This is a genomic window from Arthrobacter sp. NtRootA1, from assembly GCF_019976975.1.
GTDB classification, from domain to species: Bacteria; Actinomycetota; Actinomycetes; order Actinomycetales; family Micrococcaceae; genus Arthrobacter; species Arthrobacter aromaticivorans.
This window is the reverse complement of the sequence record NZ_AP024630.1, coordinates 4476231-4532726: the sequence shown is the minus strand read 5'-3', so window position 1 is coordinate 4532726 and position 56496 is coordinate 4476231. Positions and strand designations below refer to the sequence as shown.

General features: G+C 62.1%; 54 protein-coding genes (2 of these 54 running past the window's edge). 27 read left to right on the top strand and 27 right to left on the bottom strand.

The features are described 5' to 3' along the window. Positions 1-697: the 5' portion of an SLC13 family permease gene (locus LDN90_RS20600; protein WP_223946914.1), read on the bottom strand. It extends 683 nt beyond the left edge of the window; 697 of the gene's 1380 nt are visible here — the first part of the coding sequence; the start codon lies at positions 695-697; its stop codon lies beyond the left edge, outside the window. 112 nt (positions 698-809) lie between these two features. On the opposite strand from LDN90_RS20600, the gene LDN90_RS20595 reads away from it, so the two are divergent. The 9 genes from LDN90_RS20595 to LDN90_RS20555 all read left to right on the top strand — a co-directional run bounded on the left by LDN90_RS20595 (position 810) and on the right by LDN90_RS20555 (position 7771). Continuing rightward, on the top strand, positions 810-1574 hold the full coding sequence (locus tag LDN90_RS20595; RefSeq protein WP_223946913.1) for an IclR family transcriptional regulator: 765 nt from the start codon (positions 810-812) through the stop codon (positions 1572-1574). Between the two features lie 229 nt (positions 1575-1803). Next, a complete protein-coding gene (locus tag LDN90_RS20590; protein WP_216926527.1) occupies positions 1804-1962 on the top strand; it encodes a hypothetical protein in 159 nt (52 codons plus the stop codon). 572 nt (positions 1963-2534) lie between these two features. After that, complete coding sequence (locus LDN90_RS20585; RefSeq protein WP_223946912.1) at positions 2535-3038, top strand: hypothetical protein; 504 nt, start codon at positions 2535-2537, stop codon at positions 3036-3038. Next, on the top strand, positions 3035-4264 hold the full coding sequence (locus tag LDN90_RS20580) for an Nramp family divalent metal transporter (protein WP_216926525.1): 1230 nt from the start codon (positions 3035-3037) through the stop codon (positions 4262-4264). The genes LDN90_RS20585 and LDN90_RS20580 overlap by 4 nt, the downstream gene beginning before the upstream one ends. After that, positions 4261-4689 carry a hypothetical protein gene (locus LDN90_RS20575; protein WP_216926524.1) on the top strand — a complete coding sequence of 143 codons (429 nt, stop codon included), beginning with the start codon at positions 4261-4263 and terminating at the stop codon, positions 4687-4689. Before LDN90_RS20580 ends, LDN90_RS20575 begins: the two co-directional genes overlap by 4 nt. Continuing rightward, the gene (locus LDN90_RS20570) at positions 4676-5011 is read left to right on the top strand and encodes a PRC-barrel domain containing protein (protein ID WP_223946911.1); all 336 of its coding nucleotides are present in this window, start codon (positions 4676-4678) and stop codon (positions 5009-5011) included. The genes LDN90_RS20575 and LDN90_RS20570 overlap by 14 nt, the downstream gene beginning before the upstream one ends. 126 nt (positions 5012-5137) lie before the next feature. Further along, positions 5138-5509 (top strand): hypothetical protein, encoded by a 372-nt coding sequence (locus LDN90_RS20565; protein WP_223946910.1) that lies wholly within the window; start codon positions 5138-5140, stop codon positions 5507-5509. A gap of 148 nt (positions 5510-5657) precedes the next feature. Then, a complete protein-coding gene (locus tag LDN90_RS20560) occupies positions 5658-6143 on the top strand; it encodes an SRPBCC family protein (protein ID WP_223946909.1) in 486 nt (161 codons plus the stop codon). Between the two features lie 98 nt (positions 6144-6241). Further along, the gene (locus tag LDN90_RS20555; RefSeq protein WP_223946908.1) at positions 6242-7771 is read left to right on the top strand and encodes a CYTH and CHAD domain-containing protein; all 1530 of its coding nucleotides are present in this window, start codon (positions 6242-6244) and stop codon (positions 7769-7771) included. 6 nt (positions 7772-7777) lie between these two features. Here LDN90_RS20555 and LDN90_RS20550 read toward each other — a convergent pair whose 3' ends face one another. After that, entirely contained in the window at positions 7778-8614 is an 837-nt protein-coding gene (locus LDN90_RS20550) for an alpha/beta hydrolase (RefSeq protein WP_223946907.1), read from the bottom strand. A gap of 173 nt (positions 8615-8787) precedes the next feature. Here LDN90_RS20550 and LDN90_RS20545 point away from each other — a divergent pair, with 173 nt between their 5' ends. From LDN90_RS20545 to LDN90_RS20530, 4 genes are all read left to right on the top strand, one after another. Further along, positions 8788-9825, top strand: a complete 1038-nt coding sequence (locus LDN90_RS20545) for an AvrD family protein (protein WP_223946906.1) — start codon at positions 8788-8790, stop codon at positions 9823-9825. After that, positions 9822-10796: a beta-ketoacyl-ACP synthase III gene (locus tag LDN90_RS20540; RefSeq protein WP_223946905.1), complete on the top strand. Its 975-nt coding sequence runs from the start codon at positions 9822-9824 to the stop codon at positions 10794-10796. Before LDN90_RS20545 ends, LDN90_RS20540 begins: the two co-directional genes overlap by 4 nt. 89 nt (positions 10797-10885) lie before the next feature. Then, positions 10886-11131: an acyl carrier protein gene (locus tag LDN90_RS20535; protein WP_223946904.1), complete on the top strand. Its 246-nt coding sequence runs from the start codon at positions 10886-10888 to the stop codon at positions 11129-11131. 45 nt (positions 11132-11176) lie between these two features. Further along, positions 11177-11788: a flavodoxin family protein gene (locus tag LDN90_RS20530; RefSeq protein WP_216926515.1), complete on the top strand. Its 612-nt coding sequence runs from the start codon at positions 11177-11179 to the stop codon at positions 11786-11788. An 88-nt stretch (positions 11789-11876) separates the two neighbouring features. On the opposite strand, the gene LDN90_RS20525 is transcribed toward LDN90_RS20530, so the two are convergent. The 3 genes from LDN90_RS20525 to LDN90_RS20515 all read right to left on the bottom strand — a co-directional run bounded on the left by LDN90_RS20525 (position 11877) and on the right by LDN90_RS20515 (position 13652). Next, the gene (locus tag LDN90_RS20525) at positions 11877-12491 is read right to left on the bottom strand and encodes a thioesterase domain-containing protein (RefSeq protein ID WP_223946903.1); all 615 of its coding nucleotides are present in this window, start codon (positions 12489-12491) and stop codon (positions 11877-11879) included. Between the two features lie 4 nt (positions 12492-12495). Next, complete coding sequence (locus LDN90_RS20520; protein WP_216926513.1) at positions 12496-12903, bottom strand: helix-turn-helix domain-containing protein; 408 nt, start codon at positions 12901-12903, stop codon at positions 12496-12498. 80 nt (positions 12904-12983) lie between these two features. Next, a complete protein-coding gene (locus LDN90_RS20515) occupies positions 12984-13652 on the bottom strand; it encodes an HAD-IB family phosphatase (RefSeq protein ID WP_223946902.1) in 669 nt (222 codons plus the stop codon). A 166-nt stretch (positions 13653-13818) separates the two neighbouring features. Between LDN90_RS20515 and LDN90_RS20510 the strand changes: the two genes are divergently transcribed. The 5 genes from LDN90_RS20510 to LDN90_RS20490 all read left to right on the top strand — a co-directional run bounded on the left by LDN90_RS20510 (position 13819) and on the right by LDN90_RS20490 (position 19999). After that, positions 13819-14496 carry an NAD(P)H-dependent oxidoreductase gene (locus tag LDN90_RS20510; protein WP_223946901.1) on the top strand — a complete coding sequence of 226 codons (678 nt, stop codon included), beginning with the start codon at positions 13819-13821 and terminating at the stop codon, positions 14494-14496. A gap of 9 nt (positions 14497-14505) precedes the next feature. Further along, positions 14506-15210 carry an AAA family ATPase gene (locus tag LDN90_RS20505; RefSeq protein ID WP_223946900.1) on the top strand — a complete coding sequence of 235 codons (705 nt, stop codon included), beginning with the start codon at positions 14506-14508 and terminating at the stop codon, positions 15208-15210. A gap of 115 nt (positions 15211-15325) precedes the next feature. Next, positions 15326-16228, top strand: coding sequence for a helix-turn-helix transcriptional regulator (locus LDN90_RS20500; RefSeq protein ID WP_223946899.1), 903 nt, complete (start codon positions 15326-15328; stop codon positions 16226-16228). Positions 16229-16295: 67 nt separating this feature from the next. Further along, positions 16296-18029 carry an ABC transporter ATP-binding protein gene (locus LDN90_RS20495; protein ID WP_223946898.1) on the top strand — a complete coding sequence of 578 codons (1734 nt, stop codon included), beginning with the start codon at positions 16296-16298 and terminating at the stop codon, positions 18027-18029. Then, positions 18026-19999 carry an ABC transporter ATP-binding protein gene (locus LDN90_RS20490; protein ID WP_275963586.1) on the top strand — a complete coding sequence of 658 codons (1974 nt, stop codon included), beginning with the start codon at positions 18026-18028 and terminating at the stop codon, positions 19997-19999. The genes LDN90_RS20495 and LDN90_RS20490 overlap by 4 nt, the downstream gene beginning before the upstream one ends. Positions 20000-20116: 117 nt before the next feature. On the opposite strand, the gene LDN90_RS20485 is transcribed toward LDN90_RS20490, so the two are convergent. After that, entirely contained in the window at positions 20117-20689 is a 573-nt protein-coding gene (locus tag LDN90_RS20485; RefSeq protein WP_223946897.1) for an MOSC domain-containing protein, read from the bottom strand. Between the two features lie 91 nt (positions 20690-20780). On the opposite strand from LDN90_RS20485, the gene LDN90_RS20480 reads away from it, so the two are divergent. Then, a complete protein-coding gene (locus LDN90_RS20480; protein WP_223946896.1) occupies positions 20781-21560 on the top strand; it encodes an alpha/beta hydrolase in 780 nt (259 codons plus the stop codon). A gap of 20 nt (positions 21561-21580) precedes the next feature. On the opposite strand, the gene LDN90_RS20475 is transcribed toward LDN90_RS20480, so the two are convergent. After that, the gene (locus LDN90_RS20475; RefSeq protein ID WP_223949346.1) at positions 21581-22060 is read right to left on the bottom strand and encodes an NUDIX domain-containing protein; all 480 of its coding nucleotides are present in this window, start codon (positions 22058-22060) and stop codon (positions 21581-21583) included. A gap of 367 nt (positions 22061-22427) precedes the next feature. Between LDN90_RS20475 and LDN90_RS20470 the strand changes: the two genes are divergently transcribed. After that, on the top strand, positions 22428-23672 hold the full coding sequence (locus tag LDN90_RS20470; RefSeq protein WP_223946895.1) for a hypothetical protein: 1245 nt from the start codon (positions 22428-22430) through the stop codon (positions 23670-23672). A gap of 92 nt (positions 23673-23764) precedes the next feature. On the opposite strand, the gene LDN90_RS20465 is transcribed toward LDN90_RS20470, so the two are convergent. The 4 genes from LDN90_RS20465 to LDN90_RS20450 form a co-directional block, all read right to left on the bottom strand. Beyond that, positions 23765-23941 (bottom strand): hypothetical protein, encoded by a 177-nt coding sequence (locus LDN90_RS20465; protein WP_216926505.1) that lies wholly within the window; start codon positions 23939-23941, stop codon positions 23765-23767. Positions 23942-23948: 7 nt separating this feature from the next. Further along, on the bottom strand, positions 23949-25064 hold the full coding sequence (locus LDN90_RS20460) for a glycosyltransferase family 2 protein (protein ID WP_223946894.1): 1116 nt from the start codon (positions 25062-25064) through the stop codon (positions 23949-23951). 197 nt (positions 25065-25261) lie between these two features. Then, the gene (locus LDN90_RS20455) at positions 25262-25432 is read right to left on the bottom strand and encodes a hypothetical protein (RefSeq protein WP_216926503.1); all 171 of its coding nucleotides are present in this window, start codon (positions 25430-25432) and stop codon (positions 25262-25264) included. 179 nt (positions 25433-25611) lie between these two features. After that, positions 25612-26442, bottom strand: a complete 831-nt coding sequence (locus LDN90_RS20450; RefSeq protein WP_223946893.1) for an oxidoreductase — start codon at positions 26440-26442, stop codon at positions 25612-25614. Between the two features lie 411 nt (positions 26443-26853). Between LDN90_RS20450 and LDN90_RS20445 the strand changes: the two genes are divergently transcribed. Next, complete coding sequence (locus LDN90_RS20445) at positions 26854-28881, top strand: rhamnogalacturonan lyase (protein WP_223946892.1); 2028 nt, start codon at positions 26854-26856, stop codon at positions 28879-28881. 95 nt (positions 28882-28976) lie between these two features. Here the strand turns inward: LDN90_RS20445 and LDN90_RS20440 are convergent, their stop codons facing one another. After that, positions 28977-29678: an SRPBCC family protein gene (locus LDN90_RS20440; RefSeq protein WP_216926501.1), complete on the bottom strand. Its 702-nt coding sequence runs from the start codon at positions 29676-29678 to the stop codon at positions 28977-28979. A 200-nt stretch (positions 29679-29878) separates the two neighbouring features. Continuing rightward, a complete protein-coding gene (locus LDN90_RS20435) occupies positions 29879-32572 on the bottom strand; it encodes a Tat pathway signal sequence domain protein (RefSeq protein WP_223946891.1) in 2694 nt (897 codons plus the stop codon). A 283-nt stretch (positions 32573-32855) separates the two neighbouring features. Here LDN90_RS20435 and LDN90_RS20430 point away from each other — a divergent pair, with 283 nt between their 5' ends. Beyond that, positions 32856-33434 carry an adenylate kinase gene (locus tag LDN90_RS20430; RefSeq protein WP_223946890.1) on the top strand — a complete coding sequence of 193 codons (579 nt, stop codon included), beginning with the start codon at positions 32856-32858 and terminating at the stop codon, positions 33432-33434. Here LDN90_RS20430 and LDN90_RS20425 read toward each other — a convergent pair. Genes LDN90_RS20425 through LDN90_RS20415 form a run of 3 tightly spaced genes read right to left on the bottom strand, consistent with a single transcriptional unit; the run spans position 33431 to position 36605 of the window. Beyond that, positions 33431-34138, bottom strand: a complete 708-nt coding sequence (locus LDN90_RS20425) for a glycosyltransferase (protein WP_223949345.1) — start codon at positions 34136-34138, stop codon at positions 33431-33433. The genes LDN90_RS20430 and LDN90_RS20425 overlap by 4 nt on opposite strands. A 41-nt stretch (positions 34139-34179) precedes the next feature. Further along, complete coding sequence (locus LDN90_RS20420; protein ID WP_223946889.1) at positions 34180-35538, bottom strand: bifunctional PIG-L family deacetylase/class I SAM-dependent methyltransferase; 1359 nt, start codon at positions 35536-35538, stop codon at positions 34180-34182. Next, a complete protein-coding gene (locus LDN90_RS20415; RefSeq protein ID WP_223946888.1) occupies positions 35532-36605 on the bottom strand; it encodes an acyl-CoA dehydrogenase family protein in 1074 nt (357 codons plus the stop codon). Before LDN90_RS20415 ends, LDN90_RS20420 begins: the two co-directional genes overlap by 7 nt. A gap of 273 nt (positions 36606-36878) precedes the next feature. Here LDN90_RS20415 and LDN90_RS20410 point away from each other — a divergent pair, with 273 nt between their 5' ends. Together LDN90_RS20410 and LDN90_RS20405 are read left to right on the top strand one after the other, a co-directional pair. Further along, complete coding sequence (locus tag LDN90_RS20410; protein WP_223946887.1) at positions 36879-39200, top strand: bifunctional SulP family inorganic anion transporter/carbonic anhydrase; 2322 nt, start codon at positions 36879-36881, stop codon at positions 39198-39200. Positions 39201-39464: 264 nt separating this feature from the next. Then, a complete protein-coding gene (locus LDN90_RS20405) occupies positions 39465-40061 on the top strand; it encodes a DUF1992 domain-containing protein (protein ID WP_223946886.1) in 597 nt (198 codons plus the stop codon). 107 nt (positions 40062-40168) lie between these two features. On the opposite strand, the gene LDN90_RS20400 is transcribed toward LDN90_RS20405, so the two are convergent. The 5 genes from LDN90_RS20400 to LDN90_RS20380 form a co-directional block, all read right to left on the bottom strand. Beyond that, on the bottom strand, positions 40169-41491 hold the full coding sequence (locus tag LDN90_RS20400) for an ammonium transporter (RefSeq protein WP_223946885.1): 1323 nt from the start codon (positions 41489-41491) through the stop codon (positions 40169-40171). A gap of 221 nt (positions 41492-41712) precedes the next feature. Continuing rightward, on the bottom strand, positions 41713-42972 hold the full coding sequence (locus LDN90_RS20395; RefSeq protein ID WP_223946884.1) for an MFS transporter: 1260 nt from the start codon (positions 42970-42972) through the stop codon (positions 41713-41715). A 138-nt stretch (positions 42973-43110) separates the two neighbouring features. Further along, positions 43111-43842: a glutamine amidotransferase gene (locus LDN90_RS20390; RefSeq protein WP_223946883.1), complete on the bottom strand. Its 732-nt coding sequence runs from the start codon at positions 43840-43842 to the stop codon at positions 43111-43113. 115 nt (positions 43843-43957) lie between these two features. Further along, a complete protein-coding gene (locus tag LDN90_RS20385; RefSeq protein WP_223946882.1) occupies positions 43958-46138 on the bottom strand; it encodes a transglycosylase domain-containing protein in 2181 nt (726 codons plus the stop codon). A 106-nt stretch (positions 46139-46244) separates the two neighbouring features. After that, complete coding sequence (locus LDN90_RS20380) at positions 46245-46718, bottom strand: ATP-binding protein (protein ID WP_216926491.1); 474 nt, start codon at positions 46716-46718, stop codon at positions 46245-46247. A 359-nt stretch (positions 46719-47077) separates the two neighbouring features. Here LDN90_RS20380 and LDN90_RS20375 point away from each other — a divergent pair, with 359 nt between their 5' ends. Both LDN90_RS20375 and LDN90_RS20370 read left to right on the top strand, forming a co-directional pair. Then, positions 47078-47524 (top strand): hypothetical protein, encoded by a 447-nt coding sequence (locus LDN90_RS20375; RefSeq protein WP_223946635.1) that lies wholly within the window; start codon positions 47078-47080, stop codon positions 47522-47524. Between the two features lie 38 nt (positions 47525-47562). Then, on the top strand, positions 47563-48531 hold the full coding sequence (locus tag LDN90_RS20370; protein ID WP_223946634.1) for an IS3 family transposase: 969 nt from the start codon (positions 47563-47565) through the stop codon (positions 48529-48531). A gap of 59 nt (positions 48532-48590) precedes the next feature. On the opposite strand, the gene LDN90_RS20365 is transcribed toward LDN90_RS20370, so the two are convergent. Genes LDN90_RS20365 through LDN90_RS20350 form a run of 4 tightly spaced genes read right to left on the bottom strand, consistent with a single transcriptional unit; the run spans position 48591 to position 53715 of the window. Then, complete coding sequence (locus LDN90_RS20365; protein WP_223946881.1) at positions 48591-49403, bottom strand: bifunctional allantoicase/(S)-ureidoglycine aminohydrolase; 813 nt, start codon at positions 49401-49403, stop codon at positions 48591-48593. Between the two features lie 14 nt (positions 49404-49417). Beyond that, positions 49418-50680 carry an aldolase gene (locus LDN90_RS20360; protein WP_216926489.1) on the bottom strand — a complete coding sequence of 421 codons (1263 nt, stop codon included), beginning with the start codon at positions 50678-50680 and terminating at the stop codon, positions 49418-49420. Position 50681: 1 nt separating this feature from the next. Then, positions 50682-52295, bottom strand: a complete 1614-nt coding sequence (gene aceB, locus LDN90_RS20355) for a malate synthase A (protein ID WP_223946880.1) — start codon at positions 52293-52295, stop codon at positions 50682-50684. Positions 52296-52314: 19 nt separating this feature from the next. Next, positions 52315-53715 carry an NAD-dependent malic enzyme gene (locus LDN90_RS20350; RefSeq protein WP_223946879.1) on the bottom strand — a complete coding sequence of 467 codons (1401 nt, stop codon included), beginning with the start codon at positions 53713-53715 and terminating at the stop codon, positions 52315-52317. A 221-nt stretch (positions 53716-53936) separates the two neighbouring features. On the opposite strand from LDN90_RS20350, the gene LDN90_RS20345 reads away from it, so the two are divergent. Then, entirely contained in the window at positions 53937-54692 is a 756-nt protein-coding gene (locus tag LDN90_RS20345; RefSeq protein ID WP_216926486.1) for an IclR family transcriptional regulator, read from the top strand. A gap of 72 nt (positions 54693-54764) precedes the next feature. On the opposite strand, the gene LDN90_RS20340 is transcribed toward LDN90_RS20345, so the two are convergent. Both LDN90_RS20340 and LDN90_RS20335 read right to left on the bottom strand, forming a co-directional pair. Continuing rightward, a complete protein-coding gene (locus tag LDN90_RS20340; protein WP_223946878.1) occupies positions 54765-55232 on the bottom strand; it encodes a DUF2867 domain-containing protein in 468 nt (155 codons plus the stop codon). A gap of 148 nt (positions 55233-55380) precedes the next feature. After that, a protein-coding gene (locus LDN90_RS20335) for a nucleobase:cation symporter-2 family protein (protein WP_223946877.1) crosses the window boundary here: on the bottom strand, positions 55381-56496 show its 3' portion. 393 nt of this gene lie beyond the right edge of the window; 1116 of the gene's 1509 nt are visible here — the last part of the coding sequence; the start codon falls outside the window, past its right edge — the gene reads right to left on this strand; it ends in the stop codon at positions 55381-55383.

Here is a 56496-nt window from a genome sequence, read left to right as displayed (position 1 = left end):
GGGCAATGTTGCCTTCGCGCTCAAACGGGTGCGACGGCGTCGGGCGGCTTGCGCTGAAGGACGGCAGCTGGGTGCCGAAACCGTCAGCAGTACGCGTGTTGAGCAACCTGAACCCGCCGAACATGACGTAAGCGGCGGCCAACAGAAGGAGATTGGTTCCCAAAGCGACGGTGAAGAGGACCAGAGGATCGAGGTCAATCCCTGCAGCCCGGGCCGTACCGTACGTGACAATGCCGAACAAGCTGGTGGGGGCGAAGCCACCTGCGCTCAGGCCGGACCCAATGGCGATCCCCATTAACATGCGGTCGATGCCATAGCGTTTGGCAAGTGGCATGCCGATCGGTGCCATGACCAAGCCTGCCAAGGGGGAGCCCATTGCAGATATGCCGATGGTGAGCGCGAAAAAGGCGATCGGCAGGAAAAAAGCCCGGTCACCCACTTTGGTGATGGCCAGCTCAATGATGCGGTCGATCGTTCCGTTGGCCTGGGCGATCGAGAAGAAATACGTAACCCCCACCAGAAGGACGAGGATCCCGATGGGGAAGCCGGCCACCACTTTGTCGATGGTCATCCCTGCCATCCAAACGCCAACGCCCGCAGCCGCTGCGAACATGAGCACGCCAATGTGCACTTTGCGCAGGGTTGCGAGGACAAAGACGCCCACAAAGATGGCGAGGGCAGCTATTTGTTGTTCCAAGACCCGTTCTCCAATCAAACATCGTCGGTTCACTGGATGAACCAATGGTTCATTCTGGGAAATCGCCTGTACCGTAGGTCATAAGAAAGTCAGCGGTCAAGGGGGCGTGTGAATGAGTACGCAGAGTGTGGTCACGGCGATCAGGGTTCTCGAAGCCGTCTCGGACAACCAGCCGGCGGGCCTGTCGGAGCTGAGCCGTGAGCTGGACGTCCCGAAGGCTACGGTCCTTCGCATGCTCAGGACCCTGGCGGAATTGGGATGGGTGGCGCAGTCTGAAGCCCAGGCGGGAAAGTGGGTGCTGACCAACCACGCGTTTGCCGTTGCCAGCCGGGGCAGCAGCGGCTCGGTCATCCGCGACGCCGCTATGGGGCCCCTGAACGCATTGCAGCTGGACACCACGGAGACTGTCCACCTCGCCGTCCCGGACCGCGGGCACATGCTCATCATCGAACGCCTGGACACGCCCCATGTCCTCAGGGCTTTCCTGCCACTGGGATCCCGCTTGCCGATGCACGCGTCCTCCACCGGGATTGCCTATTTGTCCGCCGCCGAGGACAAAATCGTGGATGAATATCTAGCCGCACCCCTAGAGGCACTAACGCCGCAGACCGTGATTGACCCGGCGCAGCTCCGGGCCATGATCGGTGAAACCCGTGCCCGTGGATACTCCATCAATGAACAGGGTCTCAGCACTGGGATTACCTCGATTGGGGTTCCCTTGCTTGGCCCAGGCGGTGTGGCGGCAGGTTCCATCTCCATTTCCGGGCCGTCAAGCAGGATTGTGCCTGCCAAATATCAGGAATACGGCGAGGCCGCGGCGGGTACTGCGCGGGAGATCAGCAGGGTCCTTGGCGCTTTTTCCACCAAGACATACTAAGTTTCCTGTTGAACTACTGCGCCAAAACACAATGCGCGCCTATCATGATGCTGTGCACGTGCTTCGGAGGGCAGTGGTTCTGTTTGAACTGTTGTCATTTGGGGTAAGTACGGAATAAGGAGAACATTTCTCCGTTCGGTGCCCGTTGCTTTGGGGTGGAGCTCCAATTGGAGTCCCAGCGGACGCCTTCCTAACTGGACAAATTTGTTTGAAGGGATGCGTAGCTTAGATGAACACACTATTGGTGATTGCTGGCGTCATTGCGATCGTGCTGCTGCTTGTTGGCGGTTTTAACCAGGCCTTGAGTTTCTTGCTTTGGGTAGGAATTATCCTGCTGGTCCTGGCCCTCATTGGCTGGGTTCTTGGCCGGGGCCGGTCGCGCGTATGACAACTGATCCAAGCGAAGTTGCCGGCTTCAGTCAGGTGCACGATGGGATAACGACGCCCGGTCATCCGATCCCAAGGGATCTTGGTGCGTCCACGTCCGATGATCAAGTACCTGTTGGCGACGCATCCGGAACAGGTTCGGAAGATGCCGCCGATGCCGGAGGTAATGAGTCCGCGAATCCACCTGGACCGGCAGAAGAGAAGGATGAGCGGACTGCGGATGATCGCGGTTTAACTACCGAAACTAATCCGTCGGATTGACATGGGGTTTTGCGGTCGGGGGCCAGGGAAGGTATCCCGGCCCCGACCGCGCCCTTTGGCCTCCCAGTAAGAAGCAAAAGCTGGGTTTTCCCGTTTATGAATGGGGGAAGAAATGCGAGTCGGTTCAATTATCGGGCTGATCGTAGTTGTATGGCTCGTCATTGGGGCAATAGCAGCGGGCCAACGCGGCTATTACAACGCCCCGCCCGCCCAGTGTTCGCAGTTCGCGACGATCGCTTTGAATATCGTCGCTGGACCGCTTAATTACACAGGGATGGATCCACAGGCAGGCTGCGAGGTTCCGCAGCCATCGTGACTCGGCAAGGCAGACGCCTCGCGGCGATATTCCTGGCTCTGGCGGTACTCGCCGGAGCCTTGGCCGCATGCTCCCCGCGTCCTTCCGCCGACACGCTTGAGAAGCCAGCAAAAGATGTGTTTGCAGCCGTCCAGGCGGCCACCCTTGCTGTGGACCTCCGGATAAAAGACAGCACGACGGCGGCTGCCGGGTCCACTGCCGCCGACGACATGTTGGGCGAGGTGGAGTCGGCCACCGATGAGGTAGAGGGTTTCACCGCCCCTACCGAGAAGGAGAAGTCGCTTCGTGATGACATGCTGGCCACCTTCGCCACTATCTCGCGTGCGTTGCTGCATGCCCGTGATGCGTTGACCGCGCCCGGTAACGCGCCCGGCAAGGCAGAACAACAAGAGCAAGGGCAATCCGGAGCAGGCGCGGACGGCCTGCCGGAGGTCCTGGGTGAGTTGCGTAGCGCAACGGACCAGCTCAAAGCCCTCATGACCAAGGCCGGCATCCAGTGAAGCGGCTCCTCGGTGTTGCGCTTGGCATCCTGACGGCTATCGGGGGCTTCGTTGACATCGGGGATTTGGTGACCAACGCCGTGGTGGGTTCCCGCTTCGGGCTATCCCTGGCTTGGGTGGTGGTGGTGGGCGTCGTCGGAATCTGCCTCTTTGCCAACATGTCAGGACGGGTGGCGGCCGTATCGGGACGGGCGACTTTCGAGGTTATCCGCGAGCGCATGGGGCCACGCGCCGGGCTGGCCAACCTTGGCGCTTCCTTCCTGATCAACCTGATGACGGTCACCGCTGAGATCGGCGGCATCGCCTTGGCTTTGCAGTTGGCCAGCGGTGTGGCTTACCTGCTCTGGGTCCCTGTTGCGTTGCTGGCCGTTTGGCTGGTGATTTGGCGTGTGAAGTTCAAAATCATGGAGAACGTTACCGGGCTCCTGGGACTCTCCTTGGTGGTCTTTGCAGTGGCACTCTTTCTCCTTAAGCCCGATTGGGGTGTCCTGGCCAGCCAGGCGTTCACGCCCTCGGTGCCGAAGGAGGAGGGCGCGGGCGTGTACTGGTACTTTGCCATTGCTCTGTTCGGGGCTGCCATGACGCCGTACGAGGTCTTCTTCTTCTCCTCCGGAGCTGTGGAGGAGCGGTGGAAGGTCAAGGATCTTCTTCAGGCCCGGATAAACGTCCTTCTTGGGTTCCCGCTGGGCGGGTTCCTTTCCGTGGCGATCGCCGCGTGCGCCGCCGTCGTTCTTTTGCCTGCCGGGATCAGCGTCACCACGCTCTCGCAGGTTGCTTTGCCCGTTGCCCAGGCCGGAGGCCAACTGGCCTTGGCCGTGCTGATTCTGGGCGTTGTGGCGGCCACGTTCGGCGCGGCGCTGGAAACCACCCTTTCAAGCGGTTACACGTTGGCACAGTTCTTTGGATGGTCATGGGGGAAGTTCCGGCGCCCGGCCCAGGCCGCCAGGTTCCACATGTCCATGATCGTGGTCCTGCTGGCGGGTGCTGCTGTCCTCGTCACTGGCGTGGACCCCATCCTGGTGACGGAGTACTCGGTGGTGTTCTCCGCGATCGCGCTGCCGCTGACCTATTTGCCCATTCTGATCGTGTCAAATGATCCCCAATACATGGGCGAGCACGTCAACAACAGGGCAGTGAATATTGCGGGGCTGGTGTATTTGGTGATCATCCTGGCCGCGTCCCTGGCTGCAATCCCGCTCATGATCGCAACAGGAGCAGGCGCATGAGTGCCGCCAAGCGGAGGACGATCCAGCCACATGAGGTCAAGCCCGCGCCGCGTCCGGCAGGGTTGGTCCTCGATGCCCAGCTGCACTTGCTGGACCGGCAGGTGTTGGACGTCGACGGCGTACCCGTCACCACGGTGGACGACCTCGAGTTGAGCGGTCCCGTGCCTGATGAGCCCATTCCGGAGGGTGCTGCACCGCCGAGCATTACGGCCTTGCTGACAGGTCCGGTACTTGGCACGCGGATCTTCGGCGGCAGGCCGCCGTCGGACAGGTTGATCCGTATCCCGTGGGACGTCGTAGCCAGTGTGGACACCGTTATTACTGTGGGGGTGCGTTCAGACTCCCTTGATGCTTCGTGGGTGGAACGCTGGCTTCGGAACCACGTCATTGGCCGGATTCCCGGAGGTAGCCATGATCCTGGCTGACATGCTCGGCCGTGAGGTGGTGGATAGCAATGGTGACCGGCTGGGCGAGGTTTCAGATTTCCGCTTCGCCTTGGATTCGGCACCGACCCACCTCCTGAGCCAGGCCCGCTTGGTGGGCATCATTGTGAGTCCGCGGACGGCGTCGTCTTTCCTTGGGTTTGAGCGGCAAGGGATGACGCAGCCTTGGCCGGTGGCGCAGTTGTTGCGTTGGTGGCACAGGGGATCGTTCCTGGTGTTGTGGGAGGACATCGCGGTGATGGGTGCGAGTGAGGTCGTGTTGCGTCCGGACTTCGTGCCCTACGAATCGGGGCTGCCACGATAGCGCCTCCAGCACGAAATTGCTAAGTTTGCTGACTAATTTCTTCAAAGCATGGACACGTCGCCAACCGTCCTTATAGGTTCGAAGTGTTCCATTAACACGTTCCACCGCATGGAAAGGACAGGTCACATGGACAAGCAGAACGCAACACCTGAAGAGGAAGTCGGAGGGTACGGTACCCCTACCGCAGAGCAGGAAGCGGGCGGATCACAGGCGCAGCCCCGTGTGGAAGAGGACCTCAGCGAAGCCGGCCTGAGCGAGGACAGCCCAGACGGCGAAACATATGCAACCGGCGCACCAAATCTCAGCCACCTGGATCCCGAGGACTCGGACAGCGCAGGCGAACCTGGCGCAGGCCGCTTCGGTGGCATCGACGAACAGTCCCAGGCCGAGCAGAATCTGGACCAGCCTGCTGACTCCCTGGCCGATGGCAGCGGCAATGATCTGCCCCGGGACCAGTCACCCAAGGACGACGACGAAGAGAATTTCGACGCAGGTTAGGCCGTAACCACGGCGCGCCCATAAGACAGGCGCGCCACCGGTTATGCAGCCAGCCGGCTGGCGCGCCGCCGGCAATACCCGACGCAAAAGTGTCCGGTCCAAGAAAAGTGTCCAGTCCAAGAAGAGAACATTGAAGGAGCAACACCTTATGGCTACCGTCAATAAAGCAATCGAAGTAGATGTACCCGTCTCAGTCGCCTACAACCAGTGGACGCAGTTCGAGACCTTTCCGGAGTTCATGAACGGAGTGGAGTCCGTAGAACAGATCGATGATACAGCTCTCCACTTCTCAACAAATGTGGGTGGCGTAAAGCGCGAATACAATGCCCAGATCATTGAGCAGGTGCCCGATTCCCTGGTCAGCTGGGCGAGCGTGGACGGCCCGCGCAATGCGGGAACGGTGACGTTTGAACCGCTGGACGCCGGGCGGACCCGCGTCAATGTGGAGATCGAATGGGAGCCTGACACCCTCGCTGAAAAAGCCGGCTCGGCGGTCGGAGCGGACAGCTTGCGGGTGGGCGCCGATCTGGACAAATTCAAGAAGTTCATCGAGGCGCAAGGGCATGAAACCGGAGCTTGGCGTGGCACCGTATCCGGTGGCGATGTGGACGAGGGCGGAGGAGCATTGGTTTAGCGGCTTCCCGGCCTAAGCCTTCTACCGGTGGAGGTCGGCCAGCGAACGGGCCGGCCTCCACGGGTGCCACGAAGAACAAGCTCCTGTGAGGAGAAGTGATGGCAACCTCCAGCAACGTTGAGGCCGAGCGGAAGTTCGACGTCGATCCTTCCACGGCGCTTCCCACGCTTGAGAAAATCGACGGCGTGGCCCGCGTGGGAGAGCCGGCCACCCACAGCCTCGAAGCGGTCTATTTCGACACCAATGACCTCGCGCTTGCGGCCCGCGGAATCACGCTGCGGCGGCGGACAGGAGGTCCCGACGCCGGGTGGCACCTCAAGCTTCCCCACAGTCCGGGACGTCGCACCGAAATCCACGCGCCCCTGGGCCAGGCGGATACAGTCCCGGTGGAATTGATGGATCGGGTGCTTGCCTACACGCGCGGACACACAGTGGTGGCAGTCGCCACACTCAACACCGAGCGCACCACCTACCCCCTCTACCAGGACGACGGCGAACGCGCGGCCGAGTTTGTGGACGACCAAGTGCGGGCACGCGTGTCCCTCGGGAATCCCAGCGAACAGCAATGGCGCGAATGGGAAGTGGAGCTCAACGGCAGCCGGCTGGCGGACGACGCCGAGCACATTCTGGACGCCGCCGAAGCCCGGCTCACTGATGCAGGAGCGAGCCCGAGCGAGCGCACTTCCAAACTGGCAACAGCCTTGGGGGATTCATGGCCGCGCGCAAAGGGGACCGGCCGCGAGATCCCCAGCCGCAAGGGGCCGGCCGTTGTACCCGTACTGAATTACCTCGACGCCCAGGTGGCCAAGCTGCTCCTACAGGATGCCCATGTACGAATGAACCGGGATGATGCCGTCCACCAGATGCGCTCCCTGACCCGACGGATCCGCTCCGTGCTCCACAGCTACCGCAAACTTTTTAAGGGTTCCCCGGTTCAGGAACTTGAGCTTGAACTGAAATCGTTGGCCAAGACCCTTGGCCGCTACCGGGATGTAGAGGTCCTTCATGAGCGGCTCCGAAAGGATGTGGAGGAGCTGCCAATGAAGCTGGTTTTGGGTCCTCTTCACGCCGAGCTGGATGAGCGGATGAAGATTCGGACGGACACGGCCATGGCAGCAATCAGGACCCGGCTCAACAGCCCGCGCTATTTCCGGCTTCTGGATGGGCTCGAAGCCTTCCTGGACTCTCCCGCCATCGCGCCGCAAGGAACCGGGCCCGCACGCAAGACCACAGCCAAGCTCGTTAACAAAGCGGCCAAGCGCCTCGCCAAACGCCACGACGCAGCGGTGGGTGCCGCCGTCGGGCCTTCCCGTGACTCGGCTTTTCATGATGTCCGCAAGACCGCCAAGAAGCTGCGCTTTGCCGCGGCCACCGCTGAAAGTGTCCACGGGAAGCGCGCCGCGAAGCTCGCGGACGCTGCCCATGATGTCCAGACCATTTTGGGTGAGCATCAGGACAGCGCCATGGCCCGTGCCGAGCTTTTGAAACTGGGGTCTGCGTCCGGTGCTGGTAACAGCGCCTTCACGTATGGATTGCTCCATGCCGCTGAACGCGCCAAGGCCGACGCCGCGCAGCAGGAGTATCTGCGTAGTGGCAAGAAAGCCCGGAAGCTCCGCCTCAAAAAGTAAGAGGTGCTACTTCCTGAGGAAGGCCAGTAACGCTTCGTTGACCTCAGGACCGTGCGTCCACAACAGACCGTGGGGAGCGCCCTCGATCTCCTGGTAGTCGGCGCTGGGCAGTGCCTTCTTGAAGCGCCGCCCTGTGACGTCGATGGGGAGAATGTTGTCCGCGGTGCCGTGAACGATCAAAGCCGGAACATCGATCTTGGGGATGTCCGCGCGGAAGTCCGTCAGCCAGGTGGGCTGTGCAGCCACGGACGCGAAGGCGCCCGCCTGGCTTGCGAGGTTCCAGCTGGCGTCCACGGATTCCTGGCTGAGGCGTTCTGTTCCAAGGAAGGTGTCGCTGTTGTAGAAGTTCTTGAAGAAGTCGGTAAAGAAGGCGTAGCGGTCTGCCTTGGCAGCCTCATACAGCCCATCGAAGACATCCTGCGGAACGCCGTCCGGGTTGTCATCGGTCTTCAGCATGAACGGCTCCAAGGAACCAAGGAAGACGGCTTTCGCCACCCGGGCGGAACCGTACGTGCTGATGTAGCGTGCAACCTCGCCGGTGCCCATGGAGAAGCCAACCAGCACGGCATCGTTCAGGTCCAGGGTTTCCAGGAGGACCTTCAGATCAGCGGCAAAGGTGTCGTAGTCGTAGCCGACCGTGGGCTTGCTGGACTTGCCAAAGCCGCGGCGGTCATAGGTAATGACGCGGTAGCCGGCGTCGAGCAAGGCTGCTGTCTGCTTCTCCCACGATGAACCATCCAGCGGGTAGCCGTGGATGAGGACCACCGCCTGCCCCGTGCCATGGTCCTCGTAGTAGAGCTCGATCTCGGTGCTGTTTTCGTTTCCTACAGTGATGTAAGCCAAAACTTCGGTCCCTTCATAGCGGTTCTGGGGTGGAACGGTTCCAGCCTAGTGGCCGGTGCGGGCCGGGTCATCCGCAGACTGGTGTTCCCACCACCACCATCCACGGACACTGGTTGCCGCCGGCTGGACGATGGATTCTTGGATCACCGCCGATGACGATCCTAGGAACATCCATGCCACTTGCCCTACGCCCCAGCATCGAGAATTACCCGTCCATCGACGAACTTCTGGGCGACGGTTGGGGTCGGTTCTTCAGCCACGGCTACAAGACCACCAACCCGAATCTCCGGGACCTCCGCGTGAACCATACTGTCTCCGAATCCACGCTCACTGCCCGCGCCGCTCTTGGCGTTGAAGGTACGTGGTCCATCAAGGGGAACTCGGAGCAAACCCCACACCTTGGCACCACGGATGTCCTTGTTTTGACTGCCAGGATGGCAGAGGCTTTGTTGGCCAGCCGGTATTCTCCCGAACTGCTGCCTGCCGCCTATCTGGCGTCGGTGACCATCTCGGGTGGTAGTGAGCCTGTGGAAGGCACCCTGGGCGATCTCGAATGCCGGGCGACGCTACAGGACCTGGGACACGCTTCGGTCCTTCGCTGCTCTGTTGCGTCCATGACCGCGGTACTGGAAGTGGCCCATGAGCACGCCGAGCTCGGGCTCGCGTCAGTGCAATCGCCGTCCGAGGAAGCTCTGGTGGGTGACGCCAGCACCCGTCTCTACGGTGGCCTGTGGGCAGAACGGCAGGTTTCGCTGCTGGACGTCGTCCTGGATCCCGGTGAAGGAACGGCCCGCGCGCAGCTCTCGTTCCACCAGCAGACCCCACTATCCCGACGCCTCGACGACCGCCGCGGGCTGGAGGCCGCCTACCCGCAGGCGCTGTCCGCCGTCGAGTACTTTGTTGCCTCGCTGCAGCTGGGGCAGGTTCTCCTGTACCGGCTCGATTCCATGAACCGCGCGGACAGCAACACCTTGTGGATGCGCAAAACCCGCATCACACTCAACGGCTCCTGCCCGAAGAATGGGGGCGGGCAGGAGACCGGCCTTGCAGTGGAGCTGCAGAAGAGCCGGTTGATCCAAAAGGACGGCGGATGGTGGCGCCTCGCTGATGTCGTAGGAACGTTCGACGGCGGCGAAGTAGTTTGCAGCGTTGCCCACCAACTGCCGTCCCATGGTGCGGCAGCAAGTGCTTCCGTGGGGGATAAGAAATGAGTGCGGCATCCGCCGTTGTCCGGGGACTGGGCGGAGCACTACCTAGGAAAGTGGTCACCAACGAGCACCTGTCTGCTGTCATGGACACCTCGGACGAATGGATCAGGCGCAGGACAGGCATCGCCGAACGCCGCCACTCCGACGAAACGGAAAGCACCAGCGTCCTGGCCACCATGGCGGGCCGGCGCGCCTTGGCCAGTGCCGGCGTCGATTCGGCTGGGCTCTTGATTGTGGCCACCTCGACGCCGGACAAGGTCTGCCCGGCCACCGCACCCAAGGTGGCGGCGAACCTGGGGTTGAAGGGCATCGCTGCTTTCGATGTTTCCGCGGTCTGCTCCGGATTTGTCTATGCCCTGACCACGGCCACCTGGGCTATCCGTTCGGGATCCGTGGACTCGGCCCTGGTAATCGGCGCGGACACCTTTACCCGCCTGCTCGATCCGACGGACCGGACCACCTCGGTGATCTTCGGGGACGGAGCGGGCGCAGCCTACCTGTCTGCTGGAACAGCAGAGGAACCCGGAGCCATCAAGGCCTCAACGCTGCACTCCGATGGCGAAGGCGAAACGCTCATCCAAGTGCCGGAAGGTCCCGGTTCATTTTTTGAGATGCAGGGCAAAGAGGTGTTCACGCAGGCAGTCGCAGCGATGTCCGATTCTGTGGAAACAGTGCTCGCAAGCGCTGGTTGGGCTGCTGGCGATGTGAACTCCTTGATTGCCCACCAGGCGAACCTCCGGATCTTGAACACCGTTGCTTCGGTGACCGGCATTCCGGGATCCAGGGCCGAGGTTCACCTGGACAGGGTGGGCAATACCTCAGCCGCATCCATCCCGTTGGCAATGACCTACGCCGGAACCAAAGGCCACAGGAGTCCTGGCGACAAAGTGGTTCTGACTGCCTTTGGCGGAGGGACTACCTGGGGAGCCGTTGCCATGACATGGCCATCGATCTCGGTTGTCGACCCGCACTAGGGCCGGACACCGATTCCTGCAGGCCGGGGGTGCCGTGCAGGACCACTGTGGCGCCGGCTAACCCGGGCCACCATAAAAGGGGGAAGCAAATGGAAATTACAGCTATGGACGTCGTTGGGGCGATTGGGTCCACCATGGACGAGCTCGGCCACATGGGACCGGACGACTCGTTCGCCGACCTTGACATCGATTCACTGTCGCTTGTTGAAGCCGCCGTGATCCTTAGCAACAAATTCGGTGTTCGCGTGGACGAATTCGAGCTCACCGAGGCAGGCAGCGCCCGCGCCGCAGCCAGCATGGTCACGGAAAAGCTGGCCCTGCAGCCCGCCATCTAGTCACACCATTACAAGTAGACGCAGAGACGACAAAGTAAGGACACCATGGCCAATCCGGCGATTGCAGTTGTTTATTATTCAGGCTCGGGCCACACCAAGGTCCTGGCGGACGCAGTGGTTTCCGCTGCCGCCGCCACCGGAGCCACAACGGCTCTCCTGCGCGTGGATGAGCTGACCCAGGAATCCTGGGATTTCATCGACCAGGCAGACGCCATCATTTTCGGCGCCCCTACCTATATGGGCACGGCGCCATCGGCCTTTCATGCGTTCGCCGAGAAGACCGCAGGCCGATGGGCCGTGCAGAAGTGGCACAACAAGCTGGGGGCAGGCTTTACCAATGCCGCTTGCAAGGCCGGTGACAAGAACTCCACGCTGGACTATTTCTCCACTTTCGCAGCCCAGCACGGCATGAACTGGATCAACCTGGGCCTGCTTCCGGGATGGAAGAGCACCAAGGGCAGCGAAAACGATCTCAACCGCTTCGGTTACTTCAACGGCGCCGCGGCCCAAACCTTCTCGGACGTCGGCGTGGAAGGCGTCCACCCCGCAGACATTGCCACCGCCCAGCACCTGGGCAGGCGGGTTGCTGAGATCACCGCCATTTTCACCACGGGCAAGATCGCGATGGACAGGGAACTCGTCAGCGCGGGAGCCTGAAAAGCGGATCCACGCTCCGTAAAAGGCCTGACGACACCCACATTTGGGTGTCGTCAGGCTTTTTCCATCGCAACGGCAGGGCTGGCTTTCACACACTGGCCTTGAGGGACAGCGTCCTTCGCACGATTTCCCTTACGTCAGGGTTGCTGAGGTGGAACAGGTGGCCGCCCGTGCCAATATCAAGGAGTCGGGGCTCCTGTGCACACCACTCCACCCAGCGGCGGGACTCCGACGCGGGAACAACGGGATCGTCCGAGCTGAAGAGAACCGTGGCCGGTACCGTGAGCTGCATGTTTGCAGGCCGGCCAGGGTACTGCGCCAACAATTCCAGGTCCTCCAACAAGACCTCCCGGGCCCGCTCGGACAGGGCTTGCCCGCTGACAGCGGCCGCCGCGATAGCACCGACGTCGTGCCTTCCCGACGGCGGTCGCGCGGCGGCGAGGAAAACATGCTCAAGGCGTCCGGTGTCCTGAAGCAGCAGCGCAATCTCGAAAGCAAGAACAGCACCCATGCTGTGCCCGTAAAGAGCGAGCTGCGGAGACGGTGACGTGCCTATCCGTTCGGCGAGTGACTCGGCAGCGGCAGCAATAGACGGAAAATTCCTGCCCCTGTAGCTGAATTTGGTGACCTGGACGTCAGCGAAACGCCAGCCCGCGAAACTCGCCGTGGTTCCGCCCGCATGGTGCAGGCAAAACAAATGCACAGTATTAGTTGAAAGTGAGCCGGTGGCGGTCGTGCTCCATGCGGGAGGCCGCGACGTCATCCATGTGTTCCTCGGCCCATTCCTTCATCTCGAAGATGATCCGAAGCAGGGAACGGCCGCGTGGAGTCAGTTCGTAGTCCGTCCGCACGGGTACGGAAACAGTCACATGCCGCAACACCAGGCCGTCACGTTCCAGTGAGCGCAGCGTGGAGGTCAGCATTTTCTGGCTCGCTCCGGGTATGCGCTTGCGGAGATCGCTATGGCGTTGCTGCCCGTCTTCCAGAGCCAACATCACCAGCGTGACCCACTTGCTGCTGATGGCCTCTAACAGTTGCCGAGCAGGGCAAAGGTCCAGGGAAGCGTTGTAGTGCTTCCGGGCCGTCTGGCGTTTCTGTTCAGCCGTGAGAGTCATATCCCCAATACTTTCCCCATCAAATGGACTGTTGTCCTCAGCATACTTGGGGGCAATGACAGTGACGTAAACGCTGAAACCTAACCGGCAACCACGGGAGGCTGAGGCATCGTGGTGACCAGCAGCGACTGGCCAGCCAAAGCCATGAACTGCAGATCCGAGCTATGGTCGCCATACGCGAAGCTCGCGCTGAGGTCCACGCCATGTTCAGCGGCATGGGTCAGGACCGCCTGGGCTTTGGCTTCGCCCACCAGGGCTCCCTCAATTTCCCCTGTGTAGCTATCTCCGGCAAGGAGTGGACGTGTACACAGCAGCTCAAGGTTCGGCCACCGCCGTCGAACATGTAGCAAAGCAGGTTCGAACGACGCCGTGACCGCCACGAGTCGCCGGCCCGCCGCAGCGTGATCGTCCAAGAGAGAAGCAACCGGTTCGAGGAAGGACCAGTCGTCGGGTGACCCGGCCTGGACATCGGCCCAGCGCTCGCCGAGTTCCTGGACGTCGCCCACGCGGCGGCCGCGCCACCAGCTGAAGTACCGGGCGTTCGTCACGGATCTTGGTACGCCGTTCCTGGCTGCGGCCCGCAGGCCCTCAAGGAACTCCTCCGCTTCGGCTTTGCGGGAGTTGCCGGCATCGAAGCGGAGGAACTCGAAGATGGTGTTGTAAGCGGTGACGGTGCCGTCGATGTCGGTGTACACGGCCTGGGACGTGCCGCTGCTATGGCCTGCGATGGGGCTTCCGGATTCTTCCACAGGAAGAATCCTAGGGACTCCACCAACATTTGGACGCCCTGAAAGGGTAGGCACTTCGAAGTGCCCTAGGCACAAAAAAGTGCGTTCTTACGCTCTGATGCGATGTCCGTGAGGATCGAATACGGGGCACAAAGCGTCCCCGAAGCAAAGCCTCGAAAGGAAGCCAATGCCTACCATCCTCCACATCAACGCCTCCCCGCGATACGCCAACAGCGACTCCCTGCGGTTGGCCCGGCACTTCATCGATTCCGTCCAGGCTGCCGGTCCGGAGAGCTTTGAACTGGAGACCCTGAACTTGTTCGACGACGGTGCGTTGCCTGTTTTCGGTCGGATCGCGGCTGCTGCAAAGATGGCCGTTTTCACCGGCCAGGACCAGACTCCCGAGCAGGTTGCTGCTTGGGAATCCGCCCGCGCTGTGTTCGACCAGTTCGCTGCAGCCGATGCCTACGTCTTCAACATCCCCATGTGGAACTCGGGTGTCCCCTACGTGCTGAAGCAGTGGATCGACATCATCACCCAGCCCGGCTGGAGCTTCGGCTTTGACCCGGAGCAGGGCTACCGAGGCCTCATGGAAGGCAAGCAGGCCCTCGCGATCCACACCAGCGGTGTCTACGCCCCGGGTGTTCCGGCCGCTTTCGGCTCCGACTTCAGCAGCACCTTCTTCGCTGACTGGCTTAACTTTGTGGGCATCGAGGATACAACCCACGTCCGCTTCGCTCCCACCGTCCTCAATGGCGACGTCGATGGCACCCGCCAGGTTGCAGAAGCGGACCTGAGTGACGCTGCAATCGAGTTCGCCGGCAAGCTCAGCGCCGCAGGTACTCTCCAGCTCGTCAACGACTAGGAGCTCCCTGTGCGCATCGGCATTTCGGGTACCTATTCCTCGGGCAAGACGTTTACGTCCATGGCCTTGTCCCACTACACGGGGTTGCCCCGCACCAAGGCAAGGACCATGCGCGAAATCCTGCCTGAGGCCGCACCTGGCAAGACCCTCGAGGAATGCACTGCGGCGGAGCTCATCCAGATGATTGTGACCCGTCATGTGGAGCGTGCCGTGTACGAGGACAAGCTCTCGTCCGGTTTCATCTCCGACGGTTCATCGCTGCAGGAATGGATCTACGGGTCCGTGCGGGTTTCCCTCGGACTGAACCCCAGTGCCTCAGCACACCTGGCGGCGGGGGAGAGCGTGGAGAAGACTCCGGAACTCGCATTCTTCGAAGACGTAATGACCAGCCTGGGCAACAGCTTCAAGAAGCACGTCAAGAACTCCTTCGATGTGTTCGTGCACCTGAAGAACGAGCTTCCGCTCTCCGCTGATGGACACCGCCCGGTCAACGATCAATTCCGGAACATGTCGGATGAGATCCTGCAGCACACCATGGACGAGTTGGGCATCCCCTTCCACGTTGTGTCAGGTTCCGTGGAGGAACGCCTCCAGAAGATTGCTTCGCTCTTCAACCTCCAGCCGCGCATGAGCCCCGAGGATGCTACACGCCTGGCAGCCGAGGAATACGCACAGTTGGACGTGCGCTCCGAACGGGAGCGGGTCCTGCAGTAACCGGCTCCTGCAGTAACAAGGAAACATCCGCTTGGATCCTGCTCACCGGTTCGTCCGGCCGACCCCGCGTCACCGCGAGGTTCGGCCGGACGCTCGTCTTTTACTGGAGACCCCATTGCCTACCGACCAGCCTCTTTCCTATCAAGCCCGCTCCAACCACGCCCGCCTTGGCGAGTTCTTCCGCACCCGCCGCGAGCAGACCCGTCCCCAGGATGTCGGGTTACCAGTCAGCCCACGACGCCGGACTCCCGGACTCAGGCGCGAAGAGGTGGCCGTCCTGGCCAATGTTGGCGTCTCCTGGTACACGTGGCTGGAGCAAGGGCGGGCCATTGGCGCCTCGGAGGAAATCCTCGATGCTATTTCGAACGCACTGCGGCTTAGCCCTGAGGATCGGACGTATGTCCGGCGGCTCGCGTCCGGGCGTCGTTCGGGCCTCTCCGGCAACATGGACAGCGCGGCCGGCGGTCCGGCCTTGGGACAGGCCACCGGTCACACCTTCGGCGTAGGCGACGCCCAGTTCGCTCTGCTGCAACAACTGGTGGATGCCATGGCGAATCCCAGCTATGTCGCTGACCCTTTTTGGACGGTCGTGGCCATGAATTCCATGGCCGCGGAAACCTTTGATACCCGGGTGGGTGAAAGCTGCCTCCAACGATTCTTCACGGATCCGGAGCTCGCCCGGCCCCACGTGCACAAGGAGATGATGGCCCGATCCATGGTGGCGCAGTTCCGTGCGCAATCAGCCAAGTTCCCGGACGATCACCGCTTCGATGCCATGGCACGGCACCTTTGCGACGTATCGGAGGCTTTCAAGGAGTTGTGGCAACGCCAAGTGGTAAGCGATTCGTACCATGTGGATGTCGTATACGACCACCCAGCTGTGGGCCGCCTCAGTTTCGCTCCCATGGTTTTGGGCGTCCCGCAGTTCCCTGCCCTCCGTCTTTTCACTTACCTTCCCAAAAGCGGAACCGGGACCAAGGCAGCCCTGCAGGGACTGGGTAGGAAAGCAGTCGTATGACCTCTAGTTGCCCACAGCAACCAGACGTAAACTAGCCTTCGGTTCACTACGTTGGTTCGGAGTCCCCATGCTTTGGAAGGTTCTCGTTCGGTTCCTGAAGCCGCACCAGCGGTTGCTGATTGCCGTCGTCGTTTTTCAACTGGCGCAGTCCATAGCATCGCTGTACCTCCCTACGCTCAACGCCGACATCATCGATAACGGCGTTGCCACGGGCGATACAGATTACATCCTGCGCATGGGTGGCCTCATGCTGCTGATCACGCTGCTGCAGATCGCGTGTGCCGTGGTGGCCGTGTATTTCGGTGCGAAGGCAGCCATGGGAATGGGCCGCGACCTGCGGGATGCCATCTTTGCCAGGGTGGGCGAGTTCTCCGAGCAGGAAGTCACCAAATTCGGGGCGCCGTCCTTGATCACACGGTCCACCAACGACGTCCAGCAGGTGCAGCAACTGGTCCTCATGTCCTGCACGCTCATGGTTGCGGCGCCCATGTTGAGCATCGGCGGCGTCATCATGGCAGTGCGGCAGGACGCCCAACTGTCCTGGCTGATCGCGGTCTGCGTTCCGGTATTGCTGGTGGCCGTCGGGTTGATCGTGACCCGGATGGTGCCGCTGTTCCGCAAAATGCAGGTCCGGATCGACGCCGTCAACCGTGTCCTGCGGGAGCAACTCACCGGCATCCGCGTGGTCCGGGCATTCGTGCGTGAGGACATGGAGACTTCCCGGTTCGGCAGGGCGAACGACGACGTCACTGACGTAGCGCTGCGGGCCGGCCGTTTGATGGCGCTCATGTTCCCCGTGGTCATGTTGGTGATGAACATTTCCAGTGTGGCGGTGATCTGGTTCGGCTCGTTCCGGATTGAGGACGGTTCCATGCAGGTAGGCACCCTGATTGCCTTCCTCAGCTACCTCATGCAGATCCTGATGTCCGTCATGATGGCCACGTTCATGGCCGTAATGATCCCGCGCGCGTCCGTTTCTGCCGACAGGATCGGGGAGGTGCTGGAGACCCCCTCAAGTGTCCAGCCGCCGTCGAACCCTGTTACCGGTGGCATCCGCCGTGGCGAACTCGAAATGCGCGACGTCGAATTCGCCTACCCGGGTGCCGAGCAGCCGGTGCTCAGCGGCGTCACCTTCACCGCCCTGGCCGGCCAGACCACGGCAATCATTGGCAGCACGGGTGCCGGGAAGACCACCTTGGTGAACCTCATGCCGCGACTGTTCGACGCCACTGCGGGAGCGGTCCGGATGGACGGCGTGGACATCCGCGACCTGCATCCGGACCTGTTGTGGGGCCACATCGGCTTGGTGCCGCAGCGGCCATATCTGTTCTCAGGCACTGTTCGCAGCAACCTTCAATACGGCAAACCTGACGCCAGCGACGACGAACTGTGGCAGGCCCTTTCAGTGGCCCAGGCGCGGGACTTTGTTGAAGAGATGGAAGGTGGATTGGATGCACCCATCTCCCAGGGCGGCACCAACGTTTCCGGTGGGCAACGGCAACGCCTGGCCATTGCGCGGGCACTGGTGAAACAGCCGGAGCTCTACATTTTCGACGATTCATTCTCCTCGCTGGACACCGCTACCGACGCCCGCCTGCGTCAAGCCCTCAAACACCACACCAACGGTGCCACGCTGGTGATCATCGCCCAGCGCGTCTCCAGCATCGCGGACGCGGACCAGATATTAGTGCTCGACGACGGCAGGATCGTTGGGCAGGGAACGCATGACGAGCTGTTGGAGATTTCCGAAACGTACCAGGAAATCGTGTCCTCCCAGCTAGCGGCGGAGGAGGCGGCATGAGCGCCATGACAGCTGGTCAACGCGGGCCACAGCGGCCACCGATGGGGCCCGGACGTGGTGGTCCTTTCGCTGGAATGAGCATTCCGGCGGAGAAAGCCTCCAACTTTGGTGCCTCGGCCCGGCGGCTCCTGGGCACGTTGCGGCCAGAGCGGTTCTGGCTGACGCTGGTCCTGGTTTTCGCGGTGGTCAGCGTGACCTTGTCCGTCATCGGGCCCAGGCTGCTCGGCGAAGGAACCAACCTCATCTTCGCCGGTGTCGTGTCCAAACAACTGCCCGCAGGGGTTTCCAAAGCCCAAGTGATTGCTGGTCTGCGCGCCGCCGGCGAGAACAACAAAGCCGACATGCTGAGCGCCATGAACCTGACACCCGGCGTCGGCATCGACTTCGGTGCACTGTCCTCCGTGCTGCTCTGGGTACTGGCGCTGTATGTCCTGGCCGCAGCGTTCGGTTGGATGCAGGCCTACGTGCTCAACGGCGTCGTCCAGCGGACCGTGTATCGCCTCCGCGAGCGGATCGAAGCGAAAATCCATCGGCTTCCCTTGCGGTATTTCGATTCCATCCAGCGTGGTGAGCTGCTCAGCCGGGTGACGAACGACGTCGACAATATCTCCCAAAGCCTGCAGCAATCCATCAGCCAGGTGGTGTCCTCGCTGCTGACCGTGCTGGGCGTGCTCGTGATGATGTTCCTGCTCTCGCCCCTGCTGGCCATCATCGCGTTGGTCACCATACCGCTCACCTTGGGAACCACCCTGGTGATTGCCAAGCGCTCGCAGAAACTGTTCGTCGCGCAATGGAAAAACACCGGGGAGCTCAACGGGCAGATTGAGGAAACGTACACCGGCCACGCACTCGTGAAGGTCTTCGGGCGGCAAAACGAAGTCCAAGCGAAGTTCCGCGCCAAGAACAGTGAGCTGTACCAGGCAAGCTTCGGGGCACAGTTCGTGAGCGGGCTGATCATGCCGGCCATGACGTTCATCGGAAACCTGGTGTACGTGGGCATCGCTGTGGTGGGCGGTCTGCAAGTGGCGTCTGGAGCGATGCAATTGGGTGACGTGCAGGCCTTCATCCAATACTCACGGCAATTCACCATGCCCTTGGCGCAACTGGGATCCATGGCCAACATGCTCCAATCCGGCGTTGCCTCGGCCGAACGCGTGTTCGACCTTCTGGATGAGGAAGAAGAATCCCCGGAACCCGTTTCCGGCGAGGCCAGGGGCGCAGCACGTGGGCGGCTCGTGTTCGAGAATGTGTCCTTCCGGTACCTGCCCGACAAGCCACTCATCACGGACCTCAGCCTGGTGGCCGAGCCCGGTCAAAGCATTGCAATCGTGGGGCCAACAGGTGCCGGCAAGACCACCCTGGTGAACCTCATGATGCGCTTCTACGAGCTGGACGCAGGGCGCATAACCCTCGACGGCGTGGACATCGCAACCATGTCACGGCAGGAACTGCGCTCGCGGATGGGCATGGTCCTGCAGGATACGTGGCTGTTCGGCGGGACCATCCGCGACAACATCGCCTATGGTCGGCCCACCGCTTCCGAACCCGAGATCCTTGAAGCTGCCCAGGCCACCTATGTGGACCGGTTCGTCCGGTCCCTTCCCGAGGGCTACGACACCGTGCTCGACGACGAAGGCGGCAACGTTTCTGCCGGTGAGAAGCAGCTGCTCACCATCGCCCGCGCCTTCTTGTCCCGCCCGTCTGTGCTGATCCTCGATGAAGCTACCAGCTCGGTGGATACCCGTACCGAGGTTTTGGTGCAGAAAGCCATGAACGCACTGCGCTCGGACCGCACCAGCTTCGTCATCGCGCACCGGCTCTCCACTATCCGCGACGCCGATCTCATCCTGGTCATGGAATCCGGGCAGATCGTGGAACAGGGGACACACGCTGAGCTGCTTGCTACGGGCGGGGCGTACTCACGGCTCTACGAGGCGCAGTTTGCGGCGCCGGCGGCCGAAGAGGTGTGAGCCTTTGGTTTTGGGCTGTTGCTTCCTGACCTTGTTTGGCGTGCCGGCGGGCGTTTTTCAACCTGACGGGGTTGTATTTGGGCTTCCTGCCTTCCAAAGAGGGTCGGGAAGCCACGCTTAAGGTAGCCGCGAGGGCCGCAGCACCGTTGCCTCGCCCGCCCGGGAAGGGTCCAGCGGCACGGGACTCACCAAGACAGCCGGCCCCCGGTTCAGCAATCCTCCGGAGATCACCTGGCAACGCACCCCACCCCTGCCTCGCATTGCTTTGTGTGCACCCGGTGCCAGCATCTGGTCCATCCAGGCGCAGGGGTGGGCGGGCCTCCCTGCTTTCAGGCGCACGGAGTCGCCGCTGGACTCCAGAGTGAACTCATGCCCCAGCAAGGGAGCCAACTCGGCCCCACGGAGCACAACATTTCGCCGCGTTAGCAAGGGATCGAACGGCTCCGCATCCAGTTCCGAGGCAATCGACTCGAGCGCCTCCACCGCGAACACAGTCACTGCGGCGTCCATGTGCGCGGCTTTGCCGAAGAACCTGTCACCCACGATGCCCTTGCCGGCCACAAGTTCGGCTTGTTCCGCATCGGTGGTTGGAACGTCCGCGGCGCCTTCCCGGGCGCGGCCAAAATAGGCGTGCGCCGGCGAAACCAGAAGATGCAGCACCTCGACGTCGTACCTGTACTCGGGGGTCATTATTCAACGCTAATGCCTTCACGCTTCGAACGGCAGCTCCTTATGCCGTACGCCACAGCGCTAACGCCGCCCCCGAAGATACAGTGGCACGGTGAACTTTGCCGTTGCCCCTGATGGCGCTGAACTCGCCTGGTCATCCGAAGGCGCTGGCGAACCAATGCTGTTGATTGCCGGCCAAGCGACCGCCATGGACGGTTGGGGCCCGACGGCGAAGCTTCTGTCCCGCTCCTACCGCGTCATCCGCTTCGATCACCGGGGCATTGGCCGCAGCAGCAAGGGTGACGCGGCGCGTTACACCACGAGGCTGATGGCGGGGGATGCTGCCGAGGTCCTCAAGGCTGCGGGCGTTGATTTAGCACACGTGTACGGCCACTCCATGGGCGGACGTGTGGCGCAGTGGTTGGCCATTGACTACCCGGAGAAAGTACGGACGCTGGTCTTGGCCGCCACTAGTGGAGGCAAGTGGCCAGGTGAGGGTACGGAGGCCGACATGGTTGCCATGCAGGCCCTCGTCAGCGGGGATAGGGACCGCTTGGTACCGCTCTTCTTTGATGAGGACTGGGCTCACAACAATCCAGAGGCCACGCACACGTTCTTCACTTCCCACGCTTCCGCTTGGGCCAAGGCGCGGCATTTCAAGGCCAGTCGTGAGCACGATGCATGGAGCCGGCTCGGCGATATCAATGCCCCAACTCTGATAATTCATGGCACCGAGGATGCCCTTACGCCGTTACCCAACGCCGCCTTGCTCCGTGAGCACATCCGCCGTTCGGTGCTTGTAAAGGTTCCCGGCGCGGGACATGGCCTGCACCTGGACCACCCGGAGACCATTGACTGGATTCGGCAGTTCATTACCAAAAAGGGCGCCTAATTCCCACCCGGCCGGAGGTTCTAAAGGTCTTTCCCGCTTAGGTGCCGGACCAAAGCGTCCACAATGGGCAGTTGTCCTTTGACGAGCTTGGTCCGGGCTGTGGCTTCTTCAAACCAACGGGCATCGTCTATCTCCGGAAATTCTTTGATGGCGCCCGAACCCTTGGGCCATTCCATGGGAAAGGTGTTGCTGACAATCTCATCGGGCTGGAAGGAATCCGCTTCTGCAGCGAAGGCAGTGATGAGTTTGCCGGAGGGCTGTTTGAAAACCCCCAGGAGCTCGTAGGTGCCAGGCGGCGGTGGAGTCCCGATTTCCTCGGTGAATTCGCGGCGGGCAGCAATCAGTGGGTCTTCGTCCTCAAGGAATTCACCCTTGGGAATTGACCATGCGTGCTCGTCCTTATGCGCCCAAAAAGGTCCACCCATGTGGGCAATCCAAAGTTCCAACTCTCCAGTGGAACCTTGCCGGTAAAGCAGGATTCCAGCGCTGCGAATCGTGATGTGACCTCCCGACGTCATAATTTGAATGCGAAATGAACGGACAAAGCCAAGATTACTCCCGGGCAGGCCACCGTTATCCAATTGATGGCATATCGCCCATTTTGGTTCTTCAATTCCCTTCCTAAGGACCCACGTCTACTTGATAATCGAGGAACTGCACGTTCCTCGTGGGGGTGGGACGTCTTTGCGGTCGCCGGTTTTTGCCGGCGACGAGTCTGGGCGCATCAATGGAGGCACGGCTATGGCATGGTCAAGAGGGCTCATTCCGCATGGGCGAACAAAAGCAGCAGGTTTGGCCGTCGTGTTGGCGGTGGGTTTATCAATGCTCACTGGAGCAGGCTCATCACAGGCGGCCGATACAACTCCCATGGCCGAGGATCCTGGCCCTGTGGGCAGCTTCGCCTGGAAGGGTTTCAACTGGCAGAAGCGCTTCTGGGGTGGGGCCCCGATGTACAACGCGAGCTGGGACGCCAACAACGTGAGCAACCCGGACGCCAACGGGTACGTCAAACTGTCCATCACCAACCCAACCGGCTCGGCTCCCAAGGGTGCAGAGTTCCAGTCCACGCGTGAGGGATTCGGCTACGGAACGTACAGCACCACTGTGGAAAAGGACGTGAGCGCGCTACAGAAGGAAGTAGTCTGGGGTTGCCTCTTCACCTATGACCCGGCGGCCGAACCTGGTTACACGGAGATCGACCTCTGCGAGGCGTCCGCTTGGGGAGGCGGGGCTGCCTATGGCCAGAACTGGCCTGTCACCCAAGGCCATGGCTACTGGTTTGACGCCAAACTGCCTCCTGGGCAGGGCAACAACACTGTCACGTTCGGTGTCACCAACGCCCCGATCCTCACCCACAGGATGGTCTGGGAACCGGGCAAGCTTACCTTCGAGACGTTTGCTGGCGAAGGCTACGGAGGAACGCTGCTGAAGCGGACGGTCCTGCAGGGCTCCACAGTTCCACTTCCGGCCAAGGAACAGATCCACTTCAACCTCTGGGTTACTGGAGGTGGTGGCGGTGATGCTGCCCATGTGGCACCTGAATCCGTCACCATCCGTGATTTCTCATTTGTCCCGGGCATCCCATTGACGGCCCCAACACCCACTATCACCGGAACGGCGGCAGTTGGATCAACACTGACTGCCAATCCAGGCGCCTGGACCACCGGAACTGCATTGACTTATCAGTGGTTCAAGAACGGCACGGCAATCGCTGGCGCAACGGCCGCCACGCGGGTCCTTGCAGCCGCGGATCAGGGTGCCACGCTGACCGTCAGGGTTACAGGCACCAAAGCCGGCTACGCAACTACCACCAAGGAATCGGCGCCCACAGCTGCCGTGGTGGCCGGTACGCTGCTTGCACCTACTCCCACGATCACGGGCACTCTCACTGTTGGTTCCACGCTGACGGTCAACCCAGGGACGTGGACCTCGGGCACCACTCTGACGTACCAGTGGTACCGCTCCGGTGTGGCGATCACCGGGGCAACAGCCAAGACCTACGTTCTAGTGGGCGCCGACCACGGCGACACCATGCGGGTGCGGGTTACAGGAACGAAGGCCGGGTACACGTCGGTATCCAAGTATTCCGCCAACACGGCACTCGTAAGTTAAGGGAACGGTGGGTTAAGACAACAAACCCGCGGTTGTGTCGCGCTGGGGGCGTGATCCGACACAACTGCGGGTTTGCTGGTTTCTCTTACGCGCTAGTTACCCTGCGCGCGGACCGGGACGATCCTCTTGATGGCCAGGCCTAGGGCCAGCATCGCGAAAGCGGCCAGTGCGAACCAGAAGAGGTCCCCGGCACCGGTCATGGCAAGAGTGCCGGAGCCGGCCCCTCCTACGATTGCTGCGCCTACGGATCCTGCCGGGTTGTTGTACATGAGTCGTTTACCAAACTTTCTTTCTGTTGAGTGCGGCGTCCAGGTAGGCCTTGGCATGGACTGCCTGGAGGAAAACGTCGATGACGGTTTCGTACATGGTTGCGGCAAGCAACATGTACCTCCAGCCCCGGAAACGCAGGGTTACTATGCGTTCCAGGACGAAGATGCAGGTGACGGCAAGCCAGAATGGGTGGAGATTCAGCCCCATTCCGGTGGTCAGGGCAAAGACGATGGATCCGAGATAGGCCAGGGTCACCAGGACGCCGAGCATGGAGAGGAACTGACGTCCCCAGTAAGCCCTGGTTACTTTGGTCCACCCGTACTGCACGCAGTTCTCCACGGCTCCGCGCTTCCAGCGGAGCCGCTGGAACCATAGTTCCCGCCACGTGGGCATGACTTCGGTGACCAGCGTGCAGTTTGATGGAGAAGCTATGCGGTATCCGAGGGTGAGGAGTGCGAAGGACAATTCGTTGTCTTCGGTCAGCACCGAGGTATCGTAAACGCCGCCCTCGCCGTTTCCGGGAGGAAGCGTACCCTTCAATCGTGCTGCGACGACGTCCCCAAGGGTTTTGACGCGGAATAGCGCGGCAGTCCCTGTGACTACAAGGCACCTGCCGTGGAGGCGCTTTATATCCCGCGCGTAGCGGGCGTACTCATTTCGCTGGAGGTGACCTACGAATCCGCCTCCGGGTCCACCGCTGAACACTCCGCCCACGGCGCCCAGCAGTTCGTCCTTGAGGAGGTTGTTGGTGGCATTTTCGATGAAGTCCGGGGCCAGCTGCGAATCGGCGTCCTGCACCAGAACCAGGTCTTCGGGATCCGCTCCGGGAAGAAGCTGCCCCAGGGCGAAGTTCAGGGCACCGGCCTTCTTATCCTTGTTGCCAACTGTGCGGAAGACTTCGACGCCCTGGGCCAAGGCGAGTCGTTCAGTATCGTCAGTGCAGTTATCGGCCACCACGATCACACGATCCGGACGTTTGGTCTGGATGTTCAGCGAGACAAGGGTTTGGGTAATGCCAGCGGATTCGTTGTGTGCCGGGACCAGAACCGTGACCACACCACCGGGGGCGCGGTGGGATCCTCGTGGTGGAGCAGTTGTCTCTGAATTGACGCCCCTTTGCATGCTGGGATCCCTCCGTTCGAACCTTGAGTGCTGTTTCACTTAGAGTTCCAACGCAAACGCAAGAAACCTGCGCGCAAAGCATCAAGGAAGTCTCAAGGTTTGATCAGGAGTTCCCTGACGGCGTCACGACGCAGAAAACGCAAGAGGACGACGCCGGGAGGTCCCGGCGTCGTCCTCTTGCGGTGAGTTTGAGCTGCTTAGCGGCTCAGGCTAACGGTGAAGGTTTTCGGTCCGCTGAGCGTTACTGCAATGCCGCAGTTTTCTGCAGCGGCGCGGGGGGAAAGATCTCGGATGGCGGCGTCGATGGTGTGGTCGATTGCCGACTTGTCCCAGATTTTCAGCGTGATGGAGTCAGTATGTGTCGTCATTGTCAGTACTTTCACTCAGGCCGTTAACAGCCCCAAGCTTCTTCGCAGGGGCCGCATCCTCGTCGGTGAGGATTGCTGATTCAGCTTGTATGGGAACGAATTCCCTCATTCATGGTTCATGCTGCCCACCGCGATTGACAAGCTAATCCGGCCAAGTGTGACCGATTACACGTTGGACGTTACTCCGTGTAACCCGTGCTGACGCTCTGCTCGCGCCAACGATCCACCTCGGCCCGCTGGGCTTCCTCCACCGCACCGTAAGCGTAGTCGGCATCTGCACCCAGCAGCAGGAAGGCGGGCGTCTCGGCTGCTTCGACGGCGGCGATGATTACCTTTGCTGCTTTGCCCGGGTCGCCAGGCTGAGTGCCGTGCATTGTGTCATTTTCCTTGCGGCGCTTGCCGGCCGTCTCGGCGTAATCCTCAATTGCCTGCGCCGACTGGGTGAGGGAACGCCCCGCAAAGTCGGTCCGGAACGCGCCGGGCTCCACTACTGTCACGGAGATCCCCAGGGGCTTCAGTTCCTTCTGCAACGAGCCGGACAGGCCCTCCAGTGCAGCCTTCGACGCTGAGTAATACCCGGAACCGGGCGGGCAGATCCGGGCGCCGATGGAGGAAATATTCACGATGGCACCGGACCGGCGGGAGCGCATGCCTGGCAGGACGGCCTTGATCATGGCGACCGGACCAAAAACGTTGGTGTCGAACAACGCCCGGACGTCGCCGTCGTCGCCTTCTTCAATGGCTGCGCGGTAACCATAACCGGCATTGTTGACCAGGACGTCCACCGCGCCAAACCGGTCCTCGGCCTGCTGCACGGCGGTGTCTACCTGCGTCTGTTCGGTGACATCCAGGGCCAAGGCAAGGGCCGTCGTCGGAAATTCAGTGGTTAGATCCTGCAGTTTGGAGACGTCGCGCGCGGTGACGACGGCGTTATCGCCCCGCGCTAGCACGGCTTGGGCCAGCGCGCGGCCGAGTCCGGTGGAGCAGCCAGTGATGAGCCAGGTAGTCATGATGTTCCTTTCGAGGGTGGACCACTCCATTGGAACGCTACTCCTTGCTGCTGTGGGAGTGCCGCTGTTTCGGGGTACCCGCAGTGCCTCCCACATCGTGATGCATATGAAGGGCGTATGGCCTTGACCATCTTCGAAGCTCGATGGCCGCAAAAACGACTCCAATACGTTGGATTCGGTGCCTGTGAGCGGCGAAGAAGGTCAGGAACCAACGGGACGCTGGATAATTCAAGTTCTGTCAAACTCTTGACTGATCTGTTTTTTCACTGGTAAACCTTTAGGCGGAAAGCGTTTTCTCACCCCACCTCAATTAGGAAGGCAGGCGCTTTGCCAGTGAGTGAAACGTTCCAAATTCTAGGGTGGCAGATCCACTGACGCCCAGCATCAAAGGAGATGTCCTTGGTTTACCCCATGAAGTGTTCCTTTCGCAGTGCCAGTGCCCGTCGGGCAGGCCCACTGGCGGCCTCGGCTTCCCTGGTCGCGGCAGCTATCGCCTTGACGGGAGTCCCGTTCGCGCAAGCAGCTCCCGCCCAAGCAACCCCTGCCCAAGCCGACGTGTCGACGCAAGCCGGCCTCCCCGGCGTCGTGCCTGCCGAAAGGGTTGCCCCGACGCTTAAGCGTCAGGTCGAAAAGCTGGACCGCGCACCTGTTGCGGTCTTGACCGACCAAGGCGTGACCGTGAGCTGGCGCATGCTCGGCCTGGACGAGGACAGTATCGGTTTCCAGGTGCTGCGTGACGGCGTCAATATCACCGAGGAGCCCATCCGGAACGCCACCATGTTTGTGGATCCGGACGGAACGGCGGCGTCCAGCTACGTCATCAAGACGGTAGGAAATGGCCAAGGTCAGGACAAGTTGACCGAAGCGGTCACGCCGCTGGCGCAGAACTACCTGGCCATCAAGCTCGATAAGCCCGCCGACGGCGTGACCCCGGACGGCAAGGCCTACACGTACTCGGCCAACGATGCAACGGTGGCCGACCTCGACGGCGACGGCAAGTATGAGGTCATCCAGACGTGGGCGCCGTCCAACGCCAAGGACAACTCGCAGTCAGGCTACACGGGCAACGTTTACGTCGACGCCTACAAGCTGGACGGAACCAAGCTGTGGCGCATCGACCTCGGGCGCAATATCCGAGCCGGCGCCCACTACACACAGGTGCTGGCCTACGACTTCGACGGTGACGGCAAGGCCGAGGTCTCGTTCAAGACAGCAGACGGCACCCGCGACGCCGCCGGCACGGTGATCGGAAACGCCGACGCCGACTTCCGCAACAGCGCTGGATATGTCCTGTCCGGTCCGGAATTCCTGACCGTCTTCAGGGGTGAGACGGGAACCATCATGGATACGGTCGCCTACGCGCCTGAGCGCGGCACCGTTTCCAGCTGGGGCGACAACTACGGCAACCGCGTGGACCGCTTCCTTGCTGGCGTGGCGTACCTCGACGGCGAACACCCCTCCATGATGTTTAGCCGCGGCTACTACACCCGCACCGTCCTGGTGACGTACGACCTCGTTGCCGGGAAGCTTGTGAAACGATGGACCTTCGATTCCAACCTGGCCGGTGACGAGTACAAGGGGCAGGGCAACCACAACCTCTCCGTGGCTGACGTGGACCAGGATGGCAAGGATGAGTTCGTCTTTGGCTCCATGACCATCGATGACAACGGTCAGCCGCTCTACAACACGAAACTGGGTCACGGCGATGCGATCCATACCGGCGACCTTGATCCCTCGCGCCCCGGACTGGAGACATTCGCAGTCCACGAGAGCATGAGCCAGAGCGGAAACCGGGGTGCCACTTTCCGTGACGCTGCCACGGGTGAAGTCCTCTGGAGCATCCCGGCCATCAAGGACACTGGACGGGGTGCGGCTGGAGACATCGATCCCCGCTACGCCGGTGCCGAGGGCTGGGCGATCGGCGGCACTGCTGCGTGGGATTCACCCGTGGGCCAGCTGATGTCCGCCAAGGGCGAGCTGATCGCGGAGAAAATTCCTGCCGCGAACTTCCTGGCCTGGTGGGACGGCGATCTCCTCAGGGACATTGTGGACCACGACTACGACGCAACTGTATCCCGTGGCGTTCCCACTATCTCCAAGTGGAATTGGGAAACCGAGCAGAGCGACCGGCTGCTGACGGCCGACGGCGCCCGCAGCAACAACACCACCAAGGGAAACCCGTCCATCCAGGCGGACATCCTGGGAGACTGGCGTGAAGAGATCGCCTGGCCGTCCACGGACAGCACCGAACTGCGCATCTACACCACCACGGCTCCAACTGAGGTCCGCTTGCGGACGTTGATGCACGACACCGTGTACCGCACTGCCGTCGCCCGGGAAAACGTGGCCTACAACCAGCCATCGCACCCGAGCTTCTACATCGGCGAGGGTATGCAGACTCCGGCGTTGCCCGCCGTCGTCTATTCCGGCCAGAAGTAACGGCGCCTATTCATAGGAGCGTCGCTTTAACAGGAGTGCCGCCCGGATCGTGGTGATCCGGGCGGCACTGGTTGTTTGTTTCGTGTGGGTGGCTGCTACCGCTGGCCGGGCAGTCCTCCCATTGGTGGGATGTAGCCCGGGCCGAAGCCCTTATCGTCCTTCCGTTCCTCGGCACTGTGCGTATCGCTGTCCGCGGTCTCGTCGGAATCGCCGTCCAGATCTGCCAGGCCATTGGTCTGATCGAAGGGGTGCGTAATGGGGTCTACGATCGGGACGTCGCCGGGCTTATCAGTGCTAGCCGCGGATGGTGTACCGCTTGTGGTCGTGGTCGCCGTGGTGCTCGTTGTCGCCGTCGTGCCCATGGCAGCATCCCGTTCGGGCGCCTTGTGCTCGATGTATTCCTTGAACTTCTTCAAGTCTGACTCCGCCTGCCTTTCAACCACATGCAATTTGTCGCCGAGGAATTCAAGGACGCCGTGCGGTTCGTATTCCAGGGACAGATGCAAGGAGGTCTGGCTTGGTCCGGCTTCCTTGAAGTCCACCCAGCCGGCATTCTTGGCACCTTCCACAGCGGCCCATGCCACAGCCCGATCCATGTCCTGCTGAACGATCTTCGCTTCCCAGCGGCGATGGACGCCAGCGATTTCGGCTACCCATTCCAGGCGATCATCGCTCAGGCGCGTCACGCGTTCCACCCCACCCATGAAACGGGGGAACTCCTCGAACTGCGTCCACTGTCTGTAGGCCATACTCACCGGAACGTTGACCATGATGGTTTTGTCGACTTTCGTGGTCACGATGTCCTCCTCTGACTCGCTACCGTATTTGTCAGCATACTTACAGTATCGAGCTTTGAGCGTGGTCACCAGAGGTTCCCGCTAGCTTGTTGTTGTGGTGGCTTCCTGACCCTCTTTGGGCGGCTGGGGGAGAGGATTCAACCCCTTTGGGTTACATTCTGCTGCTTTCGGCGGCAAAGAAGGTCAGGACCCAACAGGACTTACGACGCCGGGCCCTCCTCACCGGGTAGCGCGCCTCCGATGAGAGCGAGGTTTTGGATGAGGGCCAGTCCGAACTGGGCGGTGTCGTTGGTGGAAACAGTGGGGGCCTCGTCCACTGGTTGAAGGACGTAGGGCGGGAGGATCTTCTTCAAGGTGAAGGCCTCGGCATGGTTCAGGTTCTCCCCGCCCTCGGCAAAGCCTGCCCAAGCCAACTCCGCCAGGTCCGGCGACTCGAGTCGGGCTGCCGCGTAGGCCGTGAGCCGGCTGTGTGCCTGCGTCAGGTAGATGCCTGCCAAGGGCTGTCCCACTTCCGCTGCCTGCTGCTCAGGCGAAGCCAGGAACAGCCGGCAGTACTGCAGCCACGCGTTCTCAAAGGATTCATCGGGCACCAAGCTGATGAGTTCGCTGCAGATTTCGACCAAACCGAACACGGCACTCAGGTGCGAGACGCTGATGGCTTCCCTGCCGGCGTCGAACCTTCCCTTGTCCAGGTCGTAGAGCGCCTCGCCCGTGAGGAAGCCGTATTTCAGGGCGCCGATATCGGCCATAGTGCCCAAGAGCCGGTCGCGTGAGCGGGGGTTTCCGGTGCGTTCCCAGTCGGTGAGCCAGGTGGCTGCGAGCGAGCCCCAGTCCGTACCGAGCCCTACGCCCAAGGCGCCGCGGTCCGGGCGGTAGGTATCGGCGTCGGGCCTTACTTTGCGGACGGGGTCCAACCCGAGGAAGTTCTGATCGCTGTCCACGAGTTCGGTGAGGAGGTCGCCGGTTCGTTCGTCGGCGGTCAGGTAGTAGTAGAAACGACGGTAGGCCGGGGTGCTGATGCGTAGTTGCTTGGCGCTGCATCCCCAGTGCTGCACGTTGTGCCGCGAGCCCAGACCGCGCCATGGTCCAAGGTGGTACACATCCACTTCGCCGGTATGGCGGGTCATGGCCTCGGCGAAGCGGAAGACGTCGGCGCGGCCCGAGCGGAGGTACATGTACCAAAGCCAGAGGTCCGGCGAGAGTTCCGAGTTGTCCCAGGCGTAACCGCCGACGTCGTACCGCCAGACATGCCGGTCGGAGTCGTAGGTGTGCATGACGTCTCCGTAGTTCCAGAACCCGTACCAGCGGCGTTGCTCGGTTTGGCCCTGGTAGAAGTCGAACAGGAAATCCAGCTTGTCTTCCAGCTCTGCGCGGGCCGGGGTACTGCGGTCCACGGGTGACCAGTCACCGAAGACGCCGGCGGCGTGCAGGTACTCGGGCGATGGCTGCAGAAGCGCGGGAGTGGACGCCGAGAGGGCATCGGCGGCGAGGCTTTCCGTGGAGGGTGTGGCGTCGTAGGCGAACAGGGTCAGCTCATGGGTACGTCCGATGCCGGTGGGATTGCCGAATCCGGGCTCGTAATCCTCGTACGTGATCTCCAGGCCCTCGAGTTGTTCCTCAAAGGTGTCCTGCCCCAAGCCGTCATGATAGAAGCGGAGGTCCATGGGCTGCGCTTCGGGGGAGAAGAGCCACGCCGTCATTGTGGCTTCTGCAGTTGCGGCGCCGCGGATGTCCAGTTGGCCCGGGTGCGACTGCCAGAAATCTCGCACGCCAACCCCGAATCCGCCCCGGAGGTCACTCAGCGAGCAGAAGCCTGAGGACCGCGTTCCGCCGGAAATGCCCACCCAACCGTGGCCCGGAGCGGTACGTTTCCGCAGCTCAAAACCGTCTGCGCTCAGCTGCGTGAGCGTGTAGTCATTCCACGAGGGGATGAGGTGCAACCGCTCGGAAACCAGCGGGCTCCATTCGGTGGGCGGGGGAGTGGGTTCGCCGGCAATCTGGGCTTGGCGTACGGCCTCTCCCGGATCCCGCCGCAGGCCCGTCAACCCGCGGACCGCTTCCACGACAAAGCCTCCGTCCGCGCCTGCGATCCGGACGTGGCGATCGTGCAATTCGCTTTCGAATGGAACGTTGAATTGGACGCCCAGCCCGGCCAGGAAGTCCCTGTCAGCCTCGCCGTCCCAAATGAACGAATGCATCATCCGGATGCTCCGCGCGCCGGCGTAAAGGTAGAAGCGGATGGTGAACGGAAGCCATTCCCTTTCGCCCAGGTGCGCCCGGTGGCGGCCTTCCAACCGCACGACCGCCCGAACAGGGCCGTGCTGCTCCACCGTTACGGATGTGACGTGGCCGGTGAAACCTTGGCGGGTTGTGCTGCCGGCTCCCTCACTTAGCCCGGTCTGGAGAAGACTCACGAGTCTGCCATCCTTCGCTACCACCGAACCGTCGCGGGTCAGCGTACTGAAGCGGGTCAACGTACTGAACAGCGTGGGGCCTGATCGGGGGAGCACCATCTCCAAGGTGCCGGTAGAGACCGTTACAGACTCTTCCGTTTCGGTGACCGTCACCTCAGGTGAGCGTTCGACGGCGGCTGCCGGGCCGCCGTCGTGCTCTGACGGCGGGTGCGCGGTGCCTTTGTTGGTGGTGACGCTGTATGCCGCCGATGGCTGATCCGTGGCGCCGACCGCTAGGCCCGCCCACTTGAGGGAGCCGTCGGGCCAGGTAGCGAGCGGCCAGGTTTGGGCCTTGATGGCCTCGCCGCTGGCATCGAGGACGGACAACTCTTCCGCGCCCCGTACGGTACCCCGTGGAAAGGGCATCCCCCACGTCGTGCCGCCGCTAAGCCTGGCGGGCGGTTCGTCGTCGAGCCACGTGATTGGGGCGTGCTGAGTCATGTTCGATTCCACCTAAAGTTCCGGAAAGCGCTTTCTTTGGTACGTTTCAAAAACCTACCTCCGGGCGTTGCGGGCCGCAAGAGGTGACCGCGGAATGATCCCAAAAACCGTCCCTGGCGACTAAGGAGAAGCGTGGGGGAGCAGATCGTGCGGGGGAATCGCGATGGACTGCGAACGCCTGATGCCATTAGCGGCCGGCAGGAAAACCGACGACGGCGGGAGTGTCGCGCCGTCGTCGGCGTATCGTTTAAGTCCCGGCCGCCTCTTGAAACGGACTTGTGTCATGGCGCGATTGATCATCATGGGCCCTCCAGGTTCCGGCAAAGGCACGCAGGCGGAAGTGATCGCCCGGCATTTCTCGATCCCGGCGATCTCTACGGGAGACCTCTTCCGTGCACATGTTCGGGACAAGACGGAACTCGGCGCAGAGGCCGGCGAGTACATGGACCGGGGTGAGTTTGTTCCTGACCATGTCACCACGGCTATGCTCCGCCAACGCCTGGAAGACGCCGATACAGGGAACGGGTTCCTCCTGGACGGCTACCCGCGCAATGTCATCCAAATTGGCGCCCTTGATGAGATTCTGGCCGCAAAACAACAGGCACTTGAAGTGGTTCTCGTGCTGACAGTGGAAGATGCCGAGCTCGTTGCCCGCATGCTTCAACGGGCTCAGGAACAGGGCCGCAGCGACGATACTGAACTTGTGATTCAGCGCCGGCTGGAGCTGTACCGGGATGAAACGCAACCTGTGGTGACTGCGTACAGCCAACGCGGAATCCTGTTGATGGTGGACGGCTCCGGCGATCGCGAATCGATCACGGCTGCTGCGATCGCTGCGGTGGAGAAGGCCTTGGCGGCTTAGCGCGCCACGGACGAAAGGCCGGAGCTAAGGGCACGGAGATAGGCCGCGAATCCTTCGGGTGCCCGGGCCTGCAGTCGCCCGGAGGTTATCACCTTGGTGGTGTCCGTGGCGATGACCGCCAGCCCGAGCCGCCGAAGGCGTTCAACCAGGACCCGGTCCTCGTGGGACCTTAGCCTCGGAAAGCCGCCCGCGGCCAGATACGCAGAAGCACGGACGCCAAGGTTTGCCCCGTAAATATGGGGATGGTCCTCCCGGGAGGGGTGCAGTTCCCGCCAGCGTTCCAGGACTGCCTCGTCCATGTCCCGGGAGTCCGGCTCCACGGATCCCAAGATGGCGTCGGCACCGGCGTTGGCAAGTTCCACCTGTCGCACCAGCCAGTGCCCCGGGACGGTGGAGTCGGCGTCGGTGGTGGCCAACCACGTACCTGCGCCTGCGCCTGCGGCGAAGGGCAGGCGTTCCAAGGCTGCACGGATGCCGGCGTCGCGGCTGGCGCCCGTGCTGCGAAATCCGACCTCCACCGGGAGGAAACGGAGATCAGCCAAAGTGTACGCAGCCGTGATGCTGGAGGATCGGTCCGTGCAGGCGTCCAGGACCACAGCGATTGAAACCCCGATTCCGGCGTGCTCGCGCTGAAGGGCATCCGCCGCGGTCTGCAACGCCGCCAATGCTGAGCCGATGTGCCTTTCCTCGTTGTGGGCCGGCATGACCACCGCGACGCTCCGGATTTTTTGCCGCTCCGCGGCGGTCACAGCGTTTCACTCGGGGCAACAAGGATCTCCAGCATGAAGTCCTTTTCCCGGTAGATCCCATGCGCGGGCCACACAAGATGGCTGCGGGCCATTGCGTGCACCGCCTCTGCGTCCAACTGCCAGCCCGAGATCGGATGCCGCCAATGGCAAAGAAGCAGGGTGCCGCCGGGGCGGGTGGAAGCTCGAATCCGGTCCAGCAGTTCGATCAGTTCTTCCGGCGAAAGGTAATAGCCCGTCTCGGACAACACCACCAGGTCGAAGGTCCCTTCCGGCCACTCATCCGGCACAGTGAGGTGGCGGGCTTCGGCCGATGGGTATCCGGAGAGCCGCTGTCTTGCCTGGAGCAATGCCGTGCTGCTGGCGTCCACTCCAAGGAACTGCCGGCATCGCCTTGCGAGTTCCTCGCTGAGGGTGCCGATGGAACAGCCCAGTTCCAAGCCGGAATCATACGACTCCTTGGGCAAGGCCCCCAACGTCAGGGCCCGCTTGCGGCGTTCGTACCAACTGGAGGAGTAGTCCCACGGATCCTCTTCACGGGAGTGAACCTCGTCGAAGATCCGCTCTGCGTCTGCTGCTGTGTTGCTCCCCGCCGTGAATGGGTGCCAGGCGAAGGTCTCGAAGTGACGGGAAAAGTGCTCCAGGAAAGTCCCGGACAGCAGCGTCTCATCACCCGGCTGCTCGGACAACGGTTCCACTTGCGAGGCATGGGCGCCCATTGCCTTGTTCTTGGCTTCCCGCTCCGCCGCGGTTAACGGGACCCGTACCCATGACTGCCACGCGGCATCGCCGGGTCCTGCCCAGAGCCAATACCAAATGGGGTACTCCAGCAGGCCATGGCCTCCGGCGCCGGCAACCCTGGCTGCGATCGAGCCCAGGGTGTCGTGGTCTGTGTGCCCGTCCGAGCGGTAGGGCGCCACGATCACCACGTTGTCCGCCGGATGGCCTGACGTTGCTTCGCGAACCGCGTCTTCGATTCGATCTTCATGGGCGGCCAGCCGCCCGTCCGGCAGCTCCAGGAATTGCCACGCCGCGCTGGGAGCCAGCCCGGACACAGCCGTGTCGAACTCATTGAGCCTGACGGCGGCAAGCTGTTCCGGCGTCGTGGTTTGCGACTCCGGGTGCGAGGCTTCGCCGGCTGTGCAGAGCAGGAGCTTCACGCTTGCCCCGCTGTGGTGGAGCTTGGCAAGGAGGCCGCCGGCGCCGAGTGTTTCGTCGTCCGGATGCGCGGCGAGCACCACAAAGGCCATGCTTGTGAGCCTGCTTGCGTCGAGCGGCAATTCCGGCAAGGCAGCGACGCCGCTGGCCGCCCATTCCGCCTCGGTTGTTCCCGTGTCTGCGTGCGAGAAGCTCACCATCCGGCGTCCCCATCCAGAGTCAAGGCGCCCAACTGCGCGTCGTCGCGCAGGGCGTGGTGCTGGCGAATGTATAAGGACAGGTCCGCTATTCGTTTTCCGTACGCCTCGTTGAAAGCCAGCGGGCCCGGTCCGAGGTTCTGGCTCACAACCGTTAGGACACGTTCGACGGCGGCGGCAACAGTCCCGCGGACGCGCAAGGCTTCGCTCCAGGCGCTGGAGCCGTCCGCACCTGAATCGGCCAGGCCGCCGGCGTCGATCCGTTCGGCTGTTTCGGCCAGGTATCCGCCGACGGAGGTGAGGATCCGGTCCACCTCGCCCAGGGAAGCGAGGGCGATCTGGTCCGGGTTCCGGCCGTTTCCTACGCCCGCGGCCAGGGCTGCCCTGAAGTCACGGGCCATTGCCACGGCTCCGCCGAACCAGCACGAGGCCACTCCCATGCCACCCCAGGCGAAGCCGGGACGTTTGAAATACCAGCCCTCGTCGCCCACCGGTGCTGCCTTCACATGCTCGAACTGGACGGTGCCGCTGGGGATTTCCTGCAGGCCGCGGCTGGTCCACTTCGGGGTTTCGCACGATACTCCAGGGTCCTTCAGGCTGACGGCGAAGGCCGTCCTGCCGTTGCCTTCCGTGTGGGCTGTGATGATGGCATTGTCCAGTTGGGCGGCCAGCGAGCACCAGGGTTTGGCGCCGTTGAGTACGTAGTTTCCGGCAGGGCCGGTCTTGGCCTCGAGTTTCATGCCGTGGCCTTCGGCCGCGAAGACCCCCCACGTGCCTGTCTCGATTGCTTCGGAACCGGACTGGGCCAGGATCGCGAGGGCATCCAGATGGGGTTCAAGGACGCGTCCGGCGGCCACGTCCACAGCCGTTACGGACGCCAGGAGTTCCCAGAGCTTGGCTGTGTTGCCCTCGCCAGGTTTCGGGGCAGTGTGTCCTATCTCCCCGGCAATGGCCAACAGTTCAGGGATGTTACTCACGGCCGACCGGATCTCTTCGAGTACGGGTTCCAGGGCTTGAAGTTGAACGGACTCGGAACTGATGCGTACGGGATGGGCTTCGGGGTCGCTCATGGAGTCAAGCCTAAACTAAGGAGCCTTAGGTTATGGCAGGAGAGGCAAGAACGACGGCGGGAGGGGCCGATGCTTGGCATTGCGCCGAGCTGCGGCGGAGGTGAGCAGTGCGCTGGGTTTCCAACGAGTTCCGCCCGCGGAAAAGTTCCCATTGGTCGCCACATGACGCCGCCTGTTCACAAGTTTTGTCACAAGAATCACATCATCTTGTCATTTCACGTGACAAGATTTCTACGCTGGAAGGGTCAATGTTCCCGAGCCTTAGGAATTTCAGTGCCACAACCAAACGACTCCGCTTCCATCTCCACCGACTCCCACAGCCCGCCCGGAAAGAACCCGCCTGGCAAGAACCCGCTCGGCAACCCCCGCAAAGCCGGAAGTTTCCTCAGCAGCCTGGGCGCCGACCTCCCTGCGTCCTTGGTGGTTTTCCTTGTTGCGCTTCCCCTTTCCCTCGGCATCGCGGCAGCCTCCGGAGCGCCCGTCATGGCCGGGCTCATCGCAGCCGCCATCGGAGGCATTGTGGCGGGAAGCCTAGGCGGCTCCCCACTTCAGGTGAGTGGTCCCGCCGCCGGGCTGACCGTCGTCGTCGCCGGTCTGGTTGATGAGTTCGGTTGGCAGGTGACGTGCGCTATTACTGCGGGCGCCGGCGTCGTGCAGTTACTGCTGGGCATTAGCCGCGTAGGCAGGGCGGCACTCGCCGTTTCGCCGGTGGTGGTCAAAGCGATGCTGGCCGGCATCGGCATCACGATCATCCTGCAGCAGTTGCATGTGCTTCTCGGTGGCCAGGCGGCTGGGTCCGCCGTCGAAAACCTGACCGCACTTCCGGCCGCCATCACCAACGTGGAGCTGCACTCCGCCCTTCTGGGCCTGGCAGTCGTGGCCATCCTCCTCGCTTGGAAATATCTGCCCACCGCAGTGCGGAAGATTCCCGGCCCGCTGGCGGCGGTCGTCGCTGTCACCGCTTTGTCTGCAGCAGTTGCGCCCAGCGTCGAGCGCATCAGCTTCAGCGGTTCGCTGTTCGACGCCGTTGCCCTGCCAAGCTTGCCCGACGGCAACTGGCGTGCCGCCGTCATGGCAGTCATCACGGTAGCCCTGATCGCAAGCATCGAGTCGCTGCTGTCCGCGGTCGCGGTGGACAAGATGCACGCGGGCAGCCGGACCAATCTCAACCGGGAGCTCGTCGGCCAAGGCTCCGCCAACGTGGTCTCCGGAATGCTCGGCGGCCTCCCCGTGACGGGCGTGATCGTCCGCAGCGCCACCAACGTTGAGGCAGGCGCCGCGAGCCGTACATCCGCCATCCTGCACGGCGTGTGGGTCCTGGTGTTCTCGGCACTGTTCGCCGGTCTCATCCAGCTGATCCCGTTGTCCGTGCTCGCAGGCCTGTTGCTCGTCATCGGCGCCAAGCTCATCAAGGTCGCCGACATCAAGACCAGCCTCCGAACCGGTGACCTCCTGGTCTACGTGGTCACGCTGGCATGCGTTGTTGTACTGAACCTGCTCGAAGGCGTCATTATCGGCCTCGCGCTCGCGGCCCTCTGCGTGTTGTGGCGGGTACTCCGTGCCCAGATCCACGCCTATGCTCCCGCGGGTGAGGGGCTGCCGTGGCGCGTCACGATCGCCGGGTCCTGCAGCTTCTTCGCCCTCCCTCGGCTGAACCGCGTGCTTCACTCCGTGCCCGACGGACAGGACGCAGTGGTTGAACTCAACGCCGATTACCTCGATCACGCGTTCCGCGAGGCCCTGGTCGCCTGGCAGACGCAACACCGCTCCAGCGGCGCCTCGGTGCTGCTGGAGGAACACGGAACCACCGCTTTCACCGACGCCGCGGACAACACTCCCCAGCGCCAGGATCCACGCGAATTCCCGCTGCCGCCCAGGACTTCCTGGCAGTCGTCGCCTCTGGATGGTGCCCACCAGGAAGCGCACGACGACGGCGGGCAGCTTCCGCTGCGGTCGATCCTCCTTGGCATCGACAAATACCATCGACGCTACGCAGACAAGGTTCGTCCGCTGGTGCAGGATCTGACCGAGGGGCAGAACCCGGACACATTGTTTGTGGCCTGCGTCGACTCCCGGGTCAATCCGAACCTCATCACCAGCAGCGGCCCGGGCGACCTTCTGACACTGCGGAACATCGGCAACGTAGTGTGCCCTGATGGCCGGGATGCCTCGATCGACTCGGCACTGGCATTCGCGGTCAAGGGCTTGTCCGTGGACTCGATCGTGATCTGCGGTCACTCCAACTGTGGCGCGATGAAGGCTGTAATAGCCGACGCCGAGGGTGCGGCCGCGGCCTTGGGCCGGGGATTCGATGCCTGGTTGGAGCACGCCCGGCCGAGCTACCGCTCGCTGTTGGACGGTCATCCTGTCGCCCTTGCTGCCGAAGCTGAAGGCTACAGCCGGCTGGACCAGCTAAGCATGGTGAACGTCGCTGTCCAGCTCCAGAAACTCGAAGAGCACCCGGTTACGGGGCCGGCGTTGGCATCTGGGCAAGTGCAGGCCACGGGCTTGTTCTACGACATCTGCACCGCCCGGGTGGTCCTGGTCACGCCGCAGGGCATCGAGCAACTGGATCCGAGCATGGCCGTTCACTAGCCTGCCAGCTGGCGTGCGTTGGCCTCCGTTGCTTCATGACCAGCTTTGAGCTGACACTGGCCCCGACACGCCGATACCTGCGGCGTGTCGGGGCCGCTTGGCTGTCAAAAATGGTCGTGAAGCAACAGGGCTCCTTCCTGTGGGGATCTTTGGCTCGAGAGTAGCCGTCGGCCCTCCCCGTGGCCCCGCAAAGTGCGGAATACTGGAGCCGGGAACCACGATTTCCGGCAGGAGCGGACTGCCGTGCGAGGAGGTGGCGAAAACGTGAACGCGGAGAACAACGCCTTCAGGCGGAAGCTCGAGCGGGGCGCGGAATTGCGGGCCGTCCGCTCGTGGGGCGGCAACGCCGAGGAAGACGCAGAGCTCGAGGCGGCCGACGCAGAAGAGCGGGAGAAACGCCGGAAGGTGGACGATGCCGCGCGGGTCGAATATCTGATCCGGGATGCCATGAACCAGGGCAAGTTCGACAACCTCAAATACGCCGGCAAACCGATCCCGGGCTTGGGCGAGCACTATGACCCGGACTGGTGGGTCAAGGGCCTCATTCAGCGTGAACGACTTAGCGGGATCGGCCCACCAGCCATTCTGCTACGAATCGAGGACGCTGAACTCGACGCGAAGCTGGATCAGCAGTACACGGAAAAGCAGGTCCGCGACGTCCTGGAGGACTTCAACAAGCGGGTCGTCGAGGCCCGTCGCCAGCTTCAGGGCGGCCCGCCTGTGATCACCAAGCTGCGGGATGTTGACGCCGAGCTGGAACGATGGCGCGAGCGTCGGGCTGCGGCGTCTCCACCTGAGCCGGAGCCGGAGGAACCAATCAAACGAACGTGGTGGCAGCGGCTCTGGAACGGCTTCGGCTGAGCTGAATTTCTGCTGGATCATCCAGCAACGGTTCGCCCCCACCAAGCAGCGGACGACGACGGCACTCAAGTGCCGCCGTCGTCCGCCTGTTGCCTCAGTAGAATCCGTTAGGCGAAGCTGTCTTCCTTTGCCTGCTCCGACTCTTTTCGTCCACCCTTGATCAGCGACGACAAGTGCGCCTGCTGCTGGCGGAAATGCCCATGTGCTGTGAGGCCAAACTCGTAGGCCGATTCTGCGTGCTGGGTGAGGTCCACTCCGGTGACTTCGTGTTCGTGGGCCACACGGAATCCGACGGTCTTGTGAATAGCGCGGCCGATTACAAGGGTGCCCAGGCCCGAGATGGCGATGGTGAGCAGCACGGCTACTGTCTGCGCCACGAGTTGCTGCGCGCCGCCGCCGTAAAGGAGGCCACCGGCCACGCCTTCCGTGGGGAAGGCAACGAAGCCAAGGGAAAGCGTGCCGATCACACCGGCGCCGAAGTGCACGCCCACGACGTCAAGGGAGTCGTCGAAACCGAACTTGTACTTCAGGTCCACAAACACGGCACAGGCGGCGCCGGCAACGAGTCCCAGGCCAAGGGCCGCGAGCGGGGTGATGTTGGCGCAGGAAGGCGTGATGGCCACCAGGCCGGCAACAACGCCGGAGGCTGCGCCCAACGATGTCGGGTGTCCGTGGCGGATCTTTTCCGTGACCAACCAGCTCAGCATCGCAGCGGCAGGAGCCACCAAGGTGTTGACCCAGATCAGGCCCGCCTGCTCAACAGTGGTTGCAGCACCGCCGTTGAAGCCAAACCACCCGAACCAGAGGATTGCTGCGCCGATCATGATGAACGGAACGTTGTGGGGGCGGTGGTTGGGGTCCTTGGCGAATCCGTGACGCTTTCCCACGATTAATGCGAGGACGAAAGCGGCGGTACCTGAACTGACCTCAACTACGGCACCCCCGGCAAAGTCGATCACCTGGCCGAAGATCTGCGTGACGGCTCCACCTGCGCTCATCAAGCCACCGCCCCAGATCATGTAAGCCAGCGGGCAGTAGACCACTGTGACCCAGATGGGGACGAAGAGCGCCCAAGCGCTGAACTTGGCGCGGTCGGCGATGGCGCCGCTGATGAGCGCCACAGTGATGATGGCGAAGGTAGCCGCGAAGACTACCTTGAGGAGATCGGGCGAACCGATGAGGTCCTGGAGGCCGAAGTGGGCGAAGGGGTTGCCGAACAGGCCCAGGAAGCCGTCGCCGGTGGTCATCGAGTATCCCCACAGGACCCATACCACGCCAACAATGCCCGCAGAGATAAAGCTCATCATGATCATGTTGAGCGCTGCCTTGGCGCGGGTCATGCCGCCGTAGAACAGGCCAAGGCCCGGAGTCATGAAAAGCACCATTGCCGATGACAACATCAGCCAGACGTGTTGCGCAGAGATCTCCACTGCGTTCCCTTCTGATCAAGCCTGTCCGAAACGGGCCCCGTGTTGCACGGCCCTCACTACCCCCCGATCAATATTCGGTGAGCTATGTTTCCGACTCAGAAGAGCTAAGTTGCAGGTAAGTTACAGAAACCCCACGTTCGTGAAGATCACGTGACTGGCATGTTTCGGGAATGTTACCGGCGCTTCTCGCATGGTCATTTTCGCGGCGCTGCTTCGCCCGGTCATTTTTCGCGGGAGCCTGCCGGGTATCCGCCGCGCCTGCTGAAGACGATGATCGCCAAGGCAATGGCCGTTGGCAGCGCTGCGGCCAGCGGCACCAACTGAGCCCCAACCGTGGTCAGTGCCAAAGCACCGTAGCCGGCACCGACGGCGATCCCTAGCTGGATGGTCACTACCGTGAGGCCGTTGGCCGCATCCTTGTGCTCCCCGCCGGCTCGAAGGATTGCGGCCTGGTTGTAGATGCCGATCGCTCCGAAGGAAACGCCCCAGGCAACCATCAGCGCGAAAACCCCCACCCACGTGCCGCCCAGAACCGGCAGCAGCGCGAAGGCAAGGAAAAGAAGCCCGACGGCGGTAATCACCGAACGCCGGGGATGGGAATCGGCGGTCAGGCCAGCAATCCAGATCCCGACCAATCCTGAGATCCCCACCACAGACAGGGAAATGCCAGTGAGAGCCTCGGGCAATCCGGAGGCGAGCAGGAAAGGGGCAACATAGGTAAAGAGTGTGAAGTGTGCCAGCAGCAAGAGTGGCCAAGCGGTGGCCACGGCGATCACGCCCGGTAGCTTGAGCGCTGCCCGGATCGACGGCGGCTTGTGGGTGCCCGGATCATGCGCAGCAGGCAGGAGCCAGAACGCCAAAACTGCCAATAGGACGCCAACCCCGGCCAGGACCACGAAAGAAACCCGCCATGTCATGAGCGTGCCCATCAGTGTGCCAATCGGAGCCCCGACAGCCAACGCGATACTGGTCCCGCTGAAGACGACGGCCATGGACTTACCCACCGAGTGTGCAGGCACGATGCGTGCCACATAGGGCGCCATGCTCGACCACAACATGCCATGGGCAATTCCGCCCAGAAGCCTTGCGACGATGGCCACTTCGAGATTTGGGCTCAAGGCCAGCACGACGTTGCTAAGGGCGAAGGCAAGCACGGTCCCGATCAACAGGGTCTTCCGTGGGACGCGCCCGCCCAGAAGCCGGGACAAGGGAAGGGCCGTGAAAACGATGATCGCTGCATATGCTGCGGTCAGTGAACCTACAGCCGACTCCTCCACACCCAGATCCCTGCTGATCTGGGGAAGCAGCCCGGACGGAAGCAGCTCTGTGGTGACAGCCGTAAAGCCCGCGGCAGCAAGCACCAAAAGGCCGCCCCAAGGGATCTTGCTCGCTGCCCGGGTTTTCGCTGGGGTTGGCTTGGTCTTTCCTTTATTGGGTGTTGCGTGCATCTGGGTTTCGACCGCTAAAGGGTCCTGCTTCAAAGATTGCTCCTCATGGATGAATCACGTTGTGGGGCATGTTCGTGAATAGTCCTCTCAACGCTACCCAGCCAGCGGCGCGCGAGGGAGGCTCTGACAGAAACCCCTTTCTTCGGGCGCAGAGCAGGCCCCGCAAGATCCCTAGCGAGCGTAGAGTTCCGTGAAATTCCCCAGGACCCGCATGGGTTCCGTCACCGAGGCATGCTTGGCGGTTTCGATGAGCTCGTCGGCAGCGTCCGGCGGAAAATAGCCTGCGTCCTTGTAGATGTTAATCCTGGTGACGAGGCCATCCACGTCCAATTCCGGGTGGAACTGTGTGGCGTAGAGATTCTTCTTGATGCGGAACATGTGCACTGGGCAGGCTGCGGAACTCGCGAGCAACACAGCGTTTTCCGGCAGTTGGCTGCAGGCTTCCTTATGCCCAACGAACGCTTCGAAAGTGTGAGGCAGGCCTTTGAGCAGGGGATCGCGCTCCCCGTCTGCGGTCAGTTTGATCTCCGTAGCACCGACCGGCTCGCCGTAGCGACGATCGATGATGGCTCCCTGATGAACACCCAAGGTTCCAACGCCGTAGCAGGCACCCAAGAAGGGGAAGTCCTCGGCCACGATGCGATCCAGGAGGGCTGAAAGTTCTGCTTCGACGCGAAGCTGGGTCTGACTCTTCTCCTCCATGGGGTCGCTGGAAGTGTAAGGACTGCCGCCCACGATCACGCCGGAGTAGTCGGCCAAGTCAACGGCTGGCAATGGTTCCGCCTCCAATCTGAAGCGGACCAATTCCTCAGCCCGCAGCCCGCAGTACCGGAGGTAGGCCTGGTACTCGTCATCCGCTGCTGCGTCTTCAGCACGGGTGGCCAACAAAAGGAAGGGCTTCACAGGCCTAGTCTGCGGGAGGAGCGACTGGCTTTCAAAGTCTTTCTGCCTGCTGGCCTGCTTTGCGCCCCAAGACCCGGGATTAGCGCGCAGACCGGGCCCCGCAACGCAGACCCACTCAGCGAGGTGCGGCCGGTGACGTGCTCGGGCCAGGGGAAGACGGGGGAGGCGGCGGGTTGAAGGCACCGCTCGGATAGAGGGCGGTGGCCTGCATCATGTAGTTGGCCCATTGCGGCCCGGCAATCATGTAGCCGTCCAGTGACTTGTAGAACTTGCCATTGATGGTGACGTTTTGTCCTGCCCGCTGTTGTCCGGCGGACGTGTCGCCAAAGAATGAGGCTGTGGCGAGCCGGGTGGTGAATCCGGCCACCCAGGTTGCGCCGTTGTTGTTCGAGGTGCCGGTCTTTGCCGCCACCGGGACCTGGTTCTGGACTTTGGGTTCGATGTAGACGCCGGATCCGAGCTTGAGTACGTCCTGCAGGACCGCTGTGACTCCCCGGGCCACAGCCGGTTTCACAGTCTCCTTGCATTCAGGGGTTTGCGCTGGGTACTTCCTGCCCTGTGAGTCGCTGATGTCGGTGATGGCGATTGGTTTGCAATAGGTGCCATCGTTGGCGAATGTTGCGTAGGCGCTGGCCAGCACAACGGGAGCGACGCCGATGGACCCCAGGAGGTTGCCGATCTGGTGCATGTTGATGGGGGCGTTGTCCAGGCCGCTATGCAAACCAACCGCGTCTACCATTTTTTGGATGCCGCAGAAATCCAACTGCGCCGCAGTAGCGAATGTGGCGGTGTTAATGGAGTTGTAAAGGCCGTAGTTGATGGGCATTGGGCGGTAGTAGCCCTCGTCGTTGTTCTGCAGGTCATCATCTGCGCCGAGGTTTTGTGCCTTCTGCGCAGTGCTGTATCCACCCAGCACCTTTCCGCAGCTGGATCGCCAGGGGAAGCCAACAGGGTAGACACGCCGGGAAGCATCCACCACGGCAGTGGGCGATTTGCCCTCGTTGAGCCACTCCGCGAAGATGAACGGCTTCATGGTGGAACCGGGTTGGAAGCCGCCTGCACCGTTGAGGTCAAGGCCGTTTTCGTCCTTCGCATCCACGCTGAAGTTCAGCTGGGTATCAAACTTCCCGTCCTGGGGAACAAACACCGTGTTTTGGGCCATGGACAGGATTTTGCCTGTGCCCGGTTGCACGGTTGTCATGGCAGCTCCCCACTTGTCCGGGTTTGCGCCAGCGGAGGCATCCACTTGTACTTGGGCCGCTGCCTGCAACCGGCTGTCCAAGGTGGTGGTGATCGTGAGCCCGCCCCGGTAGAGGAGCCGTTCGCGATCCTCCATGGTTGCACCGTAGGCCTCATTGTTCATGATCAGGTGGGACACGTAATCGCAGAAGTAGATGGCAATGGAGGCGCCCGCGCAGCCTTGCAGGGACGGGGTAATTTTCAGCTCGACTGGTGAAGCTACTGCCGTGTCATGGTCTGCTTGCGTGATCTTGCCCTGTTCGAGCATCCTGTCCAGTACCAGGTTTCGTCGATTGAATGCTGATTCCGGCGCGGTTGTGGGGTCATAGATGCTGGGCCCGTTCACCAGGCCGGCCAAGAGCGCGGCCTGCGGCAAAGTCAGGTCCTTTGCTGACGTGCTGAAGAAGTATCGCGAAGCAGCCTCGATGCCATACGCGTTCCGGTTGAAGAACACGATGTTCAGGTACCCCTCAAGGATTTGGTCTTTGCTGAAGCGTTTTTCAAGCTCCAAGGCGAGCTTGATCTCACGGAGCTTGTCGCCCAAGGACTTGTCCCCGCTGAGCACCACGTCCTCTGGCCGGCCCTGCGAGAGCCGGGACTCGTTCAGCACGTTCGTGACGTATTGCTGCGTCAGGGTGGACGCACCTTGCCTGGTTCCCTTGGTCACGTTGGATGTCAGTGCGCGGATGATGCCCTGGGCATCAACTCCCGGATGCTCGTAAAAGCGACTGTCTTCGATGGCAATGATCGCCTGGCGAATGAAGGGGGACATCTGGTCCAGCGGAACCTTCACCCGGTTTTCTGCATAAAACGTGGCGATGTGCTGCCCATCGGCAGTGACTATGTTGCTGGAAAGGGATGGCGAATTAACATCCAACTGGCTGGGCAGGCTTTCGTAAAAGCCGATGGAACCGCCCATGGTTGTGCTGGTGAACTGAACCACCGGCACCATGAAGCCGCAGATCAGCACCCCGCAGAGGGCGCTCACGAAGAAAAACCCGAAGATCCTCAAAAGGACCTTGCCAAGACCTAACCGTGGACCCTTGTTCCGCGCCATTTCGTGCCATTCCGTCGAGATGTCAGGCTGAAAAGTAGCTACAGAATACGTCTGCGGACGCCACCGATCCATGGTTTTGGGGCCTGAAAAAGGTCCCAAATTGGACTCAATCCAGTGGCAGTGTGACCCTCACAGTGGTGCCCCGCCCAAGCTGGGAGTCGATCTCAACTGTCCCTCCGGCGTCGTGGACGGCAATGGACATGAGCAGCAGGCCGAAGCCATGGCGGCGGCCGCTGGGGGCGGCGTGGATTTCGAAACCTTTGCCGTTGTCCATGATCGTCAGTTGGATTCCATGGTAGACGGCGTTGAGGCGGATGGTCAGTTCACTTGCGTCGGCGTAGTTGAGGGTGTTGCTGAAAGTCTCCTGGGCTACGTGGTACAGCAGTGCGGCGGATGCGGACGAGATTTCGATGCCGTGGTGGGGTGTGCTCCAGTGGACGGTCACGCCTGAGCGTCGAAGCGGCGCAGCAAGCCTGTCGATGCATCCTGCGACACCCAGGGCGTGGAAATCCACGGGGTGCTGGTCCTGGATGATGCCCTTTACGGTGATCACCTCTGTTAGCGCTGCTGCCTGTTCCATTGGTCCCCCACATCATCGTGATTCTTGCTGGTTTGTTCGTTGCCGAAACCCTGATGGATTGATGGAATGAGGGCTCCGTCTGCTTCCAGCGTGGCGCGGCATCATCAAGGACTCTGTTTGTTTGGCTCAATTTCCCATCAAGTTTGTGCGGCGGCCTTGCGGAGGCGGCACACTTCATGCGGGGGGCCCGACGACGGCACGTACGCACCGCCGGGCATACACCGGAGGAGGTCCTCGTCGCCGCCGCTGAGTTCGCCGGAAACGCGCGAAATCGCCGGAAATCCCCTGTGTGTCAGGCTGTTGTGTGACAGTTTTGCTGTCCGTAGCGGCCTGACACACGGGGCGGGGAAAGGTCCGTCATGGATTTTGTTGTCCCCTTGCGTGCTTCGAAGCGGAGTCACTTCACTTTGGCCCAGAAACACATGATTCTGGATGAGTATGAGAAGTGTTTGGAGCGTGGATCAAAGATCGCGTTCTGCAGGGCTGTTGGTATCACCGATGGAACGATCCGGCTCTGGGGCAGGCAACGTGAGGCCGGGGAGTTGAGATCCCGGGCCATGACCGGAAAAGAGGACCAGCGTTTGAGAGAAGGAGACAGGCGGCTACTGAAGCAGGTCTTGAAGGAGAACGAGATCCTCAAGGCCAAGCTGGCCAAGTCCGAGGCCGCGGTGGACATCCTGGGAAAAGCTTCCGCGCTCTTGGATGCCATGGCCAGGAGCGCAGCGGCGACGGACCCCGAACTGAAGGATCCGGAGCCGCAGCGCCCGGACTGGTTGAACCCAAAATCTGGAAAGACATTGCCCTGACCTTTGTCGGGAATCTGGTCGCTGCTGGCTGGTCAGCTGTGAAGGCGTGCGCGGTTGTTGGGCTTCACCGCACCACGTGGTACCGGTATCTGAGCCCGCCGGCAGCGGCCGGGATCACTATCGCCCATGCCGACCGGGCGTATCCGAACCGGATTACCTCAGCCGAAGCTGAGGAGTTCATGACCGCTCTGAACTCCGAGGACTACGGAAACCTTTCGGTCACCCAGGCCTATTACCGGATGCTCGATACCGGACACTGCTCCTTCTCCATCGCAACAGCGCACCGTCTCGTTGCTGCGCGTGGACAGAACGGTGACCGGCGTGTTCAACGCGGAAACACCAGCCCGAAGCGGATCAAACCCGTCGTGGAAGCCACCGGCCCGAACCAGCTCTGGAGCTGGGATATCACCATGCTCCGCGGCCCGGGCAAACACACCTACAAGCTCTACGCGATCATCGATGCGTTCTCCCGCAAGGTCATCGCCCACCGCGTCGAACACCACGAGACCGCGGCCCTTGCCTCCACATTCATACGTGAGGCCGTGGACACGACTCACCAGCGGCCCTTGGTTCTGCACGCCGACAACGGAGCTCCCATGCGGGCCGGGACCACCGTGGACCTGGCCCGGGCGCTTGGCATCACCTTGTCCTACTCCAGGCCCCGGGTCTCGAACGACAACCCGTACTCCGAAGCGCTCTTCAAAACCGTCAAATACGACCTGGGATTCCCCCAACGGTTCCGGGACCTACAAGACGCCCGGGACTACATGGACCAGTTCTTTGCCGCTTACAACGCCCATCACAGGCACAGCGGCTTGAACTTCTACACCCCCGACACCGTCCACTACGGGCTGATCGAGCAGGCGCGCAGGCAACGACAACAAACCCTCGATGCCTGCTACGCCCGCAACCCGCACAGATACCACCGCAGACCCACCGCGCCAGGAATACCACCCACCGCCGGAATCAACCACAGAAAAACCACCCAGCTGTCACAAACAGCTTGATATATACCGAATCTCCAGACGAACTGGCAGCTTTCCGGCGATCTCGGCGCAGGCGCAGACTAGGTGAGCTTCACCTGGCGGTTCATGTCCTTGTACAGCAGGTACCGGAACTCTCCCGGGCCTCCCGCGTAGCAAGCTTGCGGGCAGAACGCGCGGAGCCACATGAAGTCGCCGGCTTCCACTTCCACCCAGTCGTTGTTGAGCAGGTACATGGCCTTGCCCTCCAGGACGTACAGGCCGTGCTCCATGACGTGGGTCTCCGGGAAGGGAATCACGCCGCCGGGTTGGAAAGTGACGATGTTGACCTGCATGTCGTGGGCGAGGTCGCTGGAGTCCGTGAAGCGCGTGGTTTTCCAGACGTCGTTCGTGTCCGGCATGGAGGTGGGCTCCACGTCCTTCTCGTTGGTGACGAAGGACTTTGCTTCGAAACCCTCCAGGCGTTCGTAGGCTTTGCGGATCCAGTGGAAGGAGACGATGTCGTCCGAGACGTTCTCCAGGCCCCACTCGGAACCGGCCGCGAGGTAGGCGTAGCCGCCTTCCTCAAGGTGGTGCAGTTCGCCGTCGAGCGTCAGGTTCACCTGCCCCTTGGTCACAAAGATGACGCCTTCAACGCCTGCTTCGAACTCGGCCTTGGGAGCCCCTCCGCCGGGGGCGATCTCCACGATCAACTGCGAGAACGTGGTGGCAAAGCCGGAGATCGGCCGCGCAATGATCCAGGAGCGTGTGTTGGAGAATCCAGGCAGGTTGCTGGTGACGATGTCCGTCATCACACCCTTGGGGATCACCGTGTACGCCTCGGTGACGATCGCCCGTTCCGTGGTGAGGTGGGTCTGCGGCGGCAGGCCGCCCTGGGGGTAGTAGTACTTACCCATGGGAATGCTCCTTATCAGTGGGACGTGGGTTGGGCGAGCCGCGGGTGCGCCAGTGCGGTCAGCTGTGAAAGTTCGACGCCGGCAAGCGCCTTGACCTCGTCGGTCCCCACTGCGCCGCACTGGACGCCCCGAAGAACGAAACCAGCGAGTGCACGGGCGGTGGCGGGCTCATCCATGACGCCGCCTTCGGTGCGCTCCACATAGTTCCGGAGGCGCAGCGCTGCGGCAGGCAGGCCTTCGCGGTAGAAAGCGTACGACGCCGAGAAACGGCTGGGGAGTTGGGCGGCGTGGAGATCCCAGCCCTGGTAGTAGCCGTTTTCCAGGGAGCGGCGTACCAGCCGGCCGTGGAGCTTCCAGGCGTCTTCAACTGCGTCGCCTACGGGAATGATGTTGGTGGAACCGTCAGAGAGGCGGATACCCGTTCCGGCGACAGCCAGCTGCATGACTTCCTTGGCGAAATCGGCAACCGGGTGCTCCATGGACTGGTACTCGGCCGAGATTCCCAATGAAGCGCTGTAGTCGTACGTCCCGTAGTGCAGGGCACTGATGCGGCCCGGGACAACGTGGGGGAGCTGCGCCACGGGGGAGGTTCCATCGGCGCCCAGAATGAGCTGCGGGGTTTCCACCTGCACCTCGAAACGGAGCCTGCCGGCGGGAAGTCCGTGGACTTCCTCGAGGCGGGACACTGCGAAGTCCATGGCCTGCACCTGGGCCACCGTGGTGACCTTCGGCAGGGTGAGGATCAGTCCAGCCGGGAGTTCCCCTGCGGCCGCGAGCGTGGAGACGAACAGGTCCAAAGTACGGAGTCCGCGGGCACGTGTGGCTGCTTCGAAGCACTTGAAGCGTATGCCGATGAACGGCGGAGCAGTTCCCGCTGCAACCGCAGCAGCAACAGCGTTGGCGGCAGCAACGGCGTCGGCGTCTTCTGCCTCGTCACCGCGGTCTCCGTAGCCGTCTTCGAAGTCCAAACGAAGGTCTTCGATCGGCTCAGCGGAAAGTTTCGCAGCGACCCGTGACGCAACAGCAGCAGCCAAATGAGGCTCCTGGCCCAACAGCTGGCCGAGCTTTTCCAGGCCACCGTGAGCTTCCGCCGTCGCGAGCGCCTGGGTACCCCAATCGGCCGCAAATGACGGTGTGAAGCGGTCCGCCGGGATGTAGACGGTGTGGATGGGCTGGCGTGAGCCGTCGTCGCCGGGGTAATTGCGGTCAAGCAACGTATCCGTGGCGGCGAGCTGGGACTCGATATGAGCCAGATCTGAGGAAGAGAATGAGCCCATCTCAGCCCACCAGTTCGTAGGCGGGTGTTGTCAGGAAGTCCGTGTAATCGTCGGAAAGACAGATGTCCTCGATCAGCTTGGAAGCCGGTTCGTAGTACTTGGTGAAGTTCTCGTCGCCGAACTCGATGCGCAGGCGCTCGGTTTCTTCGCCGAGGATTCGTGTGACGAGTTCGCGGGTGACGGTGTTGCCCGTGTCTGCGAGCACCGACTTGTTGCGAATCTGCTGCCACACCTGCGAGCGGGAGATTTCCGCGGTCGCGGCATCTTCCATGAGGTTGTGGATGGCAACTGCACCGCTGCCGGAGATCCAGACACCTGTATATGCGACGGCGACGTAGAGGTTCAGCCGAAGCCCGGCTTCCGTGACGGTGCCGCCAGCAGAGGCGACGTCGATCAGCTGCTCAGCCGTGACGTTCACCTCGGGGCGCTGTTTGTCCAGCTGGTTGGGCTTTCCGCCGTTGGCGGGGTCACCGAGGACCGAATCGAACACTTCGCGGCAGGTGGAAACGAGGTCCGGGTGCGCAACCCAGGAGCCGTCGAAGCCATCGTTTGCCTCGCGCGTCTTGTCGGCGCGGACCTTGTCGAAGGCCGCAGCGGTGACGTCGGGCTGCTTCCGGTTAGGGATGACGGCGGCCATGCCACCCATGGCGAAGGCGCCGCGCTTGTGGCAGGTCTTGACCAGGAGCTCGGTGTAGGCGCGCATGAACGGAGCCGTCATGGCAACGGTTGCGCGGTCCGGGAGGACGAACTCTTCGCCGGCATCACGGAAGTACTTGATGATGCTGAACAGGTAATCCCAGCGTCCGGCGTTCAGCCCCGAAGCGTGGTCACGCAGTTCGTAAAGGATCTCGTCCATTTCAAACGCGGCCGGGATGGTCTCGATGAGCACGGTGGCGCGGATGCTGCCCTGCGGGATGCCGAGGAAGTCCTGGGCGAAGACGAAGATATCGTTCCAGAGGCGGGCCTCCAGGTGGCTCTCCATCTTGGGCAGGTAATAGTAAGGGCCGTGGCCATTCAGGAGCAGCTGCTTGGCGATGTGGAAGAAGTGCAAACCAAAGTCCACCAGCGCGCCCACAGCAGGTTCGCCGTCGATCAGCAGGTGGTTCTCTTCCATGTGCCAGCCGCGCGGACGGGCAACAACAACGGCCAAAGGAGCGTCCGTGCGGAGACGGTACTCCTTGCCTTCCGGCGAGGTGTAGCTCAGGGTGCCCTGTGCTGCGTCGCGGAGGTTCAGGATCGCGTCAATGACGTTGGGCCAGGTGGGCGTGCTGGCATCTTCGAGGTCCGCGAGCCAGACCTTGGCGCCGGAATTGAGCGCGTTGATGGCCATCTTGGCCGGGGTTGCCGGGCCGGTCATCTCAACACGGCGGTCCTGCAAAGCTGCCGGTGCCTCGGCAACCTTCCAGTCGCCGTCGCGGATTTCCTGGGTCTCCGGGAGGAAGTCCAAGCGGCTGGTGTCCGCAACCTTCTGGCGCTTTACCTTCCGCGCGTCAAGGAGCTCGTTGCGGGTGCCGGCGAAACGCTTGTGCAGTTCCTCGATGAAACCAAGTGCCTTGGGGGTGAGGATTTCCTCGGCGCGATCAATCGGCCGGGGATCGGTGACTGTGATAGCCATGTGAGCGGATTCCTTTGTTCTAGAGTGCGCTGGCGGCGTTGGCGTGCGCAGCGTTGGCTACGGCAGTCGCTACATCGGCGGCAACATGGGGATCGAAGACGCTGGGGATAATGTAACTCGCGTTCAGCTCATCGTCAGCCACCCGGTTGGCAATTGCCTCGGCGGCGGCCACCAGCATGTTCGGCGTGATGTCGGATGCCCCGGCATCCAGCAGTCCGCGGAAGAAGCCGGGGAAGGCCAGCACGTTGTTGATCTGGTTCGGGAAGTCGCTGCGTCCCGTGGCGACAACGGCCGCGTGCTTGGAAGCGACGACGGGGTCGATTTCCGGCGTCGGGTTGGCCATGGCGAACACGATTGCATTCTCGGCCATGGAAGCAACCTGCTCCTCGCCGATCACGTGCGGGGCGCTGACTCCGATGAAGACGTCTGCACCCTTGAGGGCGTCGTGCAGGGTTCCGGAGAAGCCTTCTTCATTCGTGTTCGCGGCAATCCAGCTGCGGTGCTCGTCGTCGTACTTCTCGCCGGAGTGGATGGCGCCCGAGCGGCCAGCAGCGATGATGTGCTGCGCGCCCTGGGCCTTGAGGAGCTGGATGATGGCGGAACCGGCAGCGCCAACCCCTGAGACGACGATCTTGACCTCGGACAGCTTCTTGTCCACCACGCGCAGGGCGTTGACCAGCGCGGCCAGGGTCACGATCGCCGTGCCGTGCTGGTCGTCGTGGAACACCGGGATGTCCAGTTCTTCGCGAAGGCGGTTCTCGATCTCGAAGCAGCGCGGTGCGGCGATGTCTTCCAGGTTGATGCCGCCGTAGACCGGGGCCATGGCCTTGGCGATCATGATGATTTCTTCGGTGTCCTGCGTGTCCAGGCAGACCGGCCAGGCGTCCACGTTGGCGAACTGCTTGAACAGAGCGGCTTTGCCTTCCATGACGGGGAGGGCGGCGGCGGGGCCAATATTGCCCAGGCCCAGAACCGCAGAACCATCCGTGAGGACGGCGATGGTGTTGCGCTTGACCGTCAGGTTGCGGGCAGCGGCCGGGTCTTCTGCAATGGCCAGGCAAACACGCGCGACGCCGGGAGTGTAGGCGCGTGACAGATCGTCACGGTTGCGCAGGGCTACTTTGGGGACCACCTCGAGCTTGCCGCCGAGGTGCATGAGGAAGGTGCGGTCCGAGACGTGCTGGACGGTGACGCCGTCGAGGGCATTCAGGGCATCTTTGACACGTGCCGCGTGGGCGTCATCAGTGGTGTTGCAGGTGACGTCCACGACGATCGTCTCGTGGTGGGATTCCGTGACGTCCAGCGCGGTGATCGCTGCACCGGCTGCGCCGACGGCTGCTGCCAGTTCACTGGTAGCGGTGAAGCTCGACGGTGCGGCGACGCGCAGGGTGATCGAGTTTCCGGGGCTCGGATTCGCCATTGAAATTCCTCCTGTTAGGCCCGTTCCCGGGCCGCGGTTCCCAACTGAATGTTTTCGTATTATGGATATTATTATCTGCCAAGTGGAAATACAACCCCCTGCTCGGTCATCTTGCGTCTCGTCGCGCTCTCGGCTGGCGTGCTGTATCTTGGGTGTTCTAAGCAATTCTTTTCACGATGCGGATAAGAGTTGTCGGAATCTGAGTCATTGGAGACAAGGGAATGGCTGAAAAAGCCTCCGGAGGCGTGCAGTCCGTTGAGCGCGTCTTTGAACTGCTGGAACTGATCACGGATGCCGGTGGCGACGTCACTCTGAGCGAGCTGTCGTCGTCCACGGACCTGCCCTTGCCCACCATCCACCGCCTGCTGCGCACGCTCGTGGCATTGGGCTACATCCGCCAACTGCCCAACCGGCGCTACGCTTTGGGCCCGCGGCTCATCCGGCTTGGCGAAGGTGCCAGCAAGCAGCTCGGCGCCGTGGCGCGTCCGCAGCTGAAGACCCTCGTGGAACGACTCGGCGAAACTTCCAACATGGCGGTCTTGGACTCGGACATGGTCATTTACGTGGCCCAGGTCCCGTCCATGCACTCCATGCGCATGTTCACCGAGGTTGGCCGCCGCGCCCACACGCATGACACCGGCGTTGGCAAAGCGATCCTGGCGCAGCTCGACGACGAACAGGTCCGTGGCATTGTTGCCCGAACCGGCATGCCCACGCCCACGGCCAAAAGCATCGGCGATATCGACTCCCTGCTCGCGGACCTGAAGCTGATCCGCGAACGCGGCTACTCCATTGATGAGGAAGAGCAGGAGCTCGGCGTCCGTTGCTTCGCGATGGCCGTGCCCAATGCTCCCACTCCCACGGCTATCTCCGTTTCCGGGCCCATCACCCGTGTGGACCAGAGCTTTGCCGACCGTGCTGTGCCGATGCTGCGCGAGGCCGCCCTGGCGATCTCCGCGGAACTCAACCAGAACTAGGCTTTCTTCTCCGCACCTCGCGCCGAGTTGGCATTTGATGGCAGTGTTCCCAGCGAACACTGCCATCTTTTGTCATCTCGGCGCGGGTTTTGAGCGGGTTGCCTTCTTCAGCATCGAGTCCACCACGATTGGGTGAACCGGGCGCACTACGCTGAAGTACAGCTTGCCACGCCACCCTTTAAGCTCGACGGCGGTTGTCACCCTGATCAGCCGGGTCACCGCATCGATTCCAACGGCCACCGCGAAGTCCAAGTGCCTGTCACGGACAAAGATCAGGGCTTCCTCGCCCGACTGTTCGCTCACCGTGAAGGTGTTCTTAGGTGCTCTGGGTATGCCGATCAAGGGCACCAGCGCCTGCCTCAAGCCCATGGCCCAAGCAACCCATCGCGGAATCGACTGGATGGAGAACACTCGCTCCGCCCATTCCTTGGGATCCGTGCCCGCGGCTTCAGGGAGGGTGGCCAGGCAGACGTCCGCGTAGTCCGGCTCCGGTATCTTGCGGATTGCGAGGGAACGGAAGCAGGGGAGCTGTTCGGTCATGGGCTGATCCTACGGTGAGTGTCGCCCGGTGGTGAGCGCCGACGTCGTACATTCTGCGCGGGGAGGGCTTCTACGCGAGGCGACAAATGACGGCAGCGTCCCCCAAGGAAACGCTGCCGTCATCTGCCAACTTGAATGGGATCGGGAGCTAGTGCTCCGAGGCGCTGGAGGTCTTGAGCGGGACTTCCTTGCCGTCGGCGTCGATCAGCTTGCCGTTCTCGAAGCGGTCGCCCTCGCTCAGGCACTTGATGTCTTCCTCGCTGACGATGCGGTCCGTGCCAGCGACGAACACTGACTGGTTGTCCGTGTTGCCTGCCTTGAAGTGGTTGAACAGGACATTCAGCAAGATCGCCATGACCGCGGCGGAGCTGATGCCGGAGTGGAAGATCGTGGAGAACCAGGACGGGAACTGGTCGTAGAACTTCGGAGCGGCAATGGGGATCATGCCGAAACCGATCGAGGCGGCCACGATGATCAGGTTCATGTTGTTCTTGTACTCAACCTTGGCCAGGGTGCGGATGCCGCTGGCTGCCACCGTGCCGAAAAGCACGACGCCGGCACCGCCCAGGACAGGCGTCGGCACCGCTGCGACCACTCGTCCCAGGACTGGCAGGAGGCCGAGGACAACCAGGATGAGTCCACCAGCGCTCACCACGAAACGGCTCTTGATGCCTGTGATGGCCACGAGCCCAACGTTCTGGGCGAAGGCGCTCTGCGTGAAGGAGTTGAACAGCGGTGAGATGGCGCTGGAGAGCATGTCCGCGCGGAGGCCATCGCCGATGCGGCGGGAGTCAACCTTGGTATCGACGATCTCGCCCACTGCAATGATGTCTGCGGAGGTCTCGGTCAGTGTTACCAGGATGACGATGAGCATGGAAATGATTGCTGCGATTTCGAAGGTCGGAGCACCGAAAGCGAAGGGCGTGGGGAAGGCGACGATGTCGCCCTGGCCAACCTTTGAGAAGTCTGCCATTCCTGCAACGAACGCGATGATGGTGCCGATGACCATGGCCAGCAGGATGGAGAGCCGGGAGATGGCAGCATTGCCCACCTTGCTCAGAAGCAGGACGACGCCCATGGTTGCTGCGGCGAGGCCGATGCTTGCCATGCTGCCGTAGTTATCGGCCTTGGCGTTTCCACCCATGGCCCAGTTGGCTGCAACCGGCATGAGCGTCAGGCCAATGGTGGTGATGACAGTGCCCGTGACCACTGGCGGGAAGAACTTGATGATCTTGGAGAACAGGGGAGTGATGGCCAGGCCGAT

What these genes read in the sequence shown, in the direction of transcription:
- LDN90_RS20595 (WP_223946913.1), top strand. Translation starts at nt 810, where the DNA reads ATGAGTACGCAGAGTGTGGTCACGGCGATCAGGGTTCTCGAAGCCGTC.
- LDN90_RS20590 (WP_216926527.1), top strand. Translation starts at nt 1,804, where the DNA reads ATGAACACACTATTGGTGATTGCTGGCGTCATTGCGATCGTGCTGCTG.
- LDN90_RS20575 (WP_216926524.1), top strand. Translation starts at nt 4,261, where the DNA reads ATGAGTGCCGCCAAGCGGAGGACGATCCAGCCACATGAGGTCAAGCCC.
- LDN90_RS20570 (WP_223946911.1), top strand. Translation starts at nt 4,676, where the DNA reads ATGATCCTGGCTGACATGCTCGGCCGTGAGGTGGTGGATAGCAATGGT.
- LDN90_RS20565 (WP_223946910.1), top strand. Translation starts at nt 5,138, where the DNA reads ATGGACAAGCAGAACGCAACACCTGAAGAGGAAGTCGGAGGGTACGGT.
- LDN90_RS20560 (WP_223946909.1), top strand. Translation starts at nt 5,658, where the DNA reads ATGGCTACCGTCAATAAAGCAATCGAAGTAGATGTACCCGTCTCAGTC.
- LDN90_RS20555 (WP_223946908.1), top strand. Translation starts at nt 6,242, where the DNA reads ATGGCAACCTCCAGCAACGTTGAGGCCGAGCGGAAGTTCGACGTCGAT.
- LDN90_RS20545 (WP_223946906.1), top strand. Translation starts at nt 8,788, where the DNA reads ATGCCACTTGCCCTACGCCCCAGCATCGAGAATTACCCGTCCATCGAC.
- LDN90_RS20540 (WP_223946905.1), top strand. Translation starts at nt 9,822, where the DNA reads ATGAGTGCGGCATCCGCCGTTGTCCGGGGACTGGGCGGAGCACTACCT.
- LDN90_RS20535 (WP_223946904.1), top strand. Translation starts at nt 10,886, where the DNA reads ATGGAAATTACAGCTATGGACGTCGTTGGGGCGATTGGGTCCACCATG.
- LDN90_RS20530 (WP_216926515.1), top strand. Translation starts at nt 11,177, where the DNA reads ATGGCCAATCCGGCGATTGCAGTTGTTTATTATTCAGGCTCGGGCCAC.
- LDN90_RS20520 (WP_216926513.1), bottom strand. Translation starts at nt 12,903, where the DNA reads ATGACTCTCACGGCTGAACAGAAACGCCAGACGGCCCGGAAGCACTAC.
- LDN90_RS20510 (WP_223946901.1), top strand. Translation starts at nt 13,819, where the DNA reads ATGCCTACCATCCTCCACATCAACGCCTCCCCGCGATACGCCAACAGC.
- LDN90_RS20495 (WP_223946898.1), top strand. Translation starts at nt 16,296, where the DNA reads ATGCTTTGGAAGGTTCTCGTTCGGTTCCTGAAGCCGCACCAGCGGTTG.
- LDN90_RS20490 (WP_275963586.1), top strand. Translation starts at nt 18,026, where the DNA reads ATGAGCGCCATGACAGCTGGTCAACGCGGGCCACAGCGGCCACCGATG.
- LDN90_RS20485 (WP_223946897.1), bottom strand. Translation starts at nt 20,689, where the DNA reads ATGACCCCCGAGTACAGGTACGACGTCGAGGTGCTGCATCTTCTGGTT.
- LDN90_RS20470 (WP_223946895.1), top strand. Translation starts at nt 22,428, where the DNA reads ATGGCCGAGGATCCTGGCCCTGTGGGCAGCTTCGCCTGGAAGGGTTTC.
- LDN90_RS20465 (WP_216926505.1), bottom strand. Translation starts at nt 23,941, where the DNA reads ATGTACAACAACCCGGCAGGATCCGTAGGCGCAGCAATCGTAGGAGGG.
- LDN90_RS20460 (WP_223946894.1), bottom strand. Translation starts at nt 25,064, where the DNA reads ATGCAAAGGGGCGTCAATTCAGAGACAACTGCTCCACCACGAGGATCC.
- LDN90_RS20455 (WP_216926503.1), bottom strand. Translation starts at nt 25,432, where the DNA reads ATGACGACACATACTGACTCCATCACGCTGAAAATCTGGGACAAGTCG.
- LDN90_RS20450 (WP_223946893.1), bottom strand. Translation starts at nt 26,442, where the DNA reads ATGACTACCTGGCTCATCACTGGCTGCTCCACCGGACTCGGCCGCGCG.
- LDN90_RS20445 (WP_223946892.1), top strand. Translation starts at nt 26,854, where the DNA reads ATGAAGTGTTCCTTTCGCAGTGCCAGTGCCCGTCGGGCAGGCCCACTG.
- LDN90_RS20435 (WP_223946891.1), bottom strand. Translation starts at nt 32,572, where the DNA reads ATGACTCAGCACGCCCCAATCACGTGGCTCGACGACGAACCGCCCGCC.
- LDN90_RS20430 (WP_223946890.1), top strand. Translation starts at nt 32,856, where the DNA reads ATGGCGCGATTGATCATCATGGGCCCTCCAGGTTCCGGCAAAGGCACG.
- LDN90_RS20425 (WP_223949345.1), bottom strand. Translation starts at nt 34,138, where the DNA reads ATGCCGGCCCACAACGAGGAAAGGCACATCGGCTCAGCATTGGCGGCG.
- LDN90_RS20420 (WP_223946889.1), bottom strand. Translation starts at nt 35,538, where the DNA reads ATGGTGAGCTTCTCGCACGCAGACACGGGAACAACCGAGGCGGAATGG.
- LDN90_RS20415 (WP_223946888.1), bottom strand. Translation starts at nt 36,605, where the DNA reads ATGAGCGACCCCGAAGCCCATCCCGTACGCATCAGTTCCGAGTCCGTT.
- LDN90_RS20385 (WP_223946882.1), bottom strand. Translation starts at nt 46,138, where the DNA reads ATGGCGCGGAACAAGGGTCCACGGTTAGGTCTTGGCAAGGTCCTTTTG.
- LDN90_RS20380 (WP_216926491.1), bottom strand. Translation starts at nt 46,718, where the DNA reads ATGGAACAGGCAGCAGCGCTAACAGAGGTGATCACCGTAAAGGGCATC.
- LDN90_RS20375 (WP_223946635.1), top strand. Translation starts at nt 47,078, where the DNA reads ATGGATTTTGTTGTCCCCTTGCGTGCTTCGAAGCGGAGTCACTTCACT.
- LDN90_RS20365 (WP_223946881.1), bottom strand. Translation starts at nt 49,403, where the DNA reads ATGGGTAAGTACTACTACCCCCAGGGCGGCCTGCCGCCGCAGACCCAC.
- LDN90_RS20360 (WP_216926489.1), bottom strand. Translation starts at nt 50,680, where the DNA reads ATGGGCTCATTCTCTTCCTCAGATCTGGCTCATATCGAGTCCCAGCTC.
- aceB (WP_223946880.1), bottom strand. Translation starts at nt 52,295, where the DNA reads ATGGCTATCACAGTCACCGATCCCCGGCCGATTGATCGCGCCGAGGAA.
- LDN90_RS20350 (WP_223946879.1), bottom strand. Translation starts at nt 53,715, where the DNA reads ATGGCGAATCCGAGCCCCGGAAACTCGATCACCCTGCGCGTCGCCGCA.
- LDN90_RS20345 (WP_216926486.1), top strand. Translation starts at nt 53,937, where the DNA reads ATGGCTGAAAAAGCCTCCGGAGGCGTGCAGTCCGTTGAGCGCGTCTTT.
- LDN90_RS20340 (WP_223946878.1), bottom strand. Translation starts at nt 55,232, where the DNA reads ATGACCGAACAGCTCCCCTGCTTCCGTTCCCTCGCAATCCGCAAGATA.